This is a genomic window from Aminobacter carboxidus (genome assembly GCF_014863355.1).
Taxonomy (GTDB): Bacteria; Pseudomonadota; Alphaproteobacteria; order Rhizobiales; family Rhizobiaceae; genus Aminobacter; species Aminobacter carboxidus.
The window spans coordinates 1-55,638 of record NZ_JACZEP010000018.1 but is presented as its reverse complement, the minus strand read 5'-3'; the positions used below and the strand labels follow the sequence as shown (position 1 = coordinate 55,638).

General features: G+C 63.6%; 52 protein-coding genes, 1 tRNA gene, 2 pseudogenes and 2 riboswitches (1 of these 57 only partly in view). Of the genes and pseudogenes, 23 read left to right on the top strand and 32 right to left on the bottom strand.

Features of this window, described 5'->3' with window-relative positions:
• Window positions 1-210, top strand: the end of a protein-coding gene (locus IHE39_RS28515) for a helix-turn-helix domain-containing protein (protein WP_210322315.1). 417 nt of this gene lie to the left of the window's left edge; 210 of the gene's 627 nt are visible here — the last part of the coding sequence; the start codon falls outside the window, past its left edge; the stop codon is at window positions 208-210.
• 67 nt (window positions 211-277) lie between these two features.
• The gene (locus IHE39_RS28510) at window positions 278-1,357 is read left to right on the top strand and encodes an NAD/NADP-dependent octopine/nopaline dehydrogenase family protein (protein WP_192568892.1); all 1,080 of its coding nucleotides are present in this window, start codon (window positions 278-280) and stop codon (window positions 1,355-1,357) included.
• A gap of 95 nt (window positions 1,358-1,452) precedes the next feature.
• On the opposite strand, the gene IHE39_RS28505 is transcribed toward IHE39_RS28510, so the two are convergent.
• The gene (locus tag IHE39_RS28505) at window positions 1,453-2,334 is read right to left on the bottom strand and encodes a LysR substrate-binding domain-containing protein (RefSeq protein ID WP_192568891.1); all 882 of its coding nucleotides are present in this window, start codon (window positions 2,332-2,334) and stop codon (window positions 1,453-1,455) included.
• A gap of 213 nt (window positions 2,335-2,547) precedes the next feature.
• Between IHE39_RS28505 and IHE39_RS28500 the strand changes: the two are divergent.
• From IHE39_RS28500 to IHE39_RS28485, 4 genes and pseudogenes are all read left to right on the top strand, one after another.
• Window positions 2,548-4,994 (top strand): annotated as a pseudogene (locus IHE39_RS28500) (penicillin-binding protein 1A).
• Window positions 4,995-5,043: 49 nt separating this feature from the next.
• Window positions 5,044-6,666, top strand: coding sequence for a peptidoglycan D,D-transpeptidase FtsI family protein (locus IHE39_RS28495; protein WP_192568890.1), 1,623 nt, complete (start codon window positions 5,044-5,046; stop codon window positions 6,664-6,666).
• A 101-nt stretch (window positions 6,667-6,767) separates the two neighbouring features.
• A complete protein-coding gene (locus IHE39_RS28490; protein WP_343070139.1) occupies window positions 6,768-8,378 on the top strand; it encodes a TadE/TadG family type IV pilus assembly protein in 1,611 nt (536 codons plus the stop codon).
• Between the two features lie 272 nt (window positions 8,379-8,650).
• A complete protein-coding gene (locus IHE39_RS28485; protein WP_192568888.1) occupies window positions 8,651-9,577 on the top strand; it encodes a LysR family transcriptional regulator in 927 nt (308 codons plus the stop codon).
• 45 nt (window positions 9,578-9,622) lie between these two features.
• Here IHE39_RS28485 and IHE39_RS28480 read toward each other — a convergent pair.
• Window positions 9,623-9,699, bottom strand: a tRNA-Met gene (locus IHE39_RS28480).
• Between the two features lie 284 nt (window positions 9,700-9,983).
• Between IHE39_RS28480 and IHE39_RS28475 the strand changes: the two genes are divergently transcribed.
• On the top strand, window positions 9,984-10,937 hold the full coding sequence (locus IHE39_RS28475) for a Gfo/Idh/MocA family protein (protein ID WP_192568887.1): 954 nt from the start codon (window positions 9,984-9,986) through the stop codon (window positions 10,935-10,937).
• A gap of 49 nt (window positions 10,938-10,986) precedes the next feature.
• Here IHE39_RS28475 and IHE39_RS28470 read toward each other — a convergent pair whose 3' ends face one another.
• Both IHE39_RS28470 and mnmA read right to left on the bottom strand, forming a co-directional pair.
• Window positions 10,987-11,358, bottom strand: coding sequence for a YkvA family protein (locus IHE39_RS28470; RefSeq protein WP_192568886.1), 372 nt, complete (start codon window positions 11,356-11,358; stop codon window positions 10,987-10,989).
• Window positions 11,359-11,369: 11 nt separating this feature from the next.
• Entirely contained in the window at window positions 11,370-12,560 is a 1,191-nt protein-coding gene (mnmA, locus tag IHE39_RS28465; protein ID WP_184769776.1) for a tRNA 2-thiouridine(34) synthase MnmA, read from the bottom strand.
• Window positions 12,561-12,828: 268 nt separating this feature from the next.
• On the opposite strand from mnmA, the gene sciP reads away from it, so the two are divergent.
• A complete protein-coding gene (gene sciP / locus IHE39_RS28460; protein ID WP_013529904.1) occupies window positions 12,829-13,104 on the top strand; it encodes a CtrA inhibitor SciP in 276 nt (91 codons plus the stop codon).
• Window positions 13,105-13,216: 112 nt separating this feature from the next.
• Here the strand turns inward: sciP and IHE39_RS28455 are convergent, their stop codons facing one another.
• On the bottom strand, window positions 13,217-13,684 hold the full coding sequence (locus IHE39_RS28455) for a paraquat-inducible protein A (RefSeq protein WP_192568885.1): 468 nt from the start codon (window positions 13,682-13,684) through the stop codon (window positions 13,217-13,219).
• Between the two features lie 90 nt (window positions 13,685-13,774).
• Window positions 13,775-14,701 carry an NADP-dependent oxidoreductase gene (locus tag IHE39_RS28450; protein ID WP_192568884.1) on the bottom strand — a complete coding sequence of 309 codons (927 nt, stop codon included), beginning with the start codon at window positions 14,699-14,701 and terminating at the stop codon, window positions 13,775-13,777.
• A gap of 95 nt (window positions 14,702-14,796) precedes the next feature.
• On the opposite strand from IHE39_RS28450, the gene IHE39_RS28445 reads away from it, so the two are divergent.
• Window positions 14,797-15,207 (top strand): winged helix-turn-helix transcriptional regulator, encoded by a 411-nt coding sequence (locus IHE39_RS28445; protein ID WP_192568883.1) that lies wholly within the window; start codon window positions 14,797-14,799, stop codon window positions 15,205-15,207.
• A gap of 87 nt (window positions 15,208-15,294) precedes the next feature.
• On the opposite strand, the gene IHE39_RS28440 is transcribed toward IHE39_RS28445, so the two are convergent.
• Window positions 15,295-15,672, bottom strand: coding sequence for a flagellar export protein FliJ (locus tag IHE39_RS28440; RefSeq protein ID WP_184769780.1), 378 nt, complete (start codon window positions 15,670-15,672; stop codon window positions 15,295-15,297).
• 453 nt (window positions 15,673-16,125) lie between these two features.
• Between IHE39_RS28440 and ctrA the strand changes: the two genes are divergently transcribed.
• Window positions 16,126-16,821, top strand: a complete 696-nt coding sequence (gene ctrA, locus IHE39_RS28435) for a response regulator transcription factor CtrA (RefSeq protein ID WP_067959158.1) — start codon at window positions 16,126-16,128, stop codon at window positions 16,819-16,821.
• 121 nt (window positions 16,822-16,942) lie between these two features.
• Here ctrA and IHE39_RS28430 read toward each other — a convergent pair whose 3' ends face one another.
• Together IHE39_RS28430 and chpT are read right to left on the bottom strand one after the other, a co-directional pair.
• Window positions 16,943-17,311: a response regulator gene (locus tag IHE39_RS28430; RefSeq protein WP_184769781.1), complete on the bottom strand. Its 369-nt coding sequence runs from the start codon at window positions 17,309-17,311 to the stop codon at window positions 16,943-16,945.
• A gap of 323 nt (window positions 17,312-17,634) precedes the next feature.
• The gene (chpT, locus tag IHE39_RS28425; protein WP_184769782.1) at window positions 17,635-18,264 is read right to left on the bottom strand and encodes a histidine phosphotransferase ChpT; all 630 of its coding nucleotides are present in this window, start codon (window positions 18,262-18,264) and stop codon (window positions 17,635-17,637) included.
• Between the two features lie 340 nt (window positions 18,265-18,604).
• Here chpT and IHE39_RS28420 point away from each other — a divergent pair, with 340 nt between their 5' ends.
• Together IHE39_RS28420 and IHE39_RS28415 are read left to right on the top strand one after the other, a co-directional pair.
• Entirely contained in the window at window positions 18,605-19,186 is a 582-nt protein-coding gene (locus IHE39_RS28420; RefSeq protein ID WP_192568882.1) for a DUF1134 domain-containing protein, read from the top strand.
• Between the two features lie 105 nt (window positions 19,187-19,291).
• Entirely contained in the window at window positions 19,292-20,437 is a 1,146-nt protein-coding gene (locus tag IHE39_RS28415; RefSeq protein ID WP_192568881.1) for a coiled-coil domain-containing protein, read from the top strand.
• Window position 20,438: 1 nt separating this feature from the next.
• On the opposite strand, the gene IHE39_RS28410 is transcribed toward IHE39_RS28415, so the two are convergent.
• The 5 genes from IHE39_RS28410 to IHE39_RS28390 form a co-directional block, all read right to left on the bottom strand.
• Window positions 20,439-21,242: a TrmH family RNA methyltransferase gene (locus tag IHE39_RS28410; protein ID WP_184769784.1), complete on the bottom strand. Its 804-nt coding sequence runs from the start codon at window positions 21,240-21,242 to the stop codon at window positions 20,439-20,441.
• A gap of 65 nt (window positions 21,243-21,307) precedes the next feature.
• Window positions 21,308-21,604, bottom strand: coding sequence for an ArsR/SmtB family transcription factor (locus IHE39_RS28405; RefSeq protein ID WP_109575469.1), 297 nt, complete (start codon window positions 21,602-21,604; stop codon window positions 21,308-21,310).
• A 130-nt stretch (window positions 21,605-21,734) separates the two neighbouring features.
• On the bottom strand, window positions 21,735-22,499 hold the full coding sequence (locus IHE39_RS28400; protein WP_192568880.1) for a DUF2470 domain-containing protein: 765 nt from the start codon (window positions 22,497-22,499) through the stop codon (window positions 21,735-21,737).
• 147 nt (window positions 22,500-22,646) lie between these two features.
• Window positions 22,647-23,408: a 3-hydroxyacyl-CoA dehydrogenase gene (locus tag IHE39_RS28395; RefSeq protein ID WP_192568879.1), complete on the bottom strand. Its 762-nt coding sequence runs from the start codon at window positions 23,406-23,408 to the stop codon at window positions 22,647-22,649.
• 66 nt (window positions 23,409-23,474) lie between these two features.
• On the bottom strand, window positions 23,475-24,011 hold the full coding sequence (locus tag IHE39_RS28390) for a GNAT family N-acetyltransferase (RefSeq protein WP_192568878.1): 537 nt from the start codon (window positions 24,009-24,011) through the stop codon (window positions 23,475-23,477).
• Window positions 24,012-24,281: 270 nt separating this feature from the next.
• On the opposite strand from IHE39_RS28390, the gene IHE39_RS28385 reads away from it, so the two are divergent.
• Window positions 24,282-25,271, top strand: a complete 990-nt coding sequence (locus IHE39_RS28385) for a glutathione S-transferase family protein (RefSeq protein ID WP_192568877.1) — start codon at window positions 24,282-24,284, stop codon at window positions 25,269-25,271.
• A 225-nt stretch (window positions 25,272-25,496) separates the two neighbouring features.
• Here the strand turns inward: IHE39_RS28385 and IHE39_RS28380 are convergent, their stop codons facing one another.
• Window positions 25,497-25,991, bottom strand: a complete 495-nt coding sequence (locus IHE39_RS28380; RefSeq protein WP_184769789.1) for an NUDIX domain-containing protein — start codon at window positions 25,989-25,991, stop codon at window positions 25,497-25,499.
• A gap of 53 nt (window positions 25,992-26,044) precedes the next feature.
• On the opposite strand from IHE39_RS28380, the gene IHE39_RS28375 reads away from it, so the two are divergent.
• Window positions 26,045-26,980 (top strand): metallophosphoesterase family protein, encoded by a 936-nt coding sequence (locus IHE39_RS28375; protein ID WP_184769790.1) that lies wholly within the window; start codon window positions 26,045-26,047, stop codon window positions 26,978-26,980.
• On the opposite strand, the gene IHE39_RS28370 is transcribed toward IHE39_RS28375, so the two are convergent.
• From IHE39_RS28370 to IHE39_RS28345, 6 genes are all read right to left on the bottom strand, one after another.
• Window positions 26,970-27,572 (bottom strand): hypothetical protein, encoded by a 603-nt coding sequence (locus tag IHE39_RS28370; RefSeq protein WP_184769791.1) that lies wholly within the window; start codon window positions 27,570-27,572, stop codon window positions 26,970-26,972. The genes IHE39_RS28375 and IHE39_RS28370 overlap by 11 nt on opposite strands.
• A 153-nt stretch (window positions 27,573-27,725) precedes the next feature.
• The gene (locus tag IHE39_RS28365) at window positions 27,726-28,529 is read right to left on the bottom strand and encodes an alpha/beta fold hydrolase (protein ID WP_192568876.1); all 804 of its coding nucleotides are present in this window, start codon (window positions 28,527-28,529) and stop codon (window positions 27,726-27,728) included.
• Window positions 28,530-28,661: 132 nt separating this feature from the next.
• A complete protein-coding gene (locus tag IHE39_RS28360) occupies window positions 28,662-30,428 on the bottom strand; it encodes a tetratricopeptide repeat protein (protein ID WP_192568875.1) in 1,767 nt (588 codons plus the stop codon).
• A gap of 136 nt (window positions 30,429-30,564) precedes the next feature.
• A complete protein-coding gene (gene leuA / locus IHE39_RS28355; protein ID WP_192568908.1) occupies window positions 30,565-32,232 on the bottom strand; it encodes a 2-isopropylmalate synthase in 1,668 nt (555 codons plus the stop codon).
• 397 nt (window positions 32,233-32,629) lie between these two features.
• On the bottom strand, window positions 32,630-32,932 hold the full coding sequence (locus tag IHE39_RS28350) for a DUF6958 family protein (protein WP_192568874.1): 303 nt from the start codon (window positions 32,930-32,932) through the stop codon (window positions 32,630-32,632).
• Window positions 32,933-33,025: 93 nt separating this feature from the next.
• Window positions 33,026-34,108: an AbrB family transcriptional regulator gene (locus IHE39_RS28345; RefSeq protein ID WP_192568873.1), complete on the bottom strand. Its 1,083-nt coding sequence runs from the start codon at window positions 34,106-34,108 to the stop codon at window positions 33,026-33,028.
• 208 nt (window positions 34,109-34,316) lie between these two features.
• Here IHE39_RS28345 and IHE39_RS28340 point away from each other — a divergent pair.
• From IHE39_RS28340 to IHE39_RS28330, 3 genes and pseudogenes are all read left to right on the top strand, one after another.
• Window positions 34,317-34,559 (top strand): annotated as a pseudogene (locus tag IHE39_RS28340) (Bug family tripartite tricarboxylate transporter substrate binding protein); the annotation flags it as partial.
• A 301-nt stretch (window positions 34,560-34,860) separates the two neighbouring features.
• Window positions 34,861-36,015, top strand: coding sequence for a multicopper oxidase domain-containing protein (locus tag IHE39_RS28335; RefSeq protein WP_192568907.1), 1,155 nt, complete (start codon window positions 34,861-34,863; stop codon window positions 36,013-36,015).
• Complete coding sequence (locus IHE39_RS28330) at window positions 36,012-37,217, top strand: ZIP family metal transporter (RefSeq protein ID WP_192568872.1); 1,206 nt, start codon at window positions 36,012-36,014, stop codon at window positions 37,215-37,217. The genes IHE39_RS28335 and IHE39_RS28330 overlap by 4 nt, the downstream gene beginning before the upstream one ends.
• Window positions 37,218-37,228: 11 nt before the next feature.
• Here IHE39_RS28330 and IHE39_RS28325 read toward each other — a convergent pair whose 3' ends face one another.
• The 8 genes from IHE39_RS28325 to IHE39_RS28290 form a co-directional block, all read right to left on the bottom strand.
• Entirely contained in the window at window positions 37,229-37,528 is a 300-nt protein-coding gene (locus tag IHE39_RS28325) for a putative quinol monooxygenase (protein WP_192568871.1), read from the bottom strand.
• 118 nt (window positions 37,529-37,646) lie between these two features.
• Window positions 37,647-38,603: a cation diffusion facilitator family transporter gene (locus IHE39_RS28320; protein WP_184769798.1), complete on the bottom strand. Its 957-nt coding sequence runs from the start codon at window positions 38,601-38,603 to the stop codon at window positions 37,647-37,649.
• 68 nt (window positions 38,604-38,671) lie between these two features.
• On the bottom strand, window positions 38,672-40,861 hold the full coding sequence (locus IHE39_RS28315) for an anthranilate synthase (RefSeq protein WP_192568870.1): 2,190 nt from the start codon (window positions 40,859-40,861) through the stop codon (window positions 38,672-38,674).
• A gap of 242 nt (window positions 40,862-41,103) precedes the next feature.
• Window positions 41,104-42,111, bottom strand: a complete 1,008-nt coding sequence (locus tag IHE39_RS28310; protein WP_192568906.1) for a FecCD family ABC transporter permease — start codon at window positions 42,109-42,111, stop codon at window positions 41,104-41,106.
• Between the two features lie 53 nt (window positions 42,112-42,164).
• Entirely contained in the window at window positions 42,165-43,109 is a 945-nt protein-coding gene (locus IHE39_RS28305) for an ABC transporter substrate-binding protein (protein WP_192568869.1), read from the bottom strand.
• A 20-nt stretch (window positions 43,110-43,129) separates the two neighbouring features.
• Window positions 43,130-43,945, bottom strand: a complete 816-nt coding sequence (locus tag IHE39_RS28300) for an ABC transporter ATP-binding protein (RefSeq protein WP_184769802.1) — start codon at window positions 43,943-43,945, stop codon at window positions 43,130-43,132.
• A 108-nt stretch (window positions 43,946-44,053) separates the two neighbouring features.
• Window positions 44,054-44,262: riboswitch (cobalamin riboswitch) on the bottom strand.
• A gap of 32 nt (window positions 44,263-44,294) precedes the next feature.
• The gene (locus tag IHE39_RS28295) at window positions 44,295-45,461 is read right to left on the bottom strand and encodes an MFS transporter (protein WP_184769803.1); all 1,167 of its coding nucleotides are present in this window, start codon (window positions 45,459-45,461) and stop codon (window positions 44,295-44,297) included.
• Between the two features lie 133 nt (window positions 45,462-45,594).
• Entirely contained in the window at window positions 45,595-46,452 is an 858-nt protein-coding gene (locus tag IHE39_RS28290; RefSeq protein ID WP_184769804.1) for a LysR substrate-binding domain-containing protein, read from the bottom strand.
• 96 nt (window positions 46,453-46,548) lie between these two features.
• On the opposite strand from IHE39_RS28290, the gene IHE39_RS28285 reads away from it, so the two are divergent.
• Window positions 46,549-47,454 carry a DMT family transporter gene (locus IHE39_RS28285; protein WP_192568868.1) on the top strand — a complete coding sequence of 302 codons (906 nt, stop codon included), beginning with the start codon at window positions 46,549-46,551 and terminating at the stop codon, window positions 47,452-47,454.
• Window positions 47,455-47,501: 47 nt separating this feature from the next.
• Here IHE39_RS28285 and IHE39_RS28280 read toward each other — a convergent pair whose 3' ends face one another.
• On the bottom strand, window positions 47,502-49,931 hold the full coding sequence (locus IHE39_RS28280; protein ID WP_192568867.1) for a membrane-bound PQQ-dependent dehydrogenase, glucose/quinate/shikimate family: 2,430 nt from the start codon (window positions 49,929-49,931) through the stop codon (window positions 47,502-47,504).
• 231 nt (window positions 49,932-50,162) lie between these two features.
• On the opposite strand from IHE39_RS28280, the gene IHE39_RS28275 reads away from it, so the two are divergent.
• On the top strand, window positions 50,163-50,564 hold the full coding sequence (locus IHE39_RS28275; RefSeq protein ID WP_312880828.1) for a MarR family winged helix-turn-helix transcriptional regulator: 402 nt from the start codon (window positions 50,163-50,165) through the stop codon (window positions 50,562-50,564).
• A gap of 215 nt (window positions 50,565-50,779) precedes the next feature.
• Window positions 50,780-51,547 (top strand): isocitrate lyase/PEP mutase family protein, encoded by a 768-nt coding sequence (locus IHE39_RS28270; RefSeq protein ID WP_184769808.1) that lies wholly within the window; start codon window positions 50,780-50,782, stop codon window positions 51,545-51,547.
• Window positions 51,548-51,593: 46 nt separating this feature from the next.
• Here IHE39_RS28270 and IHE39_RS28265 read toward each other — a convergent pair whose 3' ends face one another.
• Window positions 51,594-52,976 (bottom strand): FAD-containing oxidoreductase, encoded by a 1,383-nt coding sequence (locus IHE39_RS28265; RefSeq protein ID WP_192568865.1) that lies wholly within the window; start codon window positions 52,974-52,976, stop codon window positions 51,594-51,596.
• Window positions 52,973-53,434: a DUF4126 domain-containing protein gene (locus IHE39_RS28260; protein ID WP_192568864.1), complete on the bottom strand. Its 462-nt coding sequence runs from the start codon at window positions 53,432-53,434 to the stop codon at window positions 52,973-52,975. Before IHE39_RS28260 ends, IHE39_RS28265 begins: the two co-directional genes overlap by 4 nt.
• 150 nt (window positions 53,435-53,584) lie before the next feature.
• Between IHE39_RS28260 and IHE39_RS28255 the strand changes: the two genes are divergently transcribed.
• From IHE39_RS28255 to IHE39_RS28245, 3 genes are all read left to right on the top strand, one after another.
• On the top strand, window positions 53,585-54,139 hold the full coding sequence (locus IHE39_RS28255) for a sugar O-acetyltransferase (RefSeq protein ID WP_192568863.1): 555 nt from the start codon (window positions 53,585-53,587) through the stop codon (window positions 54,137-54,139).
• Window positions 54,140-54,196: 57 nt separating this feature from the next.
• A riboswitch (FMN riboswitch) is annotated at window positions 54,197-54,343 on the top strand.
• Between the two features lie 76 nt (window positions 54,344-54,419).
• Window positions 54,420-54,893: a 6,7-dimethyl-8-ribityllumazine synthase gene (locus tag IHE39_RS28250; protein ID WP_184769812.1), complete on the top strand. Its 474-nt coding sequence runs from the start codon at window positions 54,420-54,422 to the stop codon at window positions 54,891-54,893.
• 146 nt (window positions 54,894-55,039) lie between these two features.
• Window positions 55,040-55,510 carry a GFA family protein gene (locus IHE39_RS28245; RefSeq protein ID WP_184769813.1) on the top strand — a complete coding sequence of 157 codons (471 nt, stop codon included), beginning with the start codon at window positions 55,040-55,042 and terminating at the stop codon, window positions 55,508-55,510.
• The last annotated feature ends 128 nt before the right edge of the window (window positions 55,511-55,638 follow it).

Below are 55,638 nucleotides of genomic sequence, written 5' to 3'. Positions count from 1 at the left end.
CACTGCACCGAAGGCGAGATCGTGGTGCGCAGCGCCGGCAACGAAATGCGGGTCCGCGCCGGCGAAACGGCGCGTTATGCCGGCGATGTTCCGCACTCGCTTACCAGCGTGGGAACCAGCGCCGGCCCTGTCGGGGCGCGGGCGTTTTTGGTGGTGGCCTCGGGCGAGGTCGGCAGCAGCACGACGCGGGCATTGATACGCCCGAAGTGAACGACCCCGGCGACACTGGCGCATGCCGGTCCCCGGGCCTGAAATGATATTGAAAAGGAATGTAGGAATGCAGGTAGGTATTGTCGGCGCGGGTTCGATCGCTTTCGGAACGGCGGTGTTCCTCGAACAGCAGGGGCATCACGCGACGTTGTGGTCGCCATCGGGTGAGCGCACCAAGGCGCTGGCTAGGGGCGAAGCTCTTGTCGCCCAGGGCGCCGTCGAAGGCACCTTCCATCCGGCAGCGGCCGCAAGTGCTGAAGCGCTTGTCGCCGGTGCCGAGGCGATCGTGATCGCGCTGCCGGCCTATGGCCACAAGACGGTGCTCGACGCGATCGCGCCTTACATCAGGGCCGAACAGACCATCATCATCAGTTCGCACGCCTCGTTCGGTGCGCTCTATCTGTCGCGCCTGCTTGCCGCGCGCGGTGTCGTCGCCCCTGTCGTCGGCTGGGGCACGACGGTCGTATCCGGCCGCCAGCTCAGCCCGACGCTGGTCAACGTCAACACCGTGCGCAAGAAAGTCGACCTCGCCACAGTTCCGGCATCGCGCAGCGCCGATGGCCTGGCCATCTGCCAGACGCTGTTCGGCGACCGTTTCGTCGATCGCGGCAGCCTGATGGCGATCGCGCTGTCCAATCTCAATCCGCAGAACCATATGGGCATCGCGCTCGGCAACATGACGCGCATGGAGCGCGGCGAGACCTGGAGCCAGGGCCAGAACGTGACGCCGAATGTCGGCCGCCTGCTTGAGCAGCTCGACGAGGAGCGCATTGCGATTGCCACCAAGCTTGGCCTCGAAGTGCGCAACATCTTCCAGCATTTCCATCTGTCGTTCCACGTGCCGATGAGCTCGATCTCGCAGATGAACCAGGAGATGCATGACGCCGGCAATGGCGGGCAGGGCCCGACCACGGCCGACAGCCGCTATGTCACCGAGGACGTGCCGTTCGGCCTGGTCATGACCGCCAAGATCGGCCGGCTCGCCGGCTACCCCGCCGAGCTGCACGAAGCCGGTGTGCGTGTCTTCTCGGCGATGTATGGCCGCGACTTTACCGCCGAGAACGACCTGCTGACCGCGCTCGACCTCGATGCGATGTCGCTGGAAACGCTCAACGGCCTGTGCCGCGACGGATATGCGGTAGCTTAAGGTCTGGGTACCGCAGGCGCGGCGCTCCTGGCGGGCCGCCGCGCCGCCGTTTTCCTCACCGGCGGCAGCACGCCGTTGCCGCCGCCCAGCAATGCTCATGCCTCGCTAGGTGCGCCGAACTGCTGCAGCAGCCAGTTCTCGAATGCCTGCATGCCTGGTGTCACCGGATGGGACTTCAACCGGGTGAGCCAGTAGTCGCCGGTTGAAACCGTCGTCTCGAATGGCTGGACGAGGCGTCCGTCGTCGAGATTGCGCTCGAACATGTTGATCGGCACCAACGCAACACCGACGCCGCGGGCCGCTGCCTCGGCAAGCGCCAGCGACGAGTCGAACATCATGCCGCGCAGCACCGGCTTTGGCGCGCCGGCCGCTTCGAACCAACGCATCCATTCATCGGCGCGATAAGAGCGCAGCAGTTCGACACGCGCGAGATCAGCGGGCTGCGTCAGCTTTGCCGCCATCATCGGCGAACACACCGGCGACAAGGGCGAGGCGATCAGATGCATCGCCTCCGTTCCGCGCCACGAGCCGTCGCCGAAGCGGATCGCCAGGTCGAGCCCGTCGCCGGCCAGGTCGACGCGGTTGTTGTTGGTCATGATCCTGAGGTCGAGATAGGGGTGGGCCTGGTGGAATGCCGGTAGCCGCTCCATCAGCCAGCCAACTGCAAAAGTCGCAACCACGCCGACCGTCACCACCTCATGGAAGTGTCCTTCCTCGAACCGGCTCATCGTTGCAGTCATCCGGCGAAAGGCATCCGTCAGCACCGGGGCGAGGGCCGCGCCCTCGTCTGTCAGTGCCAGCCCCCTGGGCAGGCGGCGGAAGAGCTTCACCCCGAGCACGTCCTCGAGCGACTTCACGTGATGGCTGACCGCGGTCTGCGACACGAACAGCTCCATGCCGGCCCGGGTGAAGCTGCAATGGCGCGCCGAAGCCTCGAAGGCGCGCAGCGCGTTAAGCGGCAATTGCGATGTTTCCACGTGGTTTCGATCCTATGCCCATATTTTTCTCATGGGTAACCAAAATATTGAGCGTTTGTCGAGGCCGCGCGATTTTGTCAGTTTGCGGCCGATACCGAACAAGACCTGCAGGTTATGACCTGCTCGCGGGCCTGGGTGGAGCCTTGCGAGCAGCAGTCGTTCGCCCGCTTTTTTCCGGGACCTGCCTCAAACCGACAAGCTGCCCGCACCATCATGAAGTTCATCAGTCATCTGTTTTCATTCCTTGTCCTGAGCGGCCTTGTTGCCGCCTGTGGCTTGGCATTGCTCGTCGCAGACATCACCAGGGGCCTGCCCGACTATCGCGAGCTGGCGGATTGGCAGCCCGCGGTCATGACCCGGGTCTACGCCTACGACGGCGCGCTGCTCGCCGAATATGCGCGCGAGCGGCGCCTCTTCCTGCCGATCGCCGCCGTACCCGAGCGTGTCAGGCACGCGTTGCTGTCGGCGGAAGACAAGGACTTCTACAGCCATTCGGGCATCGACCTTGCCGGGCTCGCCAATGCCGTGTGGGCCAATATGGCCAACTTCGGCTCGGGTCAGCGCATGATCGGTGGCTCGACGATCACCCAGCAGATTGCCAAGAACCTGCTGCTTTCCTCGGACCGTACGCTGGAGCGCAAGATCCGCGAGGCGGTGCTGTCCATCCGCATCGAGCGCGCCTTTTCCAAGGACGAGATCCTCGAACTCTACTTCAACGACGTCTATTTCGGGCTCGGCGCCTATGGCATCGCCGAAGCGGCGCTGACCTATTTCGACAAGCCGGTCGGCGAACTTTCGGTTGCCGAGGCCGCCTATCTCGCCGCGCTGCCCAAGGGGCCGAACAACTACAATCCCGATCTTTATGCCAAGCGGGCCATCGAGCGGCGCAACTGGGTGATCGGGCAGATGCTGCGCAATGGATTTATCGACCAGGGCGAGGCGCGCTCGGCGGTGGTCTTGCCGCTCGGCACGAGGAAGCGCCAGCCGAACCTGCTCGTGGCCGACGCCAACTACTTCACCGAGGCGGTGCGCCGGCAGGTCGCTGCGCGATACGGCGAAGCCGCGCTCTACACTGCCGGCCTCTCCGTGCGTACGACGCTCGATCCCAAGCTGCAGGCAGCGGCTGTCAGGGCGCTGCGGCGCGGGCTTGTCGCCTACGACCAGGGCAGGGGCTTTCGTGGCCCGGTAACGCGCATCGCGACCAACGGCGATTGGCGGCAGGCGCTTGAAAGCATCGTGCCACTGGCCGACGTGTCGGAATGGCGCCTGGCGGTGGTGCTCGGCAAGACCGACGAGGGTGTCGAAATCGGCCTTCGCCAGGCTTCAGGCAGGCAGCGGGAGCGGGAGATAGTCCTTATCAGCGGCAAGTCGATGCGCTGGGCGTTGAAGCAAGCAGGCGGTGCCAAGGCGGGCAAGGCCCGGGCAAGCGTGCTTGCGCGCGGCGATGTCGTCTATGTCGAGAAGCAGGACGAGGGCTATGTGCTGCGGCAAGTGCCCGAAGTGCAGGGAGCGCTGGTCTCGATGGACCCGCATACCGGACGCGTCCTGGCGAGCGTCGGCGGCTTCTCCTTTGCCCAGTCGCAGTTCAACCGCGCCACGCAAGCCTATCGCCAGCCGGGATCGGCGTTCAAGCCTTTCGTCTACGCTGCGGCCCTCGACATCGGCTACACGCCGGCAGCACTGGTGATGGACCAGCCGATCGCACTGCCTGACGGTGCGGGCCGGATCTGGAAACCGAAGAACTATGACGGGCGCTTCAGCGGTCCCTCGACCTTGCGCGCCGGCCTCGAAAGAAGCCGAAACCTGATGACGGTGCGTCTCGCGCGACATGTCGGCATGGACGTGGTGGCGCAGTACGGCCAGAGTTTTGGCATTTACGACAAGCTCAAGCCCTATCTGCCGATGTCGCTCGGCGCCGGCGAAACCACGCTGATGCGCTGGTTTCGGCTTATGCCGTCATCGCCAATGGTGGTAAATCGGTGCAGCCATCGATGATCGACCGGGTTCAGGATCGTCACGGCAAGACCATCTTCCGCCATGATGGGCGCAACTGCGACGCCTGCAATGCCGCGGCGTGGCAGGATCAGCCGGAACCGGTGCTGCAGGACATCAGCGAATACGTGCTCGATCCGATGACTGCCTATCAGGTCACCTCGATGATGCGCGGGGTTGTCGAGCGCGGTACCGCAACCAGCGTGTCTGCGCTGGGCGTTCCGGTCGCGGGCAAGACCGGCACCACCAATGACGAGAAGGACGTCTGGTTCATAGGCTTCACGCCCAACATCGTGACCGGCGTATTCCTCGGCTACGACACGCCCAAACCCATGGGATATGGCGAATCCGGCGGTGGGCTGGCAGCACCTGTCTTCATCGACTTCATGAAGGTCGCCCTCAAGGGCAAGCCGGTTGCCGAGTTCCAGGTGCCCGAGGGGATGACGTTCGAGAGCGTCGACCGGCGCACCGGAAGGCGCGTGGCCGATGGCAGTCCGGGCTCGATCAGGGAGGCCTTCAAGCCGGGCACGTCGCCATGCGTTGCCGACTGCCCGGTCATCGACGGTTTCGAGGCGTCGGATATCGTCACGTCCACCATCCCGGTCGTTGGCGGCATCTCCCCGGCACTGCGCGACAAGCTTCTCGACAGCACCGGCGGGCTCTACTGAGATGAAAAGGGCGCGCGCAAGAAGTACCGGGGTCCGCATCTGGTTTGTCATGACGGTGTTTGCCGTGCTGTTCGCCGCCATCGGTGCACGGCTAGTGCAGCTTGGCCTGACCGGCAGCGAGCGTCCGACCTACGCCTTCAGGGAAGTGGCCAATGCCAGGCCGCAGATCCTGGACCGCAATGGCGTCCTTTTGGCAACCGACCTGCCGAGTGCATCGGTCTATGCCGAGCCACGCTATGTGCCCGACGTCGACGAGACGGTCGAGAAACTGGTCGCCATCTTTCCGGATCTCGACGCGCGAAAACTCCATCAGCGGCTGAAGAGCGATGCCGCATTCGCCTGGCTCAAGCGCCAGGTCACCCCGTCGCAGAAACAGGCGCTGTGGAACGCCGGGCTCCCGGCCATAGGTGTCCGCCCGGAACAGCGCCGCATCTATCCCAACGGCCCGCTGGCCGCCCATGTGCTTGGTGCCGTCGATCTCGACAATTCAGGCATCTCGGGCATCGAAAAATGGATCGACGGCCAGGGCCTGCAGGAGCTCAATCGGGCCGGCATGACAGGCGATACCAAGCAATTGCAACCTGTGATGCTGTCGATCGATGTCCGCGTCCAGCACGCGCTTGCCGACGAAACCCTCAAGGCGATGGTGCGCTTCAAAGCCAAGGCTGGCGCCGGCCTGCTGCTCGACGTCGACAATGGCGAAGTGCTCGCGCTGGCCTCATTTCCCGACTTCGACCCCAACGCGCCTGTGGATGCGCTGCGGCCCGAGCGGCTCAACCGCATCAGCGCCGGTGCCTTCGAAATGGGCTCTACATTCAAGGCGCTGACCACCGCCATGGCGCTCGATTCCGGACAGTTCACGCTGAAGTCGGTCATCGACGCGCGCAAGCCGTTGCGGTTCGGGCGGCAATTGATCCGCGACTATCGCGGCAAATACCGGATGCTGACCATCCCGGAGGTTTTCATCTATTCGTCGAACATCTCGACGGCCAGGATGGCGATGGCCCTGGGCGGTGAAGCGCAGCAGGCCTATCTCCGGCGCTTTGGCCTGATGTCGCGATTGCGCACCGAACTTCCGGAAAGTGCCGCGCCGATCCTGCCGCGAAGCTGGGGGCAGGTAACGACGGCAACCGTCTCATTCGGTCACGGCATTGCGGTGACGCCGCTGCAGGCGAGCATGGGCATCGCCGCCCTCATCAATGGCGGCCGCCTGATCACGCCGACCTTCATCAAGGGCGCTCCGGTGGCCGGCCGCGTCGTCGGCTCCGGGCTTGTTTCGCCAGGGACGGCCGATGCGATGCGCTACCTCTTGCGTTACAATGCGCAAGCCGGCTCGGCCAGGAACGGGGCCGTTGCCGGCTATATCGTCGGCGGCAAGACCGGCACTGCGGAGAAGGTCGTCAACGGACGCTATGCCGATGATCTGGTGATGACGTCCTTCATGGCCGTCGTTCCAGCCGATAAGCCGAGATACCTGTTGCTGACGATCCTTGACGAACCCAAGGGCTTGCCGGAGACGCATGGGTTCAGGACGTCCGGCTGGAATGCCGTACCCCTTGGCGGCGCCATCCTTCGGCGCGTCCTGCCAATGCTTGGCCTGCAACCGCAGTTTGTCCAAAATGGCATCGCCTATAGCGAGGGTACGGAAATTGGAGCGGCGGGAGAGCTTTGAAGGCCGATCCGGGATCATCCCGTGGTTGTACCAACTCTGCTAAACTCAATTTAAATTGTTTGCATGCAAATAGCCACTTCGGGATTTCTGGGGAGGCTGTGGTGCTTATACGCTTCTGGCAATCGAGAAGCGGCAATTTCGCGATGATGTTCGCGATCATGCTGCCTGTGCTGCTGGCCGCCGTCGGCTTTGCGCTCGATGTCGCCAATCTGATGAAAGCCAAATCCGACCTGCAGAACGCGCTCGACTCGGCGGTGCTGGCGGCCTCGCGGCTGAGCGACCAGACCGGGACCCGCAACGACACCTTCGATGCGTTTTTCGCTACCAACATCGCCAACAAGCCGGCGCTGGTCAACGCCAAGGCCAAGCTCGTCGTCGAGCAAAGCGTCAATCACATCAAGACCACAGCGACCGCCGACGCCAACGTGGCATTGAACTTTGCCTTCATCTTCGGCCAGAGCGCGAAGGTCGCGGCCCAGGCCAATGCCTTTGAATCGAATGCCAAGCTCGAGGTCGCGCTGGTGCTGGATAACACCGGCTCGATGGGCGCTGCCAACATGGCGGCACTGATCGAAGGTTCCAAGGAAATCATCAAGGCGTTGCAGAAGGTCAAGGACGACCGGCCCGAACGCCAGATCCGCGCAGCCCTTGTGCCGTTCGTCACCGCCGTCAACATCAAGAGCGCGGTCGGGTTCGATCAGTCCTGGGTCGATACCAGGGACAAGGTGCCGGTCGACGAACCATCATGGAACGGCAAGAACTTCGCCAACATCGACTCCAAGACACGAGTCGGTCACTGGGCGCTGTTCCAGGCGCTCAAGGACAACTGGAAAAGCGGCCCTACCGGTGAATGGAAGGGATGCGTTGAGGCTCGCGCCGGCAGCTATGCGCTTGACGACACGCCGCCCGATCTCACCAAGCCCGACACGCTGTTCGTGCCCTATTTTGCTCCTGACGAGCCCGGTGGGCCGGTCAAGTCGCCCAATAGCGGTGAATATTTCAACAACAGCTACCTGGATGATGTCGTCGGCGGAACTAATATCCAGAAGCAGAAATCCCGGACGAAGTATTCCGACCCGACGGCGCGCACGAACGCCAAGCTGAAGGAAACTCCCAACGACACCACCGGTCCGAACTATGGCTGTGCGACACCAGTCGTTCCGTTGACCGAGGACCTGGTGAAGCTAGGTGGCGATCCCGTCAAGAAGACCAAGGGCGAACTCGACAACATGAACTTCTGGTACGGTTCGGGGACCAACGTTTCCGAGGGCCTCGCCTGGGGCTATCGCGTCCTGTCGCCGGGCGCGCCGTTCACGCAGGGCGATGCCTTCAAGGCGCCTGACACCTCGAAGGTTGTGGTCGTGTTCACCGACGGCGAAAACAACGTCTTCGGCGCTTCCAGGGAAGCCATCAACAAGTCCGACTACGGTGCCTATAGCTACCTCGATACCGGGCGCATGGGGGCACTCGACCGTGCCGGCGCGCTCAAGAAAGTCAACGAGGCGACGAAGACCGTCTGCACCAAGCTGAAGGAGCAGGACGTCATCATCTACACGGTGGTGCTGGGCGCTGACACCCAGGCCAATCGCGATCTCTACAGTACCTGCGCAACCGGTCCGGCCTACTACTTCCCGACCAAGAACATCGCTGAGCTCAAGGCGGCGTTCCAGACCATCGCCAATTCGATCTCGCCGCTGCTGATCACGCACTGAAGGCGGCGTGATCGGACCGAGCTTCGAGCGTCAGAGAAAGTCCGACCAGTGGCGCGGCCGATCCGGCCTGGGCTGCAAGCCGATGTCGCGTCGAAGGTAGCTGGGCCGCGAAGGTGGGCGGCGGCGACCGAAATGTCGCAACGCACGGCGGAGCGTATCAGAGATTTTCTTCATGGAGATGGATGGCATTCGTTTCATGGTTCGCCATGATTTGCATGCCATCCTGCGTCAGGTACAATGAAGGCGCATCACCCGATGCATGAGATAATTTCATGCAAAATGGCTCCCGGCTTCCGCCCCTGCAGACCCTCCGCGCCATGGCCGCGGTGGCGCGTACGCGCAGCTTCACCCGGGCGGGCGAAGAGTTGGGCCTGACCCAGACGGCGGTCAGCCATCAGATCGCGCAACTCGAGGCCTGGCTGGGCACGCCGCTGTTTGTGCGCAGCAGGAAAGGCGTCGAACTGACGGTTCTGGCCGAAAAGGCGATACCTGACATCGTCGCGGCCTTGTCGGGTCTGGAAGTCGTGCTGGAGAATGCACGCCCTGGCCTCAGGAGCGAGCAACTTAGCATCTCGACGACGCCGGAATTTGCCAGCCAGTGGCTGCAGCCGCGGCTCGGCGGCTTTTGCGCCGCGCATCCCGAGATCGACGTCAGCGTGACCATCGAATACCGGCGCGCGCGTTTCGACATCGACAAGATCGGCATCGCCATCTGGTTGGCGGGAACGTTGCCGGGTACGGACGCATACCGCCTCACCGACGACTATGAATTCGCCGTCTCATCTCCGACCGTTGCGCGGGCCCTGCCGAGCCGGCAGGCGCTGCGCGCCGCACCGCTGCTGCGCTACGAGGGCGCCCGTCACACCGTACTGGACTGGGAACGCTGGTATGGGCAGATCTATGATCGGAAAGAGAGGCTGCCGGCGGTCGACGGGTCGGACGATCCCTTCGATTTCCAGGCAGGGCCGAGCTTTCCGACCTTTTCCGACATGATCACTGCCTGCAGGCAGGATGCCGGGCTGGCGCTGGTGCGGTCGTCGCTGGTCGCCGACGACCTCGCCGCGGGACGGCTGGTCAAGTGTTTCGACGAAATCATCCCTTCGGATCTGCAGTACCATCTGGTGACGTCGCCGGCGCAGCGGCGAAGTTCAGGCGTCATCGCCTTTAGGCAATGGATCATCCAGCAGATGTCGGGCTAGCGGAAATCTGCTTCGCCGGCTGCATGCGATGTTGATGTAAGGAAGTGGTAGCGGGAAGTGGATTCGAACCACCGACCCCAGGATTATGATTCCCGTGCTCTAACCAACTGAGCTATCCCGCCAGGGTGGAGAAGGCCCGAAATCACTGTCTCTGTGAGAGGCAGGCGTCGATGCGTTCGCCAAGGTTGGGCGGATATAATGTCTCGATGGCGAACCTGTCAAGCAGTGAGATCGGGCGTTTAAGGATAATTGTCGGGGGGCATCGGCTGACCTTCGGGCAGCCCGCCGCAGGCGGCATTCTGGGGTCTTTGTGCATGTTGCGGGTGCTATGGCGCAGTGGGCGGGGTTGAGTTAGCAAGGCGCGGGCACTATGTCTGCCGGCATCATTGCCTTTGGAAAGAGCCTGATGAAACCGCGTATTGCAGTCCTTGGATGCGGCTATTGGGGCGGTAACCACATCCGCACCCTGAAGTCGCTTGGCGCCCTCCATGCCGTCTCCGATGTCGATTCGGCCCGCGCCGAGCGTTTTGCCGGCGAACATGGCTGCATCGCGCTGACGCCCGACGAATTGTTCGCCCGCGTCGATGTCGATGCCGTCGTCATGGCGCTGCCACCGCAGTTCCATGCCGACTTTGCCGTGCGTGCCGTTGAAACCGGCAAGGACGTGCTGGTCGAAAAGCCTATCGCCCTGACCGTGCCCGACGCCGAGCGCGCGGTGAAGGCTGCACGCGACAACAAACGTGTCTTCATGACCGGCCATGTGCTGCGTTTCCACCCGGCCTTCGAGGGGCTCAAGGCGCTTGTCGACAAGGGCGAGCTCGGCGACGTCGGCTATATTCACTCGCACCGTCTCGGACTGGGAAAATTCCACGCCGAAAACGACGCGCTGTGGGATCTTGCTCCGCACGACCTGTCGATGATCCTGGCGATCACCGGCACCGCGCCGATCGAGGTGCGTGGCGAGGGTGCTGCCGTGCTCAACCACCTCAGCGATTTCGCGCACCTGCACATGCGCTTCCCCAACGGCCTGCGCGGGCATCTGTTCGCCTCGCGACTCAACCCTTACCGCGAGCGCCGGCTGACCGTCGTCGGCACCAAGGGCATGGCGGTGTTCGACGATGTCGAGCCGCTGGAGCGCAAGCTGGCGCTCTACCGTCATGCCGTGTGGCAGGATGAGGGGCAGTGGACGTCGACGATGAACGAGCCGACCTATATCGAGCTCGAAAATGCCATGCCGCTGACGCGCGAACTCGAGCACTTCATCCACTGTATCGAAACGCGTGAAGAGCCGCGCACGGGTGCCGACGAGGCGCTGGGCGTGCTGCGCATCCTCACCGCGGGGACTGTCACGCACGACTGAGACGTGGCAGTAGGGAGGCATTGGGGCAGTGTGCCCTACCTGCACCTTGCTACTGCCTTAGCCACCACCATCCGGCAAAGGCAAGGACCGTCAGCCACACCACAATCACGAGGGCAAGGCCGGCCATGCTGCGCGGCCTGGCTGTGATTTCGGCTGCCTTGGCGCGGAAGCCCGCCATCAATTCGGCCGGGATCATGCGGATCACCAGCCAGATGCCCAAGGGCAAGATCAGCAGGTCGTCGAGATAGCCGAGCACCGGCACGAAATCGGGAATGAGATCGGCCGGGCTGAGCGCATAGGCCGCCACGCAGGCAGCAGCCACGCGGGCATGCCACGGTGTCAGCGGGCTGCGCGCGGCGAGATAGAGCGCCACGACATCGCGCTTCAGCAGCCGCGCCCAGCGCTTGGCCGCTTCCAGCATTGCAGTCGAAATTATTCCGCCGCGATCGGGCCCGGCCTGGCGGTCAGCCGCGACAGCATCGCCTCGGCGTCGGCGTGGCGCTCGGAACGCTCGATGAAGCCGCCACCGAAGACACGCGCTTCGTTGCCTTCGTTGGAATAGAGCACGCAGGCCTGGCCGGGCGCGATGCCCGACTCGCCGTCGACGAGCTCGACCCAGGTGGCGCCATCGCGGTGATGCAGCACGACAGGACGCGGCGGGCGCGACGAGCGCACCTTGGCGTAGAGTTCGAGGCCGCTGGCAGGGACGCCTGACAACGCGTCGTCGCCGAGCCAGTTCATGCCGCGCAGGAAGATCTTGTGCGTCTCCAGGGCCTCGCGTGGGCCAACGACGACACGGGCGCGCTCGGCGTCGATATGGACGACGTAGAGCGGCTCGCCGGAAGCGATGCCGATGCCACGGCGCTGGCCGATGGTGTATCGCAGGATGCCTTCATGGCGGCCGAGCACGCGGCCGTCGATATGGACGATGTCGCCCGGATTGGCCGCCGATGGTCTCAGCTTGGCGATGATGTCGGAATATTTGCCCTGCGGCACAAAGCAGATGTCCTGGCTGTCCTGCTTGGCAGCGACCGTCAGGCCCATGCGCTCGGCTGCGGCGCGAACCTCGGGCTTGGACATGCCGCCCAAGGGAAAGCGCAGGTAGTCGATCTGCTCCTGGGTGGTGGCAAACAGGAAATAGCTCTGGTCACGGTCGGCGTCGACCGGGCGGTAGAGCGCGCGGTGGGCGCCGTTCTGCTTGGAGCGGATGTAGTGACCGGTGGCGAGCGCGTCGGCGCCCAACTCGCGCGCGGTGGCGAGCAGGTCGGCGAACTTGACGGTCTGGTTGCACGACACGCAAGGGATCGGCGTCTCGCCAGCGACATAGCTTTCGGCGAACGGGTCGATCACCGCCTTGCGGAAGCGCTCTTCATAGTCGAGCACGTAATGCGGAATGCCGAGCGTCTCGGAGACGCGGCGGGCGTCGGCAATGTCCTGTCCGGCGCAGCACGAGCCGGCACGGTGGGTCGCAGCACCATGATCGTAGAGCTGCAGCGTAACGCCGACGACGTCATAGCCTTCCTGTTTGAGCAGGCCGGCCACGACGGAAGAATCGACACCGCCCGACATGGCTACAACCACGCGGGTGTCTTCGGGGCGTCCGGGCAGGTCCAGGCTGTTCATCGGGATTGCGTTCCGCTGTCTTTGGATCGGCTGCATGCCAATGGCTGCAATATAGGTCAAGCCTCTTCGCAGTGCCACCCGAAGCGCGCTGGCCCACCTTTTTCGGCGAGCAGCCAGCCAACTGGGCAGGTGGTTAAATTGCGGATTGAGAGTCTAACGTTCTGTTCACGTTCGTTACTTAGCTCTTAGTACACGCTTAGGCAATTTTTAAAGCTGTGGCGCTAGTGTGACAGGTGATTGGGTCTTTGAGTTTTTAGTAGAGAGTACGATGACCGATCTGGTTAGACCGCGTGTCAAATATGTTATCGGGCCGGACGGCAGCCCGCTTACGATTGCCGATCTGCCCCCGACCAACACGCGCCGGTGGGTTATCCGCCGTAAGGCGGAAGTGGTCGCTGCGGTCAGGGGAGGGCTGCTCAGTCTCGACGAAGCGTGCCAACGCTACAAGTTGACGACCGAGGAGTTCTTGTCCTGGCAGGCCTCCATTGACGAATACGGCCTTGCCGGCCTGCGCACAACGCGCATCCAGCAATACCGTCACTGACACCGGCCGTTGCGGCCAACCAATAAGAAAGGGTGCGGCTTGCCGCACCCTTTTTGTTTTGGACCGAACTTTTCCGAACGTAGCGCGAATGCTCCCGGAAGGGGTCGTGCAGTCAGTGGACTGCCTGTTGCCTCGTCTGTGGCGCGCGCTTGATCAGGGCGGAAGCCGTCGCGGTCAGCACCACGGATGCCGCGAAGAACCACAAGCCGGGTTTGGTGAAGGCCGTGGCGAGGCCGCTTGTCTTGGCGGCGAAGATCACCAGCGCGACGAGCACGACATCAAGCATCGACCAGTTGGAAAGCGCGCGAAACCAGCTTGGAATGGCGGCAGCATTGCCGGCGTGCGCATAGGCCGCATTGTGAAGCAGACCGAGCTTCATCGCCGGAAACACCACTGAAAACAATGCCACGACACTCGCCAGCAGCCAGTCGCCACCGCTCCAGAGAGCTGCGACCATGCCGATTAGCGAAGGTTCGTCGGAAAAGAAGTACAGTCGATCGACATGGATCAGCGGCAACACGATGCCAAGTGCGAAACAGGCGGAAGCCGCAAACAGGATCAGGGGCGTGAGCGAGCGCATCGCCAAGCTATAGCGAAAGACTGAACAATGGAGAAGCCGGGCAGAATCCGTGCTGCCCGGCTCTTTACTGCAGGGTTTCAGGCGTTGCTCTCAGAGCGCCAGAACGACCTTGCCCTTGGGCTTGGTGGCCAGGAATGCGTGCGCAGCACCTGCCTGGTCGAGCGGGAAGCTCTTTGCGACATGGACCTTGAGCTTGCCGGCCTCGATCAGCTTCGCCAGCTCCTTCAGGCCTTCGCCATCTGGCCGCACCGAGATGCGTTCGACCCTGACGTCGCGTTCCGCTGCTGCCGCCGCCGCCTTTTCGGAGAGGCCGAGCAGGACGACGAGCGTGCCGCCATCCTTCAGGGCCTTCAGCGATTTCTCGGGGTGATCGCCGCCAAGCGCCTCGAAGACGAGGTCGACCGGGCCGGCCTTGGCGACGAAATCGTCCGTGGTGTAGTCGATCACCTCGTCGGCGCCGAGAGAGCGGACGAAGTCGACCTTGCCGGGGCTGGCCGTGGCAATCACATAGGCGCCCCGTGCCTTGGCGATTTGCACGGCGATGTGGCCGACGCCGCCGGCTGCCGCCTGGATCAGGACGCGGTCGCCAGCCTCGAGCCTGCCTACGGTCACCAGCCCTTGCCACGCCGTCAACCCGGCAAGGGGGAGGGCGGCTGCCGCTTCATGGTCGAGTGCATCGGGCTTGTGCACGACCTCGCTTGCCGGCGCCGCCGCCAGTTCGGCATAGGTGCCGGCCTGTGCCGGGAAGCGTGGCATGCCGAAGACCTCGTCGCCGGGCGCAAAGCCGTTGGCGCCGGAGCCAACGGCTTCAACGGTTCCCGACAGGTCCCATCCGAGCACGAAGGGCGGTTCGCCCAGCAGCGGATAGAAACCGCCGCGCACCGCGGCATCGACCGGATTGACGCCCGCTGCCTTGATGCGGATCAGCACCTCGCCGGCCTTGGGCTGCGGTGCCGGCTGCTCGGCAATTTCGAGCACTTCGGGGCCACCGAGGGTGTTCTGGGTAATGGCACGCATGAGAATGTCCTCCTTGGGATGATGCATATGCCACTATCATTTGGATAGTATCAATCGATTGTCTAGAATGTACCTGCATGATATATAGGTACCCCATGGATAGTGAATGCACCCCCGACACACCTTTCGGCTACGACGCCTTCCGGCGCGAATGCATGTCGCACACCGTGCTCGAGATGCTGGCGAGCAAGTGGGTCTATCTGGTCGTTGGAGCTTTGAAGCCGGGCAGACGGCGCTATGGCGAGCTGCAGCGCAAGGTCGAGGGCATCACGCCCAAGATGTTGACGCAGACGCTGCGCATTCTGGAGCGTGACGGGCTGGTGCGGCGCGAGATCTTTCCCGTCATTCCGCCGCGCGTCGAATACGAGCTGACCGATCTCGGTCGCAACCTGTCGGACTTGCTCAACCAGATCAGGGTCTGGGCGGAGCGCCATGCGCCCGAAATCCGTGATTCGCGTGCCCAGTCATTGGCTGGCGAAGCTGAGCCGACTGAATTCAGGGCCTAGAATGTGGCGGGCCCGAGGGGATGCCCAGGCCATCAGACCGCGCTTCGCCGTGGGCGCGGCGACAAACTACTGAAAAATATAAGCTTTTTAGCCGATCATCGCGCTGCGGCCGGTGCCGTCGGCATCGCGAGTGGTGCGGTCGCGCGATTCCAGCATTTCTGCCTTGGACAGCTCCGCTTCAGCTTCGGCGAGTAAGGATTCAGCAGCGGCGCGCTGTTGCGCCAGGTCATGCTGGGAGTTTTTGAGATTGTCACGTCGTTGCCGCGCGGCCTTGGCGAAGGTCGGATAGGCGAAATGATTGAGATCGGTGATCCCCGCCTTCTTTTCTTCGGCGACGATCTGCAGTTCGAGCTCGCTGGCCATGCGGTCGAACTCGGCGATCATCGAATCAAGCTGCATCAGCTGCCGGCGCTTTTCGTTCACCTGAAACTGCTTGAGCCTGACCAGGTTCTCACGTGACTTCATGACCCGATACTCCCGAACACCGAAAAACGCACTTCTACTCGCCTACTTCGGCCCAAAGGGACCGTGCCGCGCCGGAACCGGTTCTGAACTGCCGACTATGGAAAACAAACTTTTAAAGTTTTTGTCCGTCGGTAACCATTCGTTTACGGGCATCGTTAATCATACCCATCGAGACTTAAAGCCCGGTAAAGATTCTGGTTTTCGCTGTGAATGTGATCGGGCCGTCTCCGGAGTCGCTTAGTCAGCCTTGTTAATGCAGCGCGTTAAGATGTTGACCGTGTGATTCATGATTGGATTCAAGAGGGTGTATGCGCCGGTTAAAATTTCTGATATGGTCTTCCATACGAAATTAGGTTTTGTTAACCATTCGATGGCAGCCTCCGATTCAGGTAAGCACTGGGCCGGCAAGGTTTGGACCGCGAAGACGTTCCGGCAGCAGAAAAGGGGATTTGAATGCGCGTTCTGCTGATAGAAGACGACAGTGCAACCGCACAGAGCATCGAACTGATGCTCAAATCGGAAAGCTTCAACGTCTACACGACCGATCTCGGCGAAGAAGGCGTCGATCTCGGCAAGCTTTACGATTACGACATCATCCTTCTCGACCTGAACCTGCCTGACATGTCGGGTTACGAGGTTCTGCGCACTTTGCGCCTGTCCAAGGTCAAGACGCCGATCCTGATCCTTTCCGGCATGGCCGGCATCGAGGACAAGGTGCGCGGCCTGGGCTTCGGCGCCGACGACTACATGACCAAGCCGTTCCACAAGGACGAGCTGGTGGCGCGCATCCACGCTATCGTCCGCCGTTCAAAGGGCCACGCCCAGTCGGTCATCATCACCGGCGACCTGATCGTCAATCTCGACGCCAAGACAGTCGAGGTCGGTGGCCAGCGCGTGCACCTGACCGGCAAGGAATACCAGATGCTGGAGCTGCTCTCGCTGCGCAAGGGCACCACGCTGACCAAGGAAATGTTCCTCAACCACCTGTATGGCGGCATGGATGAGCCGGAACTGAAGATCATCGACGTCTTCATCTGCAAGCTGCGCAAGAAGCTTGATGCTGCGTCCGGCGGCCAGAACTTCATCGAAACTGTCTGGGGCCGCGGCTATGTGCTGCGCGAGCCGGAAGAGCTTCGCGAAATCGCCTGATTTCTTCTGATGACTTCAGTCAAAACCCGGCCTTCGAGCCGGGTTTTCTTTGTTTTGAGCACGGATAAGCGCTCGGCGCGGTCGCAAAGCCGTCGCGCCGGGAGCGATCCGGAGGGCCGAATCAGGCGGCGATATCGAAAGCGCGAAAACGATCGAGCAACTGCGGCCTGGTGAACGGCTTCAAAAGGTAACCCTGCGCGCCGGCGCGCTTGGCCCGCATGATGGCGCCGATGTCGACCTCGGTCAGGCAGATTGCGATCTGCGGCTTGACGCGACCGTCAAGGGCGCGCACGCGGCGGATGAAGTCGGTGGTGCCCATATCCTCGAGCGCACCATCGACGACGATGATGTCGGGCATGTCGTAGGCGCACATATCCAGCCCCTCGGCACCGGTTGCCGCCTCGACGACGACCATCTCCGGGCTGTTGAGGATGCGTTTGGCGACTTTGCGGATGACGCTCGAATCATCGACGAACAGGCAGCGCTTCATATCCCGTTCCTTTTTGCGGGAGCCGAACGCGTCAGTCGCGCCGGATGTTGGCTCGACCTTAGCGTCGGTGCGTAAAGAAGCTGAAAACCCGAATGGTAAAATTCTTGGAAACATCGGCCAGAGCGGCTGTTTCCATCGGCGAGGTGAGAGTTCACTAGTTTGCGCGAAGTTTTCCGCGGCTGCCCTGCAAATCAGGTCAAATGAGGTGGCTGTCGTCGAGCGCGCGGGCAGGTCAACAAAGTTCCTGCGGCGCACAATCGTCGAGGCGTTGCCGCCAGAGCAACGACAACTATGCTTTTGTCATACAAAAACAGCTGTGCCGTTTACTCGGTGGTAAGCAGGATTTCTTCAGGCGTGGCGTGGATCGAGATCGACATGCCAGCCTCGCGCGCCAGCAGCAGCGTGTAGTAGGGCTGCACCGAATGGGCGTCGATCGGCTCGTCGGGCTTGTGGCCGGAATGCAGTTCGAGGAACTTCGGCGGCACGCGCAGCATCGGGCCGCTTGCCGACAGGATGAATTTGGGCGCGGTGTCGACGTTTTCGAGCGTCACGCTGAGCTTGCCGCCGCGCGGGATCGCCGCATGGGCAACGAGCAGCAGGTTGAGTAGCAGCTTGACCTTGTTCTTGGGCAGCAGCGCGCGCCCGCCGCTCCAGGTCAGCTCCGGCTTTTCGTTCTTGAGGAAGGCGGTAGCAACCGATTCGGCGTCGCCGGTGTCGATCAGCATGCCGGCCGACCCGGCCGCGCCAAAGGCGATGCGGGCGAACTGCAGCCGCGCCGAGGCGTTGCGGGCACTGGTGCGGATGAGCCGCATCGCATCCTCGTCGGCACCACCTTCGTCGAGCAGTTCGAGGCCATTGTTGATGGCGCCGACCGGCGAGATGATGTCGTGGCAGACACGGCTGCACAGGAGCGCTGCGAGGTCAGGGGCGGAAAGCGTCAACAACTCGGCCATGAACGGCATCCCTCGGGCAAATGGCTTGAACCAAGATCTTGCGGCCATGGACCCGGCAGTGCGAATCAGGGCTGGCCTTACAGTACTCTTGGTTACACAGCGCCGCCTCATGCGGCAAGAAACTGCCGGTAACGGTTGCGCGAAATGGTGGCTTTTCTGCGCTATTGCGGGCTTTTCAACACCTGTTCGTGCCTTCGAACCGCCATCTTCGTAGGCCAGTTTAATGGTTGAAAAAGGATTACGGCATAGTTTGCCGAAGTTGGACCAGCCAGCGGCCATCAAGAGTTGCAGCGGGTCCGGGGCGTCGAGAAAGTGTGCTCCCTGACGGAGATTTGGAAGCATGATTTCCCGATTCTATGGCTGGACGTTTGCCCGGCTTGTTGCCGCGATGTTCGTCCTTGTCGGCGTTCTGGCATTTTCGACATCTGCGTCTCGCGCGCAGCAATATACCTCGCAGGAGATCCTTGATTCCGGCCATCGCTTCTTTGGCTCGACGTCTGGCGGTCTCGCCAGCGTGGTCGAGAAGGTTTTCGCGTCCTATGGCCTGCCGAACGGCTATGTGCTCGGCGAAGAGGGATCGGGTGCCTTTGTCGGCGGCCTGACCTATGGCGAGGGCACGCTCTACACCAAGAACGCCGGCGACCATAAGGTGTTCTGGCAGGGTCCTTCGCTCGGCTGGGATTTCGGCGGGCAGGGCTCGCGCACGATGATCCTGGTCTACAATCTGGACGACGTGAACAATCTCTATGATCGTTATGGCGGCGTCGCGGGCTCGGCCTATGTCGTCGCGGGCGTCGGCTTCAATGTCCTCAAGCGCGGCAACATCCTGCTCGTGCCTGTGCGTACCGGTGTCGGCGCGCGACTGGGCGTCAATCTCGGCTACCTGAAGTTGACTCAGCAGCCGACCTGGAATCCGTTCTGATTGTGTGAAGAACGGGTCGATTGGACGCCATTTTGTTGCGGCGGTGCTGGATTCCTGCCATGGGAACATGGCAAACTAGCGCCTGTCCGTAACGGGTAAAGTGCCTTGGTCCAGTCGATCCTGTTTTTCGTTCTTGGCTTCCTGACCGCCGGCTTTGTGGTGCTGCTGATTGCGCCGTCGGTCTGGCGGCGTGCCGTTTCGGTCACCCGCCAGCGGGTCGAAGCCAAGCTTCCCATGACGCTCGATGAAATCCGCGCCGACAAGGACAGTCTGCGCGCCGAGCACGCCATGGCGCTGCGCAAGGTCGAGGTCCAGCTCAAGTCGGCGCAGGAAAAGCTCCTGACGCAGGCCGTAGAGCTCAGCCGCAGCCGCGAAGCGCAAAAGGCGGTCGCCGACGATCACGCCAACAAGGACCGCGTCGTCAGCGAGCTCGAAGCCAAGCGTGGCAGCTTGAGCGAGGAGATCTCCAAGCGCGATGAACAGATCAAGGCGCTCGCTGCCCAACTCGTAGAGGTGGAGCGCGTGCTTGAAAAGCGTGCCGAGGAGATCGAGGAAATCGGCAGGCTCTATGACGAAGCCAGCCTATCATCCAGCAACCGCCAGATCGAACTGGTCAGCCGCGAAAGTCAGATCGGCAAGCTCTCAGACGACATGTCGGCGTTGCGTAACCAGCACAAGAGCGGTGACCTTCGCCTCGCCGAACTCGAAGCCGACAACAAGGCGGTGCGCGAGGCGCTCAAGGCCGAAACCAAGCGTGCCGGCGAGCTCGACAGGAAATTGCAGCAGATGGTGTCTTCACTGAGCGACCGCGACGACAAGCTGGAGCGGCGCGAGGCCGAGCTCGGCCGTTTGCGCGAAACCGAACTGGCCCGTGTGCGTGAGCAGCTGAAGGTGCCGCAAGGCGCGCCGGAGGCCGCAGCTGTCAACGGCACGGCCCAGGCGATGGAACGGGAGCGCCTGGAAGGGCGGCTGACCACGCTGACGCGCGAGAACAAGCGGCTGAAGGGCGAATTGTCGAAGGCAGGGCGCAAGTCGTCGCCTGGCGAGGATTCCCAACTGCGCGAGCAGATGCACGAACTGGCAGCCGAGGTCGTGGCACTCACGGCGCGGCTCGAAGGCGACGACTCACCGATCGCCAAGGCGCTTGCCGTTTCCGGTGATGCCCACCCGCCGGTCAGTGGTGATGCGCCCGCGGTGATCAGCCTCGCCGACCGGGTGCGGGCGCTGCAGAAGCCGGTGCCCGCCGAATAGGCTAGTCCGAAGCTTCGGTGAAGTGATGCAGCGCGATCGCCGAGGCGGCCGCGACGTTGAGGCTATCGAAACCCGGCGCCATACGGATCCTTGCCGTCGTCAGCCTATTCAGCAGGGGGGCGGGCAATCCGTCGCCTTCCGTGCCGAGATAGAGCGCCAGCCGCACGGGGCGTCTGATGTCCCTGATGTCGGCCTTGCCCGCAGGCGAGAGCGCCAGCTGCTCGAAGCCGTGGTGGGTGAGTGCGTCGGCAAGCTCGCCAGCCGTTGCACCAACGGCGAACGGCACCTTGAGGACCGCGCCGACCGACACCCTGATTGCCTTGCGGTAGAGCGGATCGCAGCAGGTCTGGTCGAGCAGCACCGCATCGGCGCCAAAGGCGGCCGCGTTGCGGAAGATCGAGCCGATATTGTCGTGGTTGGAGATGCCGACCGGCACCGCCACCATCGCGCGTTCGGGCAGGGCGGCGAGCACGTCGTCGATGGAAACCGCCACGCCCTTGCGGCCGATGGCCAGGATGCCGCGATGCATGTGGAAGCCCGCAATGGCATCCAAGACCGCGCTTGAGGCGACATAGACCGGCATGCTGTCAGCGGCGAGGCCGAGCGTCTTACTCATTCCAGCGAGCCGGTTTTCGAGCACCAGAACTGACTCCGCCTCGAAGCGGCGCGCCGAAAACAGTACGTTGAGAACGACCTTGCCCTCGGCGATGAAACGCTCTTCGCGGCCGACAAGATCGCGCTCGCGGATGTCGAGATAGGGTGCGACGCGGGGATCGGCCGGGTCGTCGATGCGGATGATGTTCATGGTTGCTTCATAGCGGAGGGCAGTCCGCTATGGGAGCCTGGAAAGGCTTTGTCCGCTCGTGAAGATCAGGCGTCTTCGAAAATGCCTTCCAGAGTGCCGAGCAGCTTGCGCACGGCTTCGGACTTGCAGGTGTAGTAGATCATCTGCCGGTCGCGACGTGTTTCGACCAGTTCTTCGTTGCGCAGGCGTGCGAGATGCTGCGACAGCGCCGACTGGCTCAATGACACCTTTTCGGCGATCGCACCCACCGACATTTCTGTGTCGAGCAAGTGGCTCATGATCATCAGCCGCTTTTCGTTGCCCATGAGAGTGAGCAAGGAGGCAGCAGCCTCCGCGTTGGCCGTCAGTTTTTTCGGTTTCATGGGTACCCCGTGTATCCGTCATGCTTTCCGGCGCCATGGGGGCAACAACGCCGAATTACCAAGCCAGATCGTCAGTGGAATCAGTAGCGGATCTGGCTAATATATGACAAATCAGCTTTCATTCAAAAAATCAAGACTTTGCTGCGCGGCCTTCTTTTGCCATTTCGACAAGGCTACGCCTGAGATCGCCGGCCTCGACAAGCATATTCGGGAAAAGTACCCGTCCGGTCTCGTCGCCGGCGGCCAGATCCATGCCTTCGGGATCGAATCCGCTGAGCACCCAGGCCTTGTCGTCGAGCTTGCCGAAATGGCTGGCGTAGATCGCCGTCGCCTCGGTGTGATCCGAATTCATGTGGTCGAGCGCTGACTGTTCAGCTGCGGCAATCGCGTCCACGGCAGAGCCTTCAAGCAGCAGGTCATCACGGTTCAGGAGAAAAGCCTTGCCAAAGCCGCCATTGAGATTGGCGCGCTCGAGCTCAAGCCGGAAGACTGTGAAGTCGGTCAGGCCGATATAGAGCTTGGCCTTGGGATTGCGGTTGACGTAGCGCCGCTCGGCGCGGGCGTATTCCGGCGTGCCGCGTTCCAGCTTGCGCGCCCGGCAAAACAGAGTGATGCGCGGATGGGCGAGGGGATCGCCCTTGCCGACTTCGCCGACCAGAAGCGAACAGACGGGATTGGCAACGATGCCCTTGGTGTGGGCGGAGAGGCCGGAGATCAGGATCAGCGGCGTTCCGTCGACGTCGGTCGCCGTGCCGACGCGGCTGGCCAGTGGCGAGCCGGTTTCCGGCTCGATGACGGCAAGCGCGCCATATCGCGCCTTGCGCATCAGCGAACGTGCAAGCGCCGTCGCTTCCGCGGTGGTCTCCAGAAAGACGTCCTTCTTGCGCTCTTCCACTGCTTCACCATAAAATATGACTTATTCAATCTACTTATCTAATGCAGGCGGGCTTTGGCAAGGGCGTCGTTTCGCCACAAGCAAAAACAGCCCCGGAAGCTTGCGCTGCCGGGGCTGAAGGATAGCCGATCCGAGAACTGCCGGCGCTTATTTCGGCGCCATGCGGATGGCGCCGTCGAGGCGAATGGTCTCGCCGTTGATCATCTGGTTCTCGACGATGTGCAGGGCAAGCGCGCCATATTCCGAGGGTTCGCCGAGACGTGACGGGAAAGGTACGGCAGCGCCAAGCGAATCCTGCACGTCCTGCGGCATCGCCGCCATCATCGGGGTCTTGAAGATGCCCGGCGCGATGGTGACGACCCGGATGCCCGAACGGGAGAGATCGCGCGCGATCGGCAGCGTCATGCCGACGACGCCGCCCTTCGAAGCGGAGTAGGCGGCCTGGCCGATCTGGCCGTCATAGGCGGCAACCGAAGCGGTGTTGATGATGATGCCGCGCTCGCCGCCTGCCAGCGGCTCGAGCTTGGCGGCTGCATCGGCAAACAGCCGGATCATGTTGAAGGAACCGATCAGGTTGACCTCGATGACCTGACGGAACACGCTGAGCGGATGCGGGCCGTCCTTGCCGACAGTCTTGACGCCCACCGCAATGCCGGCGCAGTTGACCAGGATGCGGGCCGTGCCGAGCTTGGCTTCGACTTCCGCGAAAGCGGCGACAGCGCTTTCCTCGTTGCTGACGTCGCAGCGCACGGCGACGCCGCCAATGTCGGCGGCCACCTTTTCGGCGCGCTCGAGGCTGAGATCGAAGATGGCAACCTTGGCACCCTTGGCTGCGAGTGCGCGTGCGGTGGCTTCGCCAAGGCCGGAGCCGGCGCCGGTGACTACTGCGATCTGCCCGTTCGGATTCATGTCAGCCTGTCCTCTTCTGCTGTTATTGAATTAGCAAGATGGGCGGCACGGGCAAGTCATCGGCGGCTAGGCCGGCTCGGTCGTGCGTTGCGGTGTCTTGGCTAGGTTGGCGTGGCAGACCTCGCCGCTCAATTCGGCAACTGCGCCCGGCACGATCTCATGCGCCAGCAGGCGGTTGAGATCGACAGGCCGCGGCATCTCGATCTGCCCACGCGGGATCCGGGCAAAGCCAAGCGGGCCGTAATAGGGCTCGTCGCCGACAAGGATAACAGCGGGTTCGCGCGATTTGTTGGCTGCTGCGAGCGCCATGGCGACCAGCTTGCGGCCGATGCCCATGTTCTTGAAATCGGGCCGCACGGCGAGCGGGCCCAGCATCTGCGCCCGGCCGGCGCCGGCGGCGATCGGGGTCATCCTGACCGAGGCGATGACCTGGCCATCATGCATGGCGACGAAGGACAACGAGCGGTCGTGGGGGCCGCCTTCGCGGATCTTGTAGGCAGCGCGTGTGAAGCGGCCCGGGCCAAAAGCCTCAGCATTGATTTCGTCGATTTCGAGGTCATGCGCCGGAGCTTCCGGCATGTAGGTGACGTCGGCGAGGGTCATGTTCTTTGCAATCCGGTACCGTGTGATGAGGTGCCGCGGGCATGCCGCAGCAGTCGCAAGTCAGCGCTTCAAGCGCGTGCGCTCATTCGTCGTCGGTCGATCCGGATCTGTGCAAAGGTCTGCGACATAGAATGCCCGCTACCATCATTTTCCGCGGACGTCCATCGTCATTTGGCCGTTGTGCGTCTGGCGTTGACAATCCGTTCAGCGCGTTGCCCTTCGGTTGGCGTCCGTGAGGTCCTACATCGTGGCAAACGAAAGGATTTCATCATGGGATTGCTGGTCGAAGGCAAATGGCAGGACCGCTGGTACGATACCAAGTCGACAGGCGGCAAGTTCGTACGCTCACATGCGCAATGGCGCGATTTCGTCACGGCCGACGGCAAGCCGGCGGCGGGTCGTACACGCGGCTTCAAGGCCGAGCCGGGGCGCTATCATCTCTATGTATCGCTCGCCTGTCCCTGGGCGCACCGCACGCTGATCTTCCGGGCGCTGAAGAAACTCGAGGACATCATCTCGGTGTCGGTCGTCCATCATTATATGGGCGAGAATGGCTGGACCTTCCGCGCTGAAGATGGCGCCACCGGCGACACGCTCTACGGCCTCGACTACCTGCACCAGATCTACACCATGGCGGATCCGACCTATTCGGGCCGCGTCACCGTGCCGGTGCTGTGGGACAGACAGGAAAAGACGATCGTTTCCAACGAGTCGTCCGAGATCATCCGCATGCTGAACTCGGCCTTCGACGCATGGGGCGATGCCTCGGTCGACTTCTACCCCGATGCGCTGCGCGGCGAGATCGATGCGGTCAATGATCTGGTCTACCCCTCAATCAACAACGGCGTCTACCGCGCCGGCTTCGCCACCACCCAGGGCGCCTATGAGGAGGCCTTCAACGAATTGTTCGCCGCGCTCGACACGCTGGAAGACAGGCTGTCGCGTCAACGCTATCTCGTCGGCAACACCCTGACCGAGGCCGACTGGCGCCTGTTCACCACGCTGGTGCGCTTCGACCCGGTCTATGTCGGCCACTTCAAGACCAATCTTCGCCGGATCGCCGACTACCCGAACCTGGCGAACTACCTGCGCGAGCTCTACCAGGTGCCTGGTGTCGCCGGGACGGTGAACATGGATCACATCAAGGCGCACTATTACGGCAGCCACACCGGCATCAACCCGACCGGCATCGTGCCCGTCGGGCCCGAGCTGTATCTCGACGCTCCGCATAACAGGGGGAAGTTGTTGAAGGCTGCTTGAAGGGGTACTTGGCGCTCCGCCGCGCCTCCTCTGGCCGGCCGGCCATCTCCCCCGCAAGGGGGGGAGATTAGTCTCGGCGCCGGCTGCGCTCAGTCGGGATTTGTAAGGACAAGCCTTGCGGTGTTGGCGACTAGTTGCAGCGTCGATGACGGCATGACCTCCCCCTTTGAGGGGGGAGATGGCCGGCAGGCATAGGAGGCAACGTAGAGCACTTCCGGCGTCCCCTCACCAATACGGCGATGCTTCCTTGCCCTCGAACACCTCCGATATCCGCCGCCGCGTCGCTGGCGTCGTGCCTTCCGGCAGCGCGTCGATCGGGAAGAAACCCGCCTCGGCAATCTCGTGGTCGGGCAGCTTCGGCGTGTCCTGCCTGAAGGCTTCGATCAGATAGAAGCCGACATGGTCGCGCTTCGTCGCCTGCTTGTTGAGGTGGATCGACTTGAGGATGGGCGGCGCGGTGATCGTGATGTTGCCTTCCTCCTCCAGTTCGCGCGCCAGCGACTCGACGAACGTCTCGCCGGTCTCGACCCCGCCGCCGGGCAGCTGCCAGCCGGGCACATAGGTGTGGCGGATCAGGAAGACGGACTTGGTGGCGGTATCATGAACGAGACCGCGCACGCCGAGAGTCATCGGTCGTCGCAGCAGGAAATAGAGGTGGAACAGGCTTCCGCGCAGCCGCGCCCAGGGCTTTTGGCGAAGCGGATTGGGGGCATTGCTCATCGGGCATGCCGCGATGGGTGGAAAGCCGCCGATACGTGACCTAAAAGGAAACAATGTTCAGGCTTGCGCATATTTCCGACGTCCATCTTGGTCCGCTTCCGGATGTAACCTATCGCGACCTCGCCTCCAAGCGCATGGTCGGCTACGTCAACTGGCAGCGAAACCGTCGCCGTCACCACCATGACGGCATCGTCGATGCGATCGTGGCCGATCTAAAGGCACAGGCGCCGGATCATCTCGCGGTCACCGGCGACCTCGTCAATCTGGCGCTCGACGGCGAAATCGCGCTGGCCCGGCTGTGGCTTGAAACGCTGGGCGCCCCAGGCGATGTCTCGGTGGTGCCGGGCAATCACGATGCCTATGTGCCCGGCGCTTTCGACAAGGCCTGCCACGTCTGGGCGCCATGGATGCAGGGCGACGGCGCGCATGGTGCGATCAGTTCGACGAGTTTTCCCTATCTGCGCGTGCGCCAGAACGTGGCGCTGATCGGCGTGTCGACGGCACGCGCGACCGCTCCCTTCATGGCCAGCGGGTTCTTTCGCGAAGGACAAGCCGAACGGCTGGCCAAGGTGCTTGAGGAAACCGGCAAGCGTGGTCTTTTCCGGGCCATCATGATCCACCATCCGCCGGTGCGCGGTGCTGTTGGCCAGCACAAGCGCCTGTTTGGCATCGGCAAGTTCCAGAAGCTGGTCAGGCGGTATGGCGCCGAGCTTGTGCTGCACGGCCATTCGCATCTGCCGACGCTGCACTGGATCGACGGGCGGGGCGGTGTGGTGCCGGTGGTGGGCGTTGCTGCGGCCGGACAGGCGCCGGGCAGCCATAAGCCGGCGGCGCAGTTCAATCTGCTCGATATCTCTGGCGAGCCGGGAAGCTGGAACGTGAAGCTCACCCGTCGCGGCCTGTCGGGACCGGCGATGCCGTCGGCTGAGATCGGGACGTTCGACCTGAGCGCGGCGGCGCCACGCTCGGTGGCCCTGGTCAGGGAATGACGCCGGTGGCTGCGAGACGCAGCCAGTAAAGAACTGCCATGACCCCGATGCCGATGGCCGCGCCGGCAACCAGCAGGCCAAAACCGGCCATCATGCCCGGCAGGACAGGCCTGTGCCGCAGCGGCGGCTCGGCTTCTGCTACCGCCTCGCGGCCGAAGCCTGCCAGCGCGGGTTCCGCGCCGCCTTCCATCATCTGCTGGCGTTCGACGATGCGTTCGGCGATGTAGCGCGTCACTTGGTCGGCGATGCGCTTGGCGTCGGTGGATTCGGCCAGCACGACGCGGCCGATGCGGGTGTCGCGGACAAAGCGGAAGGTGCGGCGGTCGCGGCCCAGCCCGACATGGCTCACCGCGTCGATCCACAACCTGGGCTGTAGTCCCGAAGAGATCGCGAAATCGAAATTGTCGATGTCCTTGGGAACATCGGCGAAAACCGGCTCGAGCTCTGCGGCAAGCAGTTCGAGCCGCATGCGATGGGCATCGCGCAGATCAACGACCACGTCGGTGCGATCGGCACTGGCGTTCTTGACGTCGCGAATGGCGTCTGCCAGCGGGTGCGCCGGTTTCAGTGCTGTCACCCTGTCGTCGCTCATCAGCTGTTGCCCCGGACCATGCTTAAGCAATCGTTAACATACCCACGATCGCGGCGGAATTGTAACGTGCGTGCACTCATTGTTCGCTGTCAGGCGAAGCGGAGAAAATGGTTTGTACTGCAGGCGCTTACAAGCCGCAGCGCATCACTTGATTCATCCGGCGTCGCATGCGGCGATGGCCGGCAGGCGACGTTGGCGCCGGCGGGTCATGCGGCTGATGATGTCGGCAACGAGCACTGGCGTCTCCTCCGGCAGCATGTGACCGATCTCCAGCACATGGTGGATCAGGAAACCCGAGGGCAGGGCGTCGGCATGGCTGTAGGGCAATACTGCATCGTCGGTGCCCCACACGACCATCACCGGCATCGTCAGAGTCGCCAGGCTGTCGCGCGGGATCACGCCTTGCTTGTCGTCGGCGGTCATCGCTTCGGCAAAGGCGATCAGCTTGTCCGTCTGGCCGGGACGTCCGCGCATCTCGGCGAGATCGCGGACAACGGCGTCAGGAACAGTGCTGTCGGGGCTCGACATTTCAGCGAGGCAGGAGCGGAGTTCGTCGGTACAGGCGGCGGCGGCATAACGCCTGAGCAGCGGGCCGTTGATCTCCGGGCCGTAGCCGCCTGGCGCCAGCAATGTCAGCGACGCGACACGTTCGGGATCGAACAGCGCGGCAAGCGTTGCCACGGCACCACCCATCGAATGGCCGACGAAATGGGCGCGGGTTATGCCGCGCGCGACGAGATCGGCCAGCACGGCATTTGCCGCCACCTTGGCCGAACCAGCCTTGGGGTAGTCGAGCGAAAGACCATGTCCCGGCAGATCATAGGCGATCGTGGTGAATGCGCCGTCCAGGTGATCGACGACGTCTTCCCAGACACCGCCAATTCCGCCGAATCCGTGCAGCAGGACCACTACATTCTTGCCGCTTCCCCGCAGGGCGGCATGGATAGGGTAATTCATTTTTGCTCAAATGACCGGACAGAAATTCACGAAAAGTTGTAAATTCAAAGTCGTAAAATGTAAAATAATGTTAGAGCACCAAGGGCGCAAATTTAATTATGCAAAAAGATACGTCGGAAAAGCCAGTGGGGGTCAGGTCTGGTGACCGAGGCCGGCGGCGCGCAGCGCCTTAGTTAGCGCTTTCGTCAATTCCGCCGGGTATTTGCCCTTGGTGAAGGTCGCTGCCGGGTCGGTGGCGAAAGCCGGATAGCGCGTCGCAATCTCCTTGGACAGTTCGGAAGCCTGCTTGGTATCACCGACGAAGTTTGCCGCGATCAGCCGTGCAGCTACGTAATGTGGCTTCTTGTTTGTCGCAAGGGCGCTTGCGGCGCGGGCCGCAGCATAACGGTTGCCGAGCATGAATTCGCCCAGGAACAGGCCGTAGTCCCACCAGCCGGGATGCGCGCTGGCGCTTTCGACGGCACGTTTCATGATCGGTACGCCGTCGCTGTAGCTGCCGCCGAGAATGAGCGCATAGCCGTAGGATGCCGCCATGGTCAGGTCGTAGGTGTTGAGCTCATAGGCCTTGCGTATCCACCTTATGGCCTCGGTGCGATCACCGGCACGCGACTGCAGATAGCCGAATGCGCGATGCGCGTAGGGGCTGGTTGAACCCATCTGCACGGCGCTATGCGCCAGCGCATAGGCGCCTTCGGTCGTTGCATTGGGCGGGTAGGGATAGTTGTCGGTGACGGCTTCGAGCTGCAGCGAGGCCAGTTCGGCGTAGACGACAGGCGACTTGGCGCTGCGCTTGGACAGGTCATCCATGCATTGATAGGCGGCGCGGTGCTTGGTGGCGTTCTGGTCCATGTAGTAGGCGCCGCTGAGCAGTAGGCAGGCCGTCAGACCACGTTGCAGTCCGTTCTGCTCGACGAAGCTGTAGATCATGCCTGAGGCCGGGATGGCCGAAGAGACGATGTCGGCGATGCGGTTGTCGATGACGTCGGGGCTGATCTCCTGCGGTGACAGGACGCGAGAAAGCAGGATGCGGCCGCTGGCCATGTGCTGAAGCTCGACCAGCACCGACCCCGCGCTCGGGCCGGCATTGACGGTGAAGTCGAAGTCGGTCGCGTCGGCGCGCCTGACGGCATCCGAGCGGTCGCGGGCTATCAGATCGATGGTGTCGAAACCTGACAGTGCCGTGCGCAGGACAGTTGCCACGCGTGCCGTCTGTCCGCCTTCGGAGCTTGAATGGATGTGCACGGCGGGCAACAGGTCGACGGTGTCGTTGATGCTCGCCGTGGCGCCGCGCGAACCGCCGAGGCCGGCGACCTCGAACCCGATCGGGCCGCCGATGTTGCGGAAGACCAGGATGCCGAGCATGACGATGACCAGCGCCATCGCCGCCCAGAAGTAGCGAAGCTGCCGCTTGACGCTGCTGCCGGAGTAAGCCGGATCGGCCTGGGCCTCTTCGCCGTGATGCGGCTCGTTCTCGGCAAGGCCTGTTTCGGCACGGGCCAGCACCGCTACCGAACCGTTTTGCTGCGCTTCCGCCGGGCGAGGGGCTGTCGGGAGTTCGGCGAGGATCTCGTAGGTCGGCACATAGCTGCCGCGGGGGATGCCGATGCGGATCGGGTCGTTGCTGCCCTCGGCGGCATAATAATGCGCCAGCAACTCGCGCAGGCGCCCGGCCTGGACGCGGACAACGGCATCGGTCGCCGAATCGAACTCGGCGTCCTTGCCGAAAACGTCGACCGCGATGGCAAAACCCTTCAGCCTCTCGGCCTCGCCGGCGAGTTCGCGTTCGACAATATAGCGCAGCAGCTTGCGTGCCCGGTCGGACCGGCCAAAGGTCTCGCTGGCAACAAGCCGCTCAAGCGCTTCGCGCACTGCGGGGGCAGCAGGCGTGGAGGCAACCAAGTGTCGACCCTTTTCCAACCGGTACGAACGGTCTGATCATAGTCGGCTGGCGTCAGTGTACAAGCGCGCTCAGCAACGATGCACAAACGCCCCGCCCGTTATCCACGGGCGAGGCGTGTTCGAACTCAATTTAACCTTACCGCGACACGATGCGGTTGGCTGCGGAGACCACCGCTTCAAGTGAAGCGGCGACGATATTCGTATTGATGCCGGCACCGAACAGACGGCCGGCAGGATGTTCGACTTCCATGTAGCAGATCGCCGAGGCGTTCGAGCCGCGCTGGATCGAATGCTCGGAATAATCCAGCACTGACAGGTCGATGCCAATATGGCGGGAGAGCGCATCGACGAAGCCGTCGATCGGGCCGTTGCCGGTGCCCTTGATGACGATCTCCTTGCCGTCATCGAGGATGGTCGCCTCGACGACCCGGCGGCCCTTCACTTCGGTGTCAGGGAAGGTCTGGTGATCGACGAATCTGAGGCGCGCACCAGGCTGGTCGACGTAGCGTTCGAGGAAGCGCTCATGGATACGCTTGGGCGAGACTTCCTTGCCCTCGCTGTCGGTGATGTGCTGGATATCCTGGCTGAATTCGACCTGCAGCGAACGCGGCAGGTTGAGGCCATAGTCGGCCTGCAGCACATAGGCGATGCCGCCCTTGCCCGACTGCGAGTTGATGCGGATGATCGCCTCATAGCTGCGGCCGACGTCCTGCGGGTCGATCGGCAAATAAGGCACTTCCCACAGTGGCTTGTTGGCGACCTTGATCGCCTTCATGCCCTTGTTGATGGCATCCTGGTGCGAGCCGGAGAAAGCGGTGTAGACCAGCTCGCCAACGTAAGGGTGGCGCTCCGGAATGACCATCTGGTTCGAGTACTCGTAGACCTGCTTGATTCGCTCGATGTCCGAGCAGTCGAGCATGGGATCGACCCCTTGGGTGAACATGTTGAGCGCCAGAGTGACGACATCGACGTTGCCGGTGCGCTCACCATTGCCGAACAGCGTGCCTTCGACACGGTCGGCTCCGGCCATCAAACCGAGCTCTGTGGCGGCGATGCCGGTGCCGCGATCATTGTGCGGGTGCAGCGAGATGATCAGGTTTTCGCGGTTGTCGAGGTTGCGGCACATCCACTCGATCTGGTCGGCATAGATGTTGGGCGTCGCCATCTCGACGGTCGAGGGCAGGTTGATGATCAGCTTGTTGTCAGCCGTCGGCTGGATGATTTCGGTGACCGCGTTACAGATCTCCAGAGCGACCTCGAGTTCGGTGCCGGTGAAGCTTTCGGGCGAGTACTGGAAACGGTAACCGCCGCCGGCCTTGGCCGCCATATCGGTGATCATCTTGGCGGCGTCGGTTGCGATTTGCTTGATGCCGGCGACATCCTTGGCGAACACCACGCGGCGCTGCAACTCGCTGGTCGAATTGTAGAAATGCACGATCGGCTTGTGCGCGCCGTCCAGCGCCTCGAAAGTGCGGGTGATCAGTTCAGGACGGCACTGGACGAGAACCTGCAGCGAAACGTCGTCGGCGACGTTACCCTCTTCGATGCACCAGCGGGCAAAATCGAAGTCGGTCTGCGAGGCTGAGGGAAAACCGATCTCGATTTCCTTGAAACCCATGTCGAGCAGCAGCTGGAACATGCGCGCCTTGCGGTCGTGGCCCATCGGGTCGACGAGCGACTGATTGCCGTCACGCAGGTCGACCGAGCACCAGATCGGCGCCTTGTCGATGGTTTTGGACGGCCAGGTCCGGTTGGGCAGGTCGATCTTGTGGTAGGCTTGGTACTTGACTGCGGCGGACGGCATGCCGGCGCTTCGGCCGGACGCGGGAGTGATCTTGCTCATTTTCGGTCTCGTTCTCTTGGCCGCCATGCACCACGCAACGCGCATGCTTCAGCGGTCTTAAATCAGAATTTCGGATCTGTTGTGAAGAGCAAAGGAGCATATGCCTCGGCGGCAATTCGACCGCCGGACGCTCCCTTAGCGAGCCCGGCGATCGCCGATAAGGCCAAGAAGAAGGAGAGCCGAGGAAAGGGCGCGCAGCGTCTCGCCCGCAAAAGCGGCCGGACGGGAGATTTCTTTGATCTTGCGCGACGACATGGCGCTCTCTTACAGGAGGCGCATGGGCCGCGCAAGAGCAGCGCACCCGACGTGGGTGCGCTGCAGCCGGGTTCTGGCCTTTCTTGTCGCGGCAGCGCCCGGTCTACGTCTTGTGCAGCCGCAGCGGGCTGACCTTCTCGCGTGCGATGATGCCCTTTGCCTCGAGGTCGAGCTGCACGGCCTTGGTCCACCATCCTGCCTTGGCGCCGCCGGGGTAGAGGCGTTCGGGCAGATGGCCGCGCACGCCTTCCTGGATCTGGGCGACGGTCAGTCCCGGCGATTTCGCGGGCAGGACGGTCAGGATCGCCTGCTTCATCGCCTGGTACATGGCGGCATCGGCAGGCTTGGCCTGGCCAGGGTGGTTGACGTTTTCGAGTTCGATCTTGGTGGATGTGCGAGGCGTCATTTCAGCTCTCCGTTCCTTGTCTGACGATCAAAGGACGAAAGCAGGATGCGCGATCCTACAGGGGAAAGGTTTTTTTGTTGGGCGCCGGACGCCTCAATCCTTGATCGTGCGCGCTACCAGCCTCGCAAGTGCCGGGCCGAACAGCAGCACGATCAGGAAACGCAGCATCTGCAGCGTCAGCACGAAGGACAGATCGACTTCCTTGGAGGCGGCGGCGATGATGGCGATCGAATCCATGCCGCCGGGGCTGGTCGCCAGATAGGCGGTCAGCGGATCGACGCCGAGGATGATGTGCAGGCCAAAGGCCAGAGCGCCGCAAAAGGCCATCAGGGCCGCTATCGAGCCCACCACCTGCGGCAAGGCGCGCGCCGCGTGGCGCAGGATCGGCCGGGTGAAGTTGAGCCCGATCGACCAGCCGATCAAAGTGTAGCCGATGGCCAGCAGCCATTCCGGCAGCTGCAGCTCGATGCCCAAGCCGAGATGGACGACAGCGCCGACGATCATCGCGCCAACGAAATACGGCGAGGGGATGCGCAGCAGGTGGCCGAGCGTACCGCCGACGATGGCGACGCCGATCATCGCGCCAAAAGCCGGCCAGACGATTGGCGGGAACCATACGATGCCGGGCGCTTCCGCGCCCGACGTGTCGACCCAGAGCCGGGCGATGACCGCGGCGGCGATCGAAACCATGATGACGCGCAGATATTGCATGAAGGCGACGAGCCGCGCGTCGGCGCCGAAGGCGTCCGCCATCAACACCATGGCGGTAGCGGCCCCCGGTGCCGAACCCCATACGGCGGTCGTGCCGGGCAGCACCTTGAGCCGCGATATGAACCAGCCAAGGAAGCTGCTGGCGACCACGGTAGCGATCGCCGCACTCAGAAACAGCGGCCATTCCGAGACGAAGGTGACGAAGATACCAGTCGAAATCGAGCTGGCGACGAGGCAGCCGATCAACGCCTGAGCCGAGACGAAGAGCGGCCTGGGCACGCGCACAGTGGCACCGTTGCTGCCGAGCGCGATGGCGACCAGCATCGGGCCGACAAGCAGGGCTGCGGGCAGATGGACGAGTTCGAGCAGCCCGGCGAGCAGCACCGAACAGGCCAGCAGCAGGGTCCACTGCGTCAGGGGCTTTGTCTCGGTGAGCGGGGCTGCAGGCTGCGGGTCAGGCTTCATGCCGCCGTCTTAGACCTATTCGGGCGGATGTGTCAGCCCTGCCGGGCGCAACATACACCGCCGGCGAGCCCATCGATTCCGATGCCGGCAGCACCTGCCCAGCCACTCTCCTCCAACGTTGCATTTGACAGCGTAGGTAACGTTCATACGCTCGCCGCTCCACGCGGTCGGCAACGAGGTGCCGCCGCCAACCGGGAGGTGCGTACTGATGATGAAGTTGACCCGCCGCATGACATTCGCGCTTGGGCTTTCGGCCGCTTCGCTGCTGGCGCTGGCGCCCCAGGCAGTAGCTCAGCAATTCCCCGACCGGACGGTGACGATGGTGGTGCCGTTTGCGGCCGGCGGATCGACCGATGTCGTCGCCCGCATCATCGCCCAGAAGATGTCGGACGATCTCGGCCAGCAGGTGGTGGTCGAAAACGTCGCCGGCGCCGGCGGCAACATTGGTGCCGAGAGGTAATTTGGTCAGCGGCTTACGCGGAAAGTCTACGGTCCTGATTCACCCTCGCGCAATTGCGTGACGGCGCCCAATCACGCCTGTGCCACACCATTGATTTCGGCGCTCGGCGGACCTTTCGACCTAGCGAGCTTCGAGGCTCTAGTGCCGCATCGTCCGATCGCCGCGTGTCGTCGGCTCGGATTTTTGAGTCACCACGCCAGTTTGGGGCCTTTAGCTGCCACTGAGATTCAGCTTGTGTGCGGCTACTTGCGAGAGCATGATGCAAATCATTCGCATTTGCAAAATGACCGGGATGGTGGACGTGCCGACAATGTTTGGGGAGCGGCTCAGCCGCAGGCTGGTGCTGGCGGGTGGCATCTGCACTGCAGGAGCGACGGCAGTGGGCGTCAATGCGGCGGTGGGGCAGGCGACGCATGGCGGCCATGATGCCGGCTCGGCAACGCCGGCTGCTGCGGATGCCTATCAGGCACCGTCACCATCGTCAGGCCACAGCGGCGCACATGGCGCGATGGTCACCGTCGGTGAGGTCGACAGCGCCCGCAACGGCTTCGATCCGGCGAAGATGCTCACCGACTGGGACGTCGGCGTAACGTCCGTCTTGTCCGATGGCCGCACGCTGCGGACCTTCGAGGTCGTCGCCGAGGACAAGGAAATCGAGATCGCGCCGGGTGTGATGTTCCCGGCCTGGACCTATAATGGCCGCGTTCCGGGTCCAGCACTGCGTGCCACCGAAGGCGAGCGTTTGCGGATCGTTTTCAAGAACTACGGCTCGCATCCGCATTCGATGCATTTTCACGGCATCCACGCCGCGCGCATGGACGGCGTGCCGGGCGCCGGCCTGATCAATCCCGGCGAGGAGTTCGTCTACGAGTTCGACGCGAAGCCGTTCGGCTGCCACCTCTATCATTGCCACGCGCTGCCGCTGAAGCGGCACATCCACAAGGGCATGTACGGCGCCTTCATCATCGACCCCGATCCCGCCCGCCATCCCGAGCTTGCCGATGTCGCCCGCTCGCGCCTGCTCGGCACGCCGGAGAATGCGCAGTGGCAGGAACTCGTCATGGTGATGAATGCCTTCGACACCAATTTCGACGGCGAAAACGAGTTCTACGCCGTCAATACGGTGGCGCACACCTACATGAACACGCCGATCAAGATCACCAGGAACCGACCGGTGCGGATCTACCTGATCAACGTCGTCGAGTTCGACCCGATCAACTCGTTTCACCTGCATGCCAATTTCTTCGACTATTTCGACCAGGGCACGACGCTGACCCCGACGTTGAAGACCGTCGACCTGATCACCCAATGCCAGGCCCAGCGCGGCATCATCGAGTTCAGCTTCGCCGAGCATGAAACCGGCCTCTATATGTTCCACCCGCACCAGTCGGAGTTCACCGAACTGGGCTGGGTCGGCATGTTCGACGTCGTGGAGGACGTGGCATGAGGGACGCTCCGATCTCCGAGACCGAAGCCGAGCTGTCCGGCACGGCGGCACCGCGCCGCGCGCTTTGGTGGGTCGTCCTGCCGCTGCTTGCCTTTGCTGCGGCCATCACAGTCCTGATTTCAGCCAACCCGCTGGCGCGTTTCAACAACGGCGCGCCGCCGGTCGAAGACATCGCTTTCGAGCGTGTCATTCTTGCCGGTGACGGCATCCGCGCTCTGGTTCGTGCCGGCGGCTCGGAGCCGATGACGATCGCCCAGGTCCAGGTCGACGACGCCTATTGGCAGTTCACCCAAGAGCCGCCTGGGCCGCTGGCGCGCGGCACCTCAGCCTGGATCCAGGTGCCTTTTCCATGGGTGCTCGGCGAAGCGCACGCGATCAAGCTGGTGACCAACACCGGCGCCACATTCGCACATGACATCCCGGTCGCGGTGGCGACGCCGGTCGCCGACAGTTCCAGCCTGATGTCACAGGCCATTCTCGGCATCTTCGTCGGCATCGTGCCGGTGGCCATAGGACTGATGTTCTACCCGGCGCTGCGCGGCATGGGTCGCTCGGGCATGACATTCCTCCTGGCGCTGACCGTCGGCCTGCTTGGCTTCCTGATGGTCGACGCCATCGGCGAGGCGTTCGAGCTGGCCGCCGAATCCGCCGCGATCTTCCAGGGCAATGTGATGGTGGTGCTGACGGCGGCCGCGAGCTTCCTGATCCTTGTCGGCGTCAGCCGCCGCAACGGCGCACCGAAAGGTCTTGCGCTCGCCACCTATATCGCCATCGGCATCGGCCTGCACAATTTCGGCGAGGGATTGGCGATCGGGGCGGCTTTCGCGGCGGGTGCCGCCGGGCTCGGCAGTTTCCTGGTGCTCGGCTTCACCTTGCACAATGTCACCGAAGGCATCGGCATCGCAGCACCGATCTTGCGCCAGCGGGTCAAGCTGTCGACCTTTGCCTGGCTGACACTGCTGGCCGGCGGGCCGGCGGTGCTGGGTTTGTGGATCGGCAGCCTGGCGTTCGCGCCGCAATGGTCGGCACTGGCGCTCGCCATAGGTGCTGGTGCGATCCTTCAGGTCATCGTCGAGGTCGCCGCCCTGATACGCCGTGGCGAGGGGCCGGAGAGCGGGGGGCTGTTCAGCCCAGCGGCCATGGCCGGTCTCGCTACCGGCGCCGGTTTCATGTACCTTACCGCGATGCTGGTGAAGATTTAGGCCGCAACCGTTCAGCCGGACGGCAGCCCGAAGCCGCCGACCGGCTCGATCTCGGTGCTGGAATCAAAGCCGGCGATGATCGGCATAGCCTGCTTGATCGCCGCCTGGACCTCGGGCAGCTGCAGCGACGCCTTGTGGCTCGTGCTGTTGTCCCACACCTCGGTGATCCAGATCGCGTCAGCGTCGGCCGGGTCCCGGGCGATGACATAGCTCAGGCACCCTGGCATGGCGCCGGTGCTGCCAAGAAGGATATCGAGCAGTTCGTCGCGCTTGCCAGCCTGCGCGCGCATCTTGCCTATCAGCCCATACATGTCAGACCTCGCATCTCTTCGTCCGCTGGCTGGATAGAGCTTGCGCCGGCGGCCGATGTCCAGAGGCTTGGCACGGATCCCGACATCATCCTGACAAACGGCAAGGCTTGTTGCCGGTTCAGGCGAAGGGCACCGCCACCGTGCCCTTGGGCAGCTTGGCTTCGTCGTCGGGCTCGACATGGATGATGACGCGCACGGAGGGGATTTCGTCGCGCAGCGCATCTTCGATGCGGTCGCAGATGACATGGCTGTCACCGACGCTCATGTCGGCGTCGACGACGAGGTGGAACTCGATGAAAGTGGCGCGGCCGGCGATGCGGGTCTTGAGGTCATGCACCTCGATCGCGCCCTTGGAATTGGCCGAGATGATGTCGCGGATGCGCATGTGCTCGTCGAGCTCGACGGCGCGGTCCATCAGTCCGTTCATCGACGAACTCATGACGTGCCAGCCCTGCCACAGGATGTTGAGCGCCACGATCACGGCAAGCACCGGATCGAGGATCGACCAGCCGGTGAGGACGGCGCCGACGAGGCCGACAAGCACGCCGGCTGACGTCACCACGTCGGTCATGATGTGGTGGCCGTCGGCGACCATGGCGGGCGAGCGCTCGGCGCGGCCGACGCGGATCAGCATGGTGGCCCAGAACGCGTTGATGACGGCGGCAAAACCATTGATGCCGAGGCCGAGCCAGGGATCGTCGGCATTCATAGGTACGCCCCAACTGCGCCAGACCTCAAACAGGATCAGAAGCGCTGCGACGATGATCAGCACGCCCTCGAGCACGGCCGAGAAATATTCGGCCTTGTGATGGCCGTGCTGATGGTCGAGGTCGGCCGGCTTGTGGCTGACCTTGATCGCCCAGAAGGCGGCCATGGCGGCAACGACGTTGACGATCGATTCCAGTGCGTCCGAATAGAGCGCGACCGAACCCGTCAGCCACCAGGCGACGAATTTCAGCCCCATCACCGCGGCGCCGATGATGATCGACCAGAAAGCCAGTCTTGCGACGCGCTTCTTGGCCGATGTCGACTGGCTGCCGCTAGCTGACGATCCCTGCGTTTCGGTCTGGACCATGATCTCGCTTTGATGACTGGTGCCTCCCGCGGCCGAGCGGCCGCGGGAGGGAAGGTTATCGATGTTGGCTAGGCCGCCTTGTCCTTGGCCTTGCGCGGCATGTGGGCAACCACGTTTTCGATCATGCGCATGCCGGCGTCGTGGCCGAGCGTCATGATCGATTCGGGATGGAATTGCACCGCCGCGATCGGTTCTTTCTTGTGCTCAAACGCCATGATCACGCCGTCCTCGGTCTCGGCGGTGACGACGAAGTCGCTGGGCAGGCGCACCGGATCGGCGAAGATCGAGTGATAGCGGCCGACCGTCACTTCCTTGGGCAGGCCGGAAAAGACGATGCCTGGCTTGGAGATTCGGATGCGCGACGGCTTGCCGTGCATCGGCACCGCAAGCTGCCTGAGCTCGCCGCCATAGGCTTCGGCCAGAGCCTGCAGGCCAAGGCACACGCCGAAGATCGGCAGGTCGCGCGCCCGCGCCTTCTTGATGGTCGCCGCCGTGTCGAAATCCTTGGGCGTGCCAGGGCCGGGCGAGAGCACCACGAGGTCGGGCTTGACCCGGTCGAAGATTTCTTCCGGCACTGGCGAGCGGACCGTCGAGACGTCGGCGCCGGTCTGGCGGAAATAGTTGGCCAGGGTGTGGACGAAGGAATCCTCGTGGTCGACGAGCAGGATCTTCACCCCTTCGCCGACGCGGGCGGTGGCGCGTTCGGTGCCGGGAGCATTGCCGGTCTTGGCGTCGCGGATTGCGGAAAGCATGGCTGAGGCCTTCAGTTCGGTTTCGGCTTCTTCTTCCTCGGGGACGGAATCGTAGAGCAGCGTGGCGCCGGCGCGCACCTCGCCAATGCCGTCCTGGATGCGGATGGTGCGTAGCGTCATGCCGGTGTTCAGGTCGCCGTTGAAGTGCACCATGCCGATCGCCCCGCCATACCAGGCGCGCGGGCTCTTCTCGTTCTGCTCGATGAAGCGCATGGCCCACAATTTGGGGGCACCGGTGACGGTCACCGCCCAGGCGTGGCTGAGGAAGGCGTCGAAGGCGTCCATGCCCTCGCGCAGGCGGCCCTCGATGTGGTCGACGGTGTGGATCAGGCGCGAATACATCTCGATCTGGCGGCGGCCGATGACACGCACCGTGCCCGGTTCGCAGACGCGGGATTTGTCGTTGCGGTCGACGTCGGAGCACATCGTCAGCTCCGACTCGTCCTTCTTCGAGTTGAGCAGCTTCAGAATCTGCTCGCTGTCGGAGATGGCGTCGTCGCCGCGCTTGATTGTGCCCGAAATCGGGCAGGTCTCGACGCGACGGCCATTGACGCGCACGAACATCTCGGGCGACGCGCCGATCAGGTACTCGCCTTCGCCAAGGTTGATGAAGAACGAATAGGGCGAGGGGTTGATCGCCTTCAGCCGGCGCGAGATCTCGGACGGCACCGTTTCGCAGCGTTCAAAGAACATCTGCCCCGGCACGACCTCGAACAGGTCGCCGCGCTTGAAGCTGTCCATCGCCCGGCGCACCAGCTGGGCATATTCGCCCGGTTCGTGGTCGGCGCGCGGCGGAATGCGGTCGGACGGCTTGAACGGCTCCTCGACACTGTCGCGGGCAATGCCATCTGTCGAAAAACCTTCAGCCGCATAGTCGTAGCGGTCGTGCCAGGCCTTGGCCGAGTAGTGGTCGACGACGAGGATTTCGTCGGGCAAAAACAACACCAGGTCGCGCTGGCTCGGCTTGCGCTCGAGCTTGTGTTCGACCGGGTCGAACTGGAAGGCGAGGTCGTAGCCGAAGGCGCCGTAGAGGCCTAGATTGCTGTCTTCGTCCGACTTGAACAAGGCGGTGATGGCGCGCAGCACGGTGAACACCGAGGGCACCCGCGAGCGCTCCTCTTCGGTGAAGACGCGGCCTGGCGTCGCCACTTCGAGCGCGATCAGGCGCTTTGTCGTCTCACCGATCGAAAGCTCTTCGAGCGGAGCGAGCGCGGCATGGATGACCGGCAGCAGCACTTCGCCACGGGCGTTCAGCGCCTCGATCTTCATCGAGCGGCCACGCGCCGAGATCACCACTGGCGGGTCGATGATGGCGGTGTCCCATCGCGTATAGCGGCCAGGATATTCGTAGTTGGAAGAAAATACGGCACCGCGCCGGCTGTTCAGCCCGTCGAGATAGGTCTCGATCGCGCCGGCATAGGCGGTTTCGTGGCGCTGCCGGGTGATGGCGACACCACCAGAAGTCACGTAACGCTCGGCACCGTTTTCAAGCAATTCCAACGTCATTCCCGTCTCCATCTCTTGCAGTGGGAGCGTTCCGGAGCCTGGTTCGAAAAAGCAAATGGCCGCCCGGAAATCCCGTTGCGGCCATCACAATTTTCACGCGCACGCGCTTCAAGAGGCCGCTGTCAGCTGGCCCGCCACCAAATGTTCTGGAGCGAAGTCGTGTTCATGGCAAATCCATAGCTAGGAAAAACTGGGGGTGCAACTGGATTTGCGTCGTCTTGCATTGCATTACCAACTGACCGTCAATTTGTGGCGCGGCGGCGCATCAGCACCACGAAGGCCACGCCGCCGATCAGTCCGGTGACGATGCCGAGCGGCATGTCCTGCGGCGGCATCACCGTGCGGGCAACCATGTCGGCGGCAATCAGGAAAATGGCTCCGACCAGCGCCGACAGCGGCAGCACGCGGCGATAGTCGCCACCGACGAAGAAGCGCACGATGTGCGGGATCATCAGGCCGACGAAGGCGATGACGCCGGAATAGGCGACGGCGCAGCCGGTCAGCAGCGCACAGACGACGAAGACCTTGATCCGGAAGCGTCGCGCCGGGATTCCGAGTGCGGTGGCGCTTTCGTCGCCGAGTGTCATGGCGTTGAGATTGCGGGTCTGGGTCATCAGCCACATGCCGCCGACAACAAGCGCTGCCAGCGGATAGGGCAGGTGGCTCCATTGCGCCAGCCCCAGCCCGCCGAGCATCCAGAAGATCGCGACATGGGCGGCCTTCGGGTCGCCGATGAAGATCAGGAGATTGCCGGCGGCAGAGATGATGAAGCTCACCGCGACGCCGGCGAGGATCAGCTGGCCAGCCGACTGTGCGCGCGTCAGGTTCGAGATCGCCAGCACCATGGCCGTCGCTGCCAGCGCCCCGGCAAAGGCAAAGGCCGGCACGGTGATGGCGCCGAACACCATGCCGGCATGGATCAGCGCCATGATCGCGCCGAAGGCGGCACCGGAGGAGACGCCGAGCAAATGCGGGTCGGCGAGCGGATTGCGTGTTACCGATTGCAATCCGGCACCGACCAGCGCCAGCGAGGCGCCAACGGCAGCCCCCAGGATGACGCGCGGCGCGCGCACGTCCCAGACGATGTTCTCGCGGCCGCTGGACCAGGCCACCTCGACGCTTCCCGGCACCAGCTTGTTGGCGATCACGCCCCACACGGTCTCGAGCGGGATCGCGACGGCGCCGACGCCAACGGCGATGACCATGCTGATGACGAGCACCACCACCAGCCCCGGGATCAGGGCCGGCATGGCGTGGATCAGGGCGTGCCTTGGCCCAACGACGAGGTGGCGGTGCGACACGGTCAGTCAGCCCGCATCGCGGCGGCGAGGCGCTTGATCGCGGCGATGTTGCGCGGTCCTGGCGTCGCCTCGTTGTATTCGAGCACGAAGAAGCGGTTGTTCTTCACCGCCGCGATGTCCTTGAAGGCCGGATTGCTGCGCATGAATTCGATCTTCTGCTCGGCGGTCACTTCGCCATAGTTGACGATCACCACCATGTCGGGATTGCGTTCGATGACCGGCTCCCAGCCGATCTCGACCCAGCTCGACTCGACGTCGTCGGAGATGTTCCTGCCACCGGCTGCCTCGATGATGGCGGTCGGCATGGCGTAGCGGCCGGCAGTGAAGGGCTTCTGCTCGCCGGAATCGTAGAGGAACACGTTGACCGGCTTGTCGAGCTTGGGCAGCGACGCCTGGAAGTCGGCAAGCTCCTTTTCGTAACCTGCCACCAGCGCTTCCGCCTTCTCGCGCACGCCGAAGATCGCGCCGAGGTTGGTGAGGTCGGCATAGACGTCCTGAAGCGAGGACTTGTCCTTCTTCATGATGTGGATGCAGCTCTCGGTCAGCTCGTAGACCGCAATGTTGAACGGTGCGAGCGTGTCGGGGGTGACGTCGCCGCCGACCTTCATGCCGTAGTTCCAGCCGGCGAAGAACAGGTCGGTGTCGACGCCGAGCAGCACTTCCTTGGTGACGTATTTCGGCGCGAGTTCGGGCAATTCACCGACACCTTTGCGCAGGTTTTCGTCCAGCGTCTTCCAGCCGGAGATACCGGAGTAGCCGACCATGTGGTCGGCGAGGCCGAGCACCAGCATCATCTCGGTCAGGTTGACGTCGTGGGAAACCGCGCGCTTGGGCGCGGCCTCGAAGGTCACGTTGCGATTGCAGCTCTTGACGGTGACGGGAAAGCCGCTGGCCGCAGCAGAAGCACAGGCGGCAAGCAGGGCGGCGGCAATGATCGGCAGGCGCATGGAGGCTCCTTGGGTTGTTGTCAGCGTTCGAGATGGAAGGAAAAACGCGGGCGGCCGGTGACCGGATGGTCGTCGAGGGTGGCACCTACGGAAAAGCTGTCACGGATGCGTTCGGGCGTCAGGATGTCGGCCGGCGGACCACAGGCGATCGCGCGGCCTGCGTCCATCACCAGCACGCGATGGGCATGCGCCGAGGCGAGCGCCAGGTCGTGCAGCGAGACGATGACGGTGCAGCCCAGATTGCCGAGCAGTTCCAGCACTTCGAGCTGGTGGCGAATGTCGAGATGATTGGTCGGCTCGTCGAGGATCAGAAGGTCGGGCCGCTGCACCAGCGCGCGGGCGATCATCACGCGCTGCTTTTCGCCGCCCGACAGTGAGCCGAAGTCGCGTGCCGCGAACGCGGTCAGGCCGAGCAGGCCGAGTGCTGCCTCGACCTTGATGTAGTCGTGGTCGCCGGTGCTGAAGCTCGTGACATGCGGGGTCAAGCCAAGCTCGATGATCTCGGCGACCGTCAGGCCGAAGTCGGAAGCGCTCTCCTGAAGCACGGTTGCGATGCGCCGGGCGCAGTCACGCGGCTTCATCTTCCAGATGTCGGTGCCATCGAGGCGGACAGTGCCTGCGGTCGGCCGGTGATAGCGGTAGAGGCAGCGCAGCAGGCTCGACTTGCCCGCACCGTTGGGACCGACGATGGCGAGCAGCTCGCCTGGCGCGACCGCAAGGTTGACCGGCTCGAGGATGGGCTTGGAGGCGCGCGGGCCCCAGCTGACGCCATCGAGTTCGAGAAGTGCCGGGGTCGTGCCTACGAGGCGGCTAGCGGCGTGGACGCGATCGAGCATGCCCTGTCTCCGCGGTCGGGCGGAGGTGGCAGAACGATCCGGTGAGCGCGCCGGTACCGAAAAAGGCAGTCGCAACCATCATCATCTCCGCGGCACACCCCGGCCGGTTGAGTTAATCGGATGATGGCAGGTCTCCTGGCTTGCGGGTGATCGCTTCTCGGAGCCTTCCCGGCCAAACGGCCAGTGGCATATTTCCGATTTGCTATCCGCTCACAGTTGCGGGGGCAGCCACGGTTTCGCGTCGAGGACGTCTCACCGTGTTCCCATTTAACCCGCTGCCCGATGAGGCAACGGGAACCATCGCTGCCGTGGCTACAGCAGCGACGGGTTGCTGACAATCGCTAAAGCGTCATGCCGCCTGCTGAATTGCGTCACGCCGGTCGAGCGTGAAGGAAATCAGCGCGACACCGAAGGCTGACAGCGCGATGGCCGCGCCGACGAAGGGCAGGTCGGCATAGCTGACGCCCATCGAGATCGCTGCACCTCCGGCCCAGGCGCCGGCGGCGTTGCCGGCATTGAAGGCGCCCTGGTTGAGCGTGGCGGCGAGGTTCGGCGCTTCCGAGGCGGTCTCGACGACACGCATCTGCATCGGCGGCACGATGACGAAGGTGATGACGCCCCACATGAAGACCAGCAGGATCGCGGCGGGCGCCGAATAGCTGAGCTCGGCGAAGGCGACATGGATCGCTGCCATCACCACCAGCGCGCCGATGGCCGTCGGCATCAGCTTCCAGTCAGCCAGCTTGCCGCCGATGATGTTGCCGATGGTCATGCCGCCGCCGAAGAGCAGCAGGATCCAGGTGACTGAATTGACCGACAGGCCGGTGACGTCGGTCAAGATCGGCTTGATGTAGGTGAAGACGGCAAACAGGCTGCCCGAGGCAAGTGCCGAGATGATCATGGCGAGCCAGACCTGCAGCTTGCCCAATACTTTGACCTCGCCGGCCACGCCGCCCTTGCCGGGAGGGGCGACGCCGGCCGGGACCAGCCATGCGATGGCCGCGACCGAAAGCAGGCCGATGACGACGACGGCATAGAAGGTGGCGCGCCAGCCATAGGCTTCGCCAAGGGCGGTGCCGCCTGGTACGCCGAGAATGTTGGCGAGCGTCAGGCCGGCGAACATCAGGGCGATGGCGCTGGCGCGCTTGTTGGCAGGCACCAGGCTTGCCGCCACCACCGAGCCGATGCCGAAGAAGGCGCCGTGGCCGAAGGCGGTGATGACGCGGGCGATCATCAGCGTCCAGTAGGTGGGGGCGATGGCGCAGAGCAGGTTGCCGAGCACGAACATCATGGCGAGGCCGATCAGCACCGGCTTGCGCGGCAGCCTGGCCGTGCCGACGGCGATGATCGGGGCGCCGATGACCACGCCGAGCGCGTAGCCGGTGACGAGCAGGCCGGCGGCGGGGATCGAGACGCCGAGGTCGGCTGCGACCTCAGGCAACAGCCCCATGATCACGAATTCGGTGGTGCCGATGCAAAAGGATGCAACGGCCAGAGCGAGGATCGGCAAGGGCATGGGCGGACTCAGGGGGGCTGAAACGATTTAGGTCTACATTTTCCCCATTAGGCTCGCCGCACAAGCGACGTTGCTGCATTGCAGCAATGCATTTGGTGCATGGCAGACATTCGCAAGGCGCAGCCTCGACGCGCTACGCCTGTTGCGTCAGGTCGCGGCGCAGGAAGTCGTAGAGCCGCTCGACCGCCGAATTGCCGGTCTGCGGATTGCGCAGGATGCCGATTTCCATGTCGGGCAGGGGCGGCAGGCCCTCGCTCTCGCCAATGACGCGCAGGCCCGGCGGCACGCTGCGCTGGGCAAGGCCGGCGACCGCAAGGCCCGCCTGTACCACGGCGATCAGGCCGAGCAGGCTGGCGCTGGAATAGGTGCTACGGAACGACCGGTCGGCAGCGCCCAGCACTTCGAGCACGCTTCTGCGCGCAACGCAGCCGGGTTCGAACAGTGCTACCGGAAGCGGATCGATCTCCCAGGCGACATGGTTGGGCGAAGCGACCCAGACCAGGCGCTCGCGCTGCAGCACCTCGATCGACTGCTCCGGCCCTCGGGTGATGATGGCGAGATCGAGCCGGCCGTCGGCGAAGGTCTTGACCAGCGACGTCGACTGCTCGCAGACCAGCTCGACCGTCACCAGCGGATGTGCGGCGGCAAAGCGCGACAGCACCGACGGCAGCAGGAACGCCGCATAGTCGTCCGGCACGCCGAGGCGCACGCTGCCGGCTTCCTCAGGCCGGGTGACCGATGCCCAGGCCTCGTCGGACAGCTTCAGCAGCCGTCTGGCATAGACCAGAAGCTCCTCGCCGATGGCATTGGGTGTGACGACGCGCGGACTGCGGACCAGAAGCTTCTTGCCGACGGTCTGCTCCAGCCGCTGCATCTGCATGCTCACAGCCGACTGGCTGCGGCCGACCCGCGAGGCGGCATAAGAAAAGCTGCCGCTGTCGGCAACGGCGACGAAAGTCCTGAGCAGGTCGAGGTCGAGCGGCATCGCCATGGCGGTATCAGCTTATCGAATAGGGTTTGCCAAATCTATTCGTTTGAATGAAATCGTCAACCGGGGCTTGCTTGGCCGTCGCCAAGGAAGACCAGCATGACCAACGCCTCGCGCTTTCCCGCCCTCAACCTCGCTGTTGCCATGGCGATTGCCGGCACCGTCGGCGCCTTTGTCACCGAGGCCGGCGTCGATCCTGTCACCACGGTGTTCTGGCGCTGCCTGTTCGGCGCGCTGTTTCTCTGTGCCTGGTGCCTGCTGCGCGGCTATCTGCCCGACCGGTCGCTGTCATGGGGGCGTCTCGCCCGCGCCGGCCTCTGCGGCGTCTGCATGGTGCTGAGCTGGACGGCGTTCTTCGCCGGTTTCGCCAAGACCTCGATCGCGGTGATGACGATCCTCTATCACATCCAGCCGTTCTTCGTGGTGCTGATCGGCGTGCTGTTCCTCAAGGAGCGTATCGCCGCCGACCAGATCGCCTGGATGGCCGCAGCCTTCATCGGGGTCGTGCTGGCCAGCGGCATGGTCGTATCAGGCAATCCTGTTACGGCGACCTGGATGATAGGCATTGCCATGGCGCTCGGCGGCGCGTTCCTCTACGCGGTGGTGACGATCCTCGCCAAGGGGCTCGGCGAGCAGCGGCCGGAGATCACCGTGCTGTGCCAGACGGTGGTCGGCGTGGTCATGCTTGCGCCCTTCGCCAATTTTTCCGACGATATCGCACTCGCATCCTGGTGCTGGCTGGTCGGCATCGGCGTACTGCACACCGGCATCGCCTATGTGATGATGTTCTCGGCCTATCCCAGGCTGACGACGCCGGTCATCGGCGTACTCACCTTCATCTATCCCGTTGTCGCCATCATCATCGACTGGGCGATCTACGGTCATCCGATCGGCATCGCGCAAGGCGTGGGGATGGCGCTGATCGCTGTTGCGACTCTTGGTGTCCGGCTTGGCTGGCGCCTGCCGGTGCGCCGCGCCGTGTCAGGATTTGCCGGGCAGAAATGAAAAAAGGGGCGCCCCAAGCGCCCCTTTAGATGTCGATGCCTGTGAACTCAGTTCTGCTTCGGCAGCCTGTAGGCGACGATGTAATCGCCGCGATCGGGCGACTGGCGCGCGCCGCCGGCGGAGATCACCACATACTGGGCTCCGCTATCAGGCGAAACGAAGGTCATCGGCGTCGACTGAGCGCCGACGGGCAGGCGGCCCTTCCACAGCTCCGCGCCGGTCTCCACGTCAAGCGCGCGCAGATAGTAGTCCTGCGTGCCGGCGTAGAAGACGACGCCGCCGGAGGTGGTGATCGGTCCGCCCAGCGTCGGCATGCCGATCGGGATCTCAAGGCCGGTCTTCATGCCGAGCGGGCCGGTATCCTCGAGCGTGCCGGCCGGAACCTGCCAGACGATCTGGCGGGTCTTCAGGTCGATGCCGGTGAAGGTGCCGTAAGGCGGCTGGTGGCAGGGAACGCCGAGCGGCGACATGAAGCCGTTCTTCAGCGCGCCATAGGGCGTGCCTTTCTGCTGCGACAGGCCGTCATGGGCTGCCGAGCCGCCATAGGTGTCGGTTGCCTCGCGCGGCATCAGCTGCGCGAATTGCGGCATGCGGATGTCGTTTACGATCAGCAGGCCGCGGGCCTCGTCGATCGCCGCACTGCCCCAGTTCATGCCGCCATAATAGCCGGGGTAGATGATCGAGCGCGTCAGGCCGGGAGGCGTGAATTCGCCCTCGTAGCGCATCTTCTTGAATTCGATGCGGCAATAGAGCTGGTCGTAGGGCGTGGCACCCCACATCTTCGCTTCGGTGAAGGGCTCGGCGCCGATCTCGGGCATGCCCACGGAGTAGGGCTGCGTCGGCGACAGGAAGTCCTCCGGCACACCACCGGTCTGCGGCACCGGGCGCTCCTCGACCTCGGCGATCGGCTTGCCGTCGCGGCGGTCGAGCATGAAGATCTGCCCGCGCTTGGTGATCTGGATCAGCGCCGGCACCGTGCCGCCCTTGCCGTCCGGCACGTCGTAGAGTGCCGGCTGGGCAGGAACGTCGTAGTCCCAGATGTCGTGATGCACGGTCTGGAACTTCCAGCGCTCACGGCCGGTTGCGATGTCGAGGGCAACGACCGAAGCCGTGTAGTCCTCGGCGGCCTTGGAGCGATGCGCGCCGAAGAAATCAGGCGTGGCATTGCCGGTCGGCAGGTAGACGAGGCCAAGCGCGTCGTCATAGGCTGGCGTCGACCAGACGTTGGGCGTGCCGCGCGTGTAGCTCTCGCCTTCCGGCGGCAGCTTGGTGATCGCCGGGTTGCCGAGGTCCCAGGCCCAGACAAGTTCGCCGGTGCGGGCCGAAAAGGCGCGCACGGCACCCGAAGGCTCGCCTGTCTCGACATTGTCCCAGACCCAGCCGCCGACCATGATCAGGTCGCGCATGACTGTCGGAGCCGAGGTCTGGAAGTAGAAGCCGTCCTTGATCTCGCCCATGCCGGCCTTGAGGTCGACGATGCCGCCGGTGCCGAAATCCTGGCACAGCTCGCCGGTCTTGGCGTCGAGCTGGATCAGGCGGGCGTCGATGGTGGTCATGACGATGCGTGCGGCGCAGGCGTTCGAAGCTCCGGCTACTGGCGCGATGGGCGCGATGACGCTGGCCGGTGCCAGCGGGTCGGTTGGGGCTGCACTGGCCTCGGACGGTGCCGCGCCCGGCTCATAGTAGCTGACGCCGCGGCAGCGTTGCCACAGCGGCGACTTGGCCTTGGGGTCGTACTTCCACTTCACTTCGCCCGTGTCGGGGTTCAGCGCGTGGACGATGTTGTTGGGCGAGCAGGTGTAGAGCGTGTCGTTGACGAAAAGCGGCGTGCTCTGGTCTTGCGCAGATCCGGCGGGGACGTCACCCGATTGGAACGTCCAGGCGACTTCGAGTTTGTCGACATTGTCGCGATTGATCTGGTCGATCGGCGCATAACGCGTGCCTGCCGGGGTGCGGCCGTAGTGGCGCCAGTCGGTGGCGCTCGCGGCCGCCGGCGGGACGGTCGGCGCGAGCTCGGTCGAAGCCAGCGGGTTGCGGGTCACGCCATGCGGCGTGAAGCCGTAGAAGGCGGTGGCGGCAAGGGCTGCGACCAGCAGGCCGGCAAGCGCAAACGGAGCGCGTTTGCCGGAGCTCGTTGGGAACAGGGGGGCGAGCAACAGCGCCGGGATGGCGATCACGGCGGGTGCGACGAGGCGCGGCACCAGCGGCCAGAATGCGAGGCCGGATTCCCACAGCGCCCAGGCGATGGTCGCCAGGAACACCAGGGCGTAGAGCCAAAGCCCGGCCTTGCGGCGCATGATGTAGAGGATGCCGGAGGCGACGACGCCAAGGCCGGCGAGCGCGTAGTACCAGGATCCGCCCAGGCCGATCAGCTGGACGCCGCCATAGACGAGCGGTGCCCCGATGATGACCATGAGCAGGCCGAAAAGAACCAGAAGCCAGCCGCCGCTGCCCCTGGATGTCTGTTGTTCTGCCATGTCGATGTCTCGCGAAGATTGAACCGGAAACCCAGCCACCCGGACGGGCGACGTCAGATGCAATCGTCATGCCGGCCCTCTGCGGAGGCCTCCTCGCCTCTACGTCCGCACAGAGCCCGCGGCCGGTTTTCGACCGAGAATCTGATCGCATCCTAATAGATAATATGTTATCTTTCTCGAATGTCCAATGACGCTTCCGACCGCACCGGTTTCGGCAGGAGCCTGCTCTCCGTGGCCCGGCTCTGGCGCCATGCCGCGGACCGTGCGCTCGACGATTGCGGACTGTCGCACGCGACCGCCATGCCGCTGGTGATGCTGTCGCGGCTGGGCGACAATATCCGCCAGGGCGTGATCGCCGACCATCTCGGTTTCGAAGGTCCATCGCTGGTGCGTATCGTCGATCTGCTGGCCGCCGACGGCCTGATCATCCGAACCGGCGATCCCGGCGACCGCCGTGCCAAGATCCTGTCGCTGACCGATGCCGGCCGCCTCAGGGTCGATGAGATCGAGCTGATACTCGAAAGGCTGCGCACCGATCTCCTGGCCGACGAAGATGCTGCCGAACTGAAGAATGCGCTTGGGCTGCTCACGCGTCTCGAACAGCGCCTGCTCGCCACTGGTCCGGATAGCTGAGTCTCGACCTTGGGACTGACGGGGCAGGATCGGCGTTCGATCTGGACCGTAGCAGCCGCTTCTACGTCACGGCATGGCAACTGCTGCGATGGTTCCAACCAATCTGAGGTTCGGACCTTAGCTGCTGGCCACCCACTTATCGCCCTCTGCGCCATGGTGCTGTCGTGCGGCGCTGCTAAGTTCCTCCAGAATCAGCCAGTTCGAGGACAACGCTCATGACCAGTCAGATCGACAAGGCGAAGGCCTTCCACGCCCTGCATGTGAAGGGCAATCCGGTGGTGCTTTACAATGCCTGGGATCCTGGTAGCGCCGCGATCATCGCCAAGGCCGGCGCGAAGGCGATTGCGACGGGCAGCTGGCCGGTGGCTGCGGCCTTCGGCTTCGCAGATGGCGAAAAGATCCCGCTCGACGTTGCCCTCGACAACATCCGCCGCATCGTTGCCAGCGTCGACTTGCCGGTGACCATGGACCTTGAAAGCGGCTATGGCGTCGAACCGGCGACGGTGGCGAAGACGGTCATCCGCGCCCTGGAAGCAGGCGCCATCGGCGTCAACTTCGAGGACCAGGTCGTCGGTGGCAGCGGCCTGCACGACATCGCCTTCCAGGCGGAGCGCATCGCGGCAGCGGCCGACGCCGTCAAGGCTTCTGGCATCCCGGCCTTCATCAATGCGCGGACCGACATCTTCCTGAAGGCCAAGCCCGACGAGCACAGTGACGCATTGGTCGACGCGGCGATCGAACGGGCGGAGGCTTATGCCAAGGCCGGCGCACATGGTTTCTTCGCGCCGGGCCTCGGCAACGAGCCGCTCATCGGCAGCCTCTGCAAGGGGGTATCGCTGCCCGTCAACATCATCGCGCTTGCCCATGTGCCGCCGAAGGCGAAGCTCGCCGAACTTGGCGTCGGCCGCATCAGCTACGGTCCGGTGCCATACCGCCAGATGGCCGAATGGCTCGAGGCCAAGGCACGGGCTGCCTTCGAGTAAGCCTGTGGGAACAAGCCCATCCCGGTTTCATCGGGACGGGCCCATCCTATGCCAGCGGCTTCAGTTCGATGGCGATTGTCGGCAACAGCTCCGAAACCGTCGGGTGGATGTGCACCGCGCGCTGCAGCGTCTCGATCGGCGCCTTGGCGTACATCAGGTCGAGCACGGCATGGATCGCCTCGTCGCCGCCGGTGCCCAGGACCGATGCGCCGAGGATCTCCCTCGTATCGGCGTCGACCAGGATCTTCATGAACCCTTGCGTCTCGCCCTTTTCGACGGCGCGGCCGACACGGGTCATCAGCCGCTCGCCTGACAGCACCTTGCGGCCGCTCTTGCGCGCCGCAGTTTCGGTCATGCCGGCGCGCCCGAGCGGGGGGTCGATGTAGAGCGCATAGGCCTCGATGCGGTCGGAAACTTTGCGCTTGTCGTTGTCGAGCAGGTTTGCCGCGACGATTTCGAAGTCGTTGTAGGCCGTGTGGGTGAAGGCGCCCTTGCCGTTGCAGTCGCCCATCGCCCAGATGTGCGGGACGCTGGTCCTGAGCTGGTCGTCGACCACGACAAAGCCGCGCTTGTCCATCTCGACGCCGGCCTTGTCGAGGCCGAGATCGTCGGTGTTGGGCTTGCGGCCGATGGCCAAAAGCACATGCGAGCCGACCACGGCGCGGTCGCCGCTGGTACAGTCGACACCGACCTGCACGCCGTCGGCATGGGGCGCGAAGCTGATGCATTCCGCGTTGAGCCGAAGCGCTATGCCCTCGCGTTCGAGAATGCCCTTCACCGTCTCGGAAACGTCCTCGTCCTCGCGCGACACCAGCCGCGGGCCTTTTTCCACCACGGTCACTTGTGAGCCGAAGCGGCGGAACATCTGGGCGAACTCCAGCCCGATATAGCTGCCGCCGACGACGACAAGGTGTTTCGGCAGGAAGTCCACCTCCATCATCGAGGTGTTGGTCAAATATTCGATGTCGTTGACGCCGGGCATGTCGGGAATGTTGGCGCGGCCGCCGACATTGATGAAGATACGCTTGCCATGCAGCAGATCGTCGCCGACGCGCACCTCATGCGGCCCTTCGAAATGGGCATGGCCGCGAAACAGCGTGCAGCCCTTCATGCCGCCGATCCAGCTTTCGAGGCCGGCGCGGGAATCGACTGTTACCTTGTCCTTGCGCGCCTTCACGACCTGCATGTCGACCGAGACTTCGCCGGTCGACACGCCATAGTCGGCGCCGGTACGAGCGAGATGGGCGGCATAGGCGCTGGCGACCATCGTCTTGGTTGGCTTGCAGCCGGTGTTGACACAGGTGCCGCCGACAAGCTTGCGCTCGATCAGCGCCACAGTCTTGCCCGCCGCCGTCAGCCGTCCGGCCAGCGGCGGCCCGGCCTGGCCGCAGCCGATGATGATGGCGTCGAATCTTTGCGCTGTGCTCATACGACCATGCTCACGACCAGCAGCGCGCCGAGGATCGCCACGGCGTCCTCGATCAATGCCGCCGGCAGATCCTTGCCGAAGGAGGCTGCGAGCCGGCCCCTGATTTCTGCGCCGCCGAGTGTGCCAAGGATGGCACCGATGACACCCGCTGCCAGACCACCGACCATCATACCGCCAGCCGTGCCGATGACGGCGCCCGTCAGCGCGCCCATGATGATGCGGGTGCCAGATTGCACCGGCACCTTGCGGCTCGGCGTCGACGGCAACTGGTCGGTGACCAGTTCGACGACGGCCAGCACGGTGAAGATCGCAACCGCGATCCAGTGTCCCATGAAGCCGGCCCAGGTTCCGGCCAACGGCAGCCAGCCGAGCCAGGCGCCCCAGGCGACCGCCGCCGGTGCGGTCATGGCCCTGAGGCCTGCAACTATGCCGATGAGAAGCGCGAGCAGGTAGATCATCCTTCGTCCCCCGTGGATGTGTCTGGTCTGGAAGTGCACTTTGTCAGGAAGCTAGCACAGCCATCCGGTTTCGCCAGAGCCGGGTGGCTTCGACCTTTGCAGCATGGTCCGTTGTGTGGTTTGGCTGGGCAATCAGCAAGGAATGCGACGATGGCACAGAGCGAACGCGAAAAGATGGTGGCCGGCGCATGGTACAATTGCGTCGATCCCGAACTCGACGCGCTGCGCGCGCTGGCGGCCGAGGCCGTGTTCGAACACCGTTCGCTGCCGCCTGCCGACCGCGGCGACATTGCGCCCCAACTCAGGGCATTGCTTGGTTCGGCGGGCGAGGGCGCTCGCATCGAAGCGCCGTTTCATTGTGCCTATGGCTTCAACATCCATCTCGGCGATGGCGTGTTCCTCAATGCCGGCTGCACCATCCTCGACACGGCCCCGGTGCGCATCGGCGAGGGCACGATGTTTGGACCGGGCGTGCAGATCTATTGCCCCGAGCACCACAAAGATCCTGCCCTGCGACGTGCCGGGCTGGAGATCGGCCGGCCGGTTACCATTGGCCGCAATGTCTGGATCGGTGGCAGCGCCATCCTGCTCGGCGGCGTCGAGATCGGCGACGACGCCGTTGTCGGCGCGGGCTCGGTGGTGACGAAAAGTGTTGCGGTGGGCGCCACCGTCGTCGGCAATCCGGCACGGCGGATCGTTGGATAGAGAAACTATTATTCCTGTCATTGACAGCGCCGTTCGGCGCCGCCATATCGGAGGCGTTAATGTTCTCAGGGCGGGGTGAAAGTCCCCACCGGCGGTAAGGGTTTTCGAACTCAAGCCCGCGAGCGCCTGCCGGTAACGGGAGGGTCAGCAGATCCGGTGTGATTCCGGAGCCGACGGTCATAGTCCGGATGGAAGAGAACGAACGGGAAAGCGGGGGCGCAAGCCGCCGGGTTTCCGTCTCGTGCGTCCTGATTCTGGTTCGAAACGGAAGGATGGACCCATGAATCAGCAATCCCCGAAAGACTTCACCACCCGCCGCGTTGCCGTGATCCGTGCGCGCTGGCATGCCGATATCGTCGACGAATGCGTCAACGCCTTCGGTTCCGAGATCGAACGGCTCGGCGAAGGCCGCATCGTGGTCGATGTGTTCGACGTGCCCGGCGCCTACGAGATCCCGTTGTTTGCCAAGACCCTGGCCGAAACCGGCCGCTACGCCGCGATCCTTGGCACTGCCTTCGTCGTCAACGGCGGCATCTACCGTCACGACTTCGTCGCCCACGCCGTGCTCGAAGGCATGATGAACGTACAGCTTCAGACCGGCGTGCCGGTGCTGTCGGCGGTGCTCACCCCGCACAACTATCACGACAGTGCCGAGCATCACCGCTTCTTCTTCGACCACTTCAAGGTCAAGGGCCGGGAAGCGGCCAATGCCTGCGTCGAACTGCTCAAGGCGCGCGAACTGATCGCCGCCTGATCGCGTCGCACCGATCCGGCTCTTCCCCTCCGGGGGAGGGCCGACGACCCGTGCGGTAGCACGCCGCACCGGAAGCGAGAGGCTGGCTCTATTCTTCGGAACGCTGGGGTTGCAGGATGCTCTAAGCATCAAGCAAGGGGGCTGCCATGTCGTCCATTCCACTGCCGCTCAAGGGTTCCTGCCGCTGCGGCCGCGTCGAGATCGAGATGTCGAAGGCACCGATCTGCACCGCTGCCTGCCATTGCCCCGGCTGTCAGAAGATGTCGTCCTCCGCCTATTCGCTGACCGCGATGGTCCCAGCCGATGGCTTTGCCGTCACCAAGGGCGAGACCGTCGTCGGCGGCCTGCATGGGGCGGACCTGCATCACCAGTTCTGTGATCACTGCAAGACGTGGATGTTCACCCGCGTCGCCGGCGTCGACTGGTTCGTCAATGTGCGCCCGACAATGCTGGAGGATGCCACGTGGTTCCGGCCCTTTATGGAAACCTTCACCAGGACGAAAATGCCCTTTGCGGCAACAGGTGCGCTCAGGAGCTTCGACGAATTCCCTGAGATGGAAGAACTCGAGCCGCTGATGCACGCATACTTGGCCTGGGCGGAAACGGGTGAGGGCTAGGTGTCGAAGCTATGAAGGTTGTTCATTCGAGGAGGGACTGAGAAGCTGGGGTTGCGAAGCCAACCAACCTTCAGTGGAGCTCCTCGAATGAACGTCCATAAGAATGCGCGTCTGACGCCGTCAGGTCG

Coding starts and splice junctions, on each gene's coding strand:
- IHE39_RS28510 (WP_192568892.1), top strand. CDS start 278: ATGCAGGTAGGTATTGTCGGCGCGGGTTCGATCGCTTTCGGAACGGCG.
- IHE39_RS28495 (WP_192568890.1), top strand. CDS start 5,044: ATGACGGTGTTTGCCGTGCTGTTCGCCGCCATCGGTGCACGGCTAGTG.
- IHE39_RS28485 (WP_192568888.1), top strand. CDS start 8,651: ATGCAAAATGGCTCCCGGCTTCCGCCCCTGCAGACCCTCCGCGCCATG.
- IHE39_RS28475 (WP_192568887.1), top strand. CDS start 9,984: ATGAAACCGCGTATTGCAGTCCTTGGATGCGGCTATTGGGGCGGTAAC.
- IHE39_RS28470 (WP_192568886.1), bottom strand. CDS start 11,358: ATGCTGGAAGCGGCCAAGCGCTGGGCGCGGCTGCTGAAGCGCGATGTC.
- mnmA (WP_184769776.1), bottom strand. CDS start 12,560: ATGAACAGCCTGGACCTGCCCGGACGCCCCGAAGACACCCGCGTGGTT.
- sciP (WP_013529904.1), top strand. CDS start 12,829: ATGACCGATCTGGTTAGACCGCGTGTCAAATATGTTATCGGGCCGGAC.
- IHE39_RS28455 (WP_192568885.1), bottom strand. CDS start 13,684: ATGCGCTCGCTCACGCCCCTGATCCTGTTTGCGGCTTCCGCCTGTTTC.
- IHE39_RS28450 (WP_192568884.1), bottom strand. CDS start 14,701: ATGCGTGCCATTACCCAGAACACCCTCGGTGGCCCCGAAGTGCTCGAA.
- IHE39_RS28445 (WP_192568883.1), top strand. CDS start 14,797: ATGGATAGTGAATGCACCCCCGACACACCTTTCGGCTACGACGCCTTC.
- IHE39_RS28440 (WP_184769780.1), bottom strand. CDS start 15,672: ATGAAGTCACGTGAGAACCTGGTCAGGCTCAAGCAGTTTCAGGTGAAC.
- ctrA (WP_067959158.1), top strand. CDS start 16,126: ATGCGCGTTCTGCTGATAGAAGACGACAGTGCAACCGCACAGAGCATC.
- IHE39_RS28430 (WP_184769781.1), bottom strand. CDS start 17,311: ATGAAGCGCTGCCTGTTCGTCGATGATTCGAGCGTCATCCGCAAAGTC.
- chpT (WP_184769782.1), bottom strand. CDS start 18,264: ATGGCCGAGTTGTTGACGCTTTCCGCCCCTGACCTCGCAGCGCTCCTG.
- IHE39_RS28420 (WP_192568882.1), top strand. CDS start 18,605: ATGATTTCCCGATTCTATGGCTGGACGTTTGCCCGGCTTGTTGCCGCG.
- IHE39_RS28410 (WP_184769784.1), bottom strand. CDS start 21,242: ATGAACATCATCCGCATCGACGACCCGGCCGATCCCCGCGTCGCACCC.
- IHE39_RS28405 (WP_109575469.1), bottom strand. CDS start 21,604: ATGAAACCGAAAAAACTGACGGCCAACGCGGAGGCTGCTGCCTCCTTG.
- IHE39_RS28395 (WP_192568879.1), bottom strand. CDS start 23,408: ATGAATCCGAACGGGCAGATCGCAGTAGTCACCGGCGCCGGCTCCGGC.
- IHE39_RS28390 (WP_192568878.1), bottom strand. CDS start 24,011: ATGACCCTCGCCGACGTCACCTACATGCCGGAAGCTCCGGCGCATGAC.
- IHE39_RS28385 (WP_192568877.1), top strand. CDS start 24,282: ATGGGATTGCTGGTCGAAGGCAAATGGCAGGACCGCTGGTACGATACC.
- IHE39_RS28380 (WP_184769789.1), bottom strand. CDS start 25,991: ATGAGCAATGCCCCCAATCCGCTTCGCCAAAAGCCCTGGGCGCGGCTG.
- IHE39_RS28375 (WP_184769790.1), top strand. CDS start 26,045: ATGTTCAGGCTTGCGCATATTTCCGACGTCCATCTTGGTCCGCTTCCG.
- IHE39_RS28370 (WP_184769791.1), bottom strand. CDS start 27,572: ATGAGCGACGACAGGGTGACAGCACTGAAACCGGCGCACCCGCTGGCA.
- IHE39_RS28365 (WP_192568876.1), bottom strand. CDS start 28,529: ATGAATTACCCTATCCATGCCGCCCTGCGGGGAAGCGGCAAGAATGTA.
- leuA (WP_192568908.1), bottom strand. CDS start 32,232: ATGCCGTCCGCCGCAGTCAAGTACCAAGCCTACCACAAGATCGACCTG.
- IHE39_RS28350 (WP_192568874.1), bottom strand. CDS start 32,932: ATGACGCCTCGCACATCCACCAAGATCGAACTCGAAAACGTCAACCAC.
- IHE39_RS28345 (WP_192568873.1), bottom strand. CDS start 34,108: ATGAAGCCTGACCCGCAGCCTGCAGCCCCGCTCACCGAGACAAAGCCC.
- IHE39_RS28335 (WP_192568907.1), top strand. CDS start 34,861: ATGGTGGACGTGCCGACAATGTTTGGGGAGCGGCTCAGCCGCAGGCTG.
- IHE39_RS28330 (WP_192568872.1), top strand. CDS start 36,012: ATGAGGGACGCTCCGATCTCCGAGACCGAAGCCGAGCTGTCCGGCACG.
- IHE39_RS28325 (WP_192568871.1), bottom strand. CDS start 37,528: ATGTATGGGCTGATAGGCAAGATGCGCGCGCAGGCTGGCAAGCGCGAC.
- IHE39_RS28320 (WP_184769798.1), bottom strand. CDS start 38,603: ATGGTCCAGACCGAAACGCAGGGATCGTCAGCTAGCGGCAGCCAGTCG.
- IHE39_RS28315 (WP_192568870.1), bottom strand. CDS start 40,861: ATGACGTTGGAATTGCTTGAAAACGGTGCCGAGCGTTACGTGACTTCT.
- IHE39_RS28310 (WP_192568906.1), bottom strand. CDS start 42,111: ATGCCGGCCCTGATCCCGGGGCTGGTGGTGGTGCTCGTCATCAGCATG.
- IHE39_RS28305 (WP_192568869.1), bottom strand. CDS start 43,109: ATGCGCCTGCCGATCATTGCCGCCGCCCTGCTTGCCGCCTGTGCTTCT.
- IHE39_RS28300 (WP_184769802.1), bottom strand. CDS start 43,945: ATGCTCGATCGCGTCCACGCCGCTAGCCGCCTCGTAGGCACGACCCCG.
- IHE39_RS28295 (WP_184769803.1), bottom strand. CDS start 45,461: ATGCCCTTGCCGATCCTCGCTCTGGCCGTTGCATCCTTTTGCATCGGC.
- IHE39_RS28290 (WP_184769804.1), bottom strand. CDS start 46,452: ATGGCGATGCCGCTCGACCTCGACCTGCTCAGGACTTTCGTCGCCGTT.
- IHE39_RS28285 (WP_192568868.1), top strand. CDS start 46,549: ATGACCAACGCCTCGCGCTTTCCCGCCCTCAACCTCGCTGTTGCCATG.
- IHE39_RS28280 (WP_192568867.1), bottom strand. CDS start 49,931: ATGGCAGAACAACAGACATCCAGGGGCAGCGGCGGCTGGCTTCTGGTT.
- IHE39_RS28270 (WP_184769808.1), top strand. CDS start 50,780: ATGACCAGTCAGATCGACAAGGCGAAGGCCTTCCACGCCCTGCATGTG.
- IHE39_RS28265 (WP_192568865.1), bottom strand. CDS start 52,976: ATGAGCACAGCGCAAAGATTCGACGCCATCATCATCGGCTGCGGCCAG.
- IHE39_RS28260 (WP_192568864.1), bottom strand. CDS start 53,434: ATGATCTACCTGCTCGCGCTTCTCATCGGCATAGTTGCAGGCCTCAGG.
- IHE39_RS28255 (WP_192568863.1), top strand. CDS start 53,585: ATGGCACAGAGCGAACGCGAAAAGATGGTGGCCGGCGCATGGTACAAT.
- IHE39_RS28250 (WP_184769812.1), top strand. CDS start 54,420: ATGAATCAGCAATCCCCGAAAGACTTCACCACCCGCCGCGTTGCCGTG.
- IHE39_RS28245 (WP_184769813.1), top strand. CDS start 55,040: ATGTCGTCCATTCCACTGCCGCTCAAGGGTTCCTGCCGCTGCGGCCGC.